49 protein-coding genes and 1 pseudogene are annotated in these 56412 nt (G+C 55.2%); 23 read left to right on the top strand and 27 right to left on the bottom strand.

What is annotated here, in order from left to right; genetic code table 11:
* On the top strand, positions 1-545 hold a 545-nt coding region (locus tag L975_RS00365), incomplete at its 5' end, for a DUF4396 domain-containing protein (protein WP_230400755.1).
* Between the two features lie 350 nt (positions 546-895).
* On the top strand, positions 896-1105 hold the full coding sequence (locus L975_RS00360; protein ID WP_152113028.1) for a hypothetical protein: 210 nt from the start codon (positions 896-898) through the stop codon (positions 1103-1105).
* A gap of 94 nt (positions 1106-1199) precedes the next feature.
* Here L975_RS00360 and gorA read toward each other — a convergent pair whose 3' ends face one another.
* The 3 genes from gorA to L975_RS00345 form a co-directional block, all read right to left on the bottom strand.
* Entirely contained in the window at positions 1200-2552 is a 1353-nt protein-coding gene (gene gorA, locus L975_RS00355; RefSeq protein WP_047706605.1) for a glutathione-disulfide reductase, read from the bottom strand.
* A gap of 30 nt (positions 2553-2582) precedes the next feature.
* Positions 2583-4196 (bottom strand): EAL domain-containing protein, encoded by a 1614-nt coding sequence (locus L975_RS00350; protein WP_047706604.1) that lies wholly within the window; start codon positions 4194-4196, stop codon positions 2583-2585.
* A 348-nt stretch (positions 4197-4544) separates the two neighbouring features.
* Positions 4545-5387 (bottom strand): 23S rRNA (adenine(2030)-N(6))-methyltransferase RlmJ, encoded by an 843-nt coding sequence (locus L975_RS00345; RefSeq protein WP_010864973.1) that lies wholly within the window; start codon positions 5385-5387, stop codon positions 4545-4547.
* A gap of 104 nt (positions 5388-5491) precedes the next feature.
* Here L975_RS00345 and prlC point away from each other — a divergent pair, with 104 nt between their 5' ends.
* From prlC to L975_RS18280, 3 genes are all read left to right on the top strand, one after another.
* Positions 5492-7555 (top strand): oligopeptidase A, encoded by a 2064-nt coding sequence (prlC, locus tag L975_RS00340; RefSeq protein ID WP_047706603.1) that lies wholly within the window; start codon positions 5492-5494, stop codon positions 7553-7555.
* A gap of 138 nt (positions 7556-7693) precedes the next feature.
* On the top strand, positions 7694-8443 hold the full coding sequence (gene rsmJ, locus L975_RS00335; protein ID WP_052181173.1) for a 16S rRNA (guanine(1516)-N(2))-methyltransferase RsmJ: 750 nt from the start codon (positions 7694-7696) through the stop codon (positions 8441-8443).
* Between the two features lie 89 nt (positions 8444-8532).
* Entirely contained in the window at positions 8533-8694 is a 162-nt protein-coding gene (locus L975_RS18280) for a hypothetical protein (RefSeq protein WP_170919725.1), read from the top strand.
* 88 nt (positions 8695-8782) lie between these two features.
* Here the strand turns inward: L975_RS18280 and uspA are convergent, their stop codons facing one another.
* On the bottom strand, positions 8783-9214 hold the full coding sequence (uspA, locus tag L975_RS00330) for a universal stress protein UspA (protein WP_010864969.1): 432 nt from the start codon (positions 9212-9214) through the stop codon (positions 8783-8785).
* 241 nt (positions 9215-9455) lie between these two features.
* Positions 9456-9686, bottom strand: a complete 231-nt coding sequence (locus L975_RS00325; protein ID WP_047706601.1) for a hypothetical protein — start codon at positions 9684-9686, stop codon at positions 9456-9458.
* Between L975_RS00325 and fabG the strand changes: the two genes are divergently transcribed.
* The 4 genes from fabG to uspB all read left to right on the top strand — a co-directional run bounded on the left by fabG (position 9681) and on the right by uspB (position 12831).
* Positions 9681-10412 carry a 3-oxoacyl-ACP reductase FabG gene (gene fabG / locus L975_RS00320; RefSeq protein ID WP_010864967.1) on the top strand — a complete coding sequence of 244 codons (732 nt, stop codon included), beginning with the start codon at positions 9681-9683 and terminating at the stop codon, positions 10410-10412. The genes L975_RS00325 and fabG overlap by 6 nt on opposite strands.
* A gap of 348 nt (positions 10413-10760) precedes the next feature.
* Positions 10761-11801 carry an extracellular solute-binding protein gene (locus L975_RS00310; protein ID WP_010864966.1) on the top strand — a complete coding sequence of 347 codons (1041 nt, stop codon included), beginning with the start codon at positions 10761-10763 and terminating at the stop codon, positions 11799-11801.
* 101 nt (positions 11802-11902) lie between these two features.
* Positions 11903-12430 (top strand): non-heme ferritin, encoded by a 528-nt coding sequence (gene ftnA, locus L975_RS00305; RefSeq protein ID WP_010864965.1) that lies wholly within the window; start codon positions 11903-11905, stop codon positions 12428-12430.
* 56 nt (positions 12431-12486) lie between these two features.
* The gene (uspB, locus tag L975_RS00300) at positions 12487-12831 is read left to right on the top strand and encodes a universal stress protein UspB (RefSeq protein WP_010864964.1); all 345 of its coding nucleotides are present in this window, start codon (positions 12487-12489) and stop codon (positions 12829-12831) included.
* A gap of 55 nt (positions 12832-12886) precedes the next feature.
* Here uspB and L975_RS00295 read toward each other — a convergent pair whose 3' ends face one another.
* Positions 12887-14365, bottom strand: coding sequence for an inorganic phosphate transporter (locus tag L975_RS00295; RefSeq protein ID WP_010864963.1), 1479 nt, complete (start codon positions 14363-14365; stop codon positions 12887-12889).
* 404 nt (positions 14366-14769) lie between these two features.
* Here L975_RS00295 and L975_RS00290 point away from each other — a divergent pair, with 404 nt between their 5' ends.
* From L975_RS00290 to L975_RS00280, 3 genes are all read left to right on the top strand, one after another.
* Positions 14770-15984 (top strand): NAD(P)/FAD-dependent oxidoreductase, encoded by a 1215-nt coding sequence (locus L975_RS00290; RefSeq protein ID WP_047706598.1) that lies wholly within the window; start codon positions 14770-14772, stop codon positions 15982-15984.
* Between the two features lie 569 nt (positions 15985-16553).
* The gene (gene polA / locus L975_RS00285) at positions 16554-19355 is read left to right on the top strand and encodes a DNA polymerase I (RefSeq protein ID WP_047706596.1); all 2802 of its coding nucleotides are present in this window, start codon (positions 16554-16556) and stop codon (positions 19353-19355) included.
* Between the two features lie 467 nt (positions 19356-19822).
* Positions 19823-20188 carry a hypothetical protein gene (locus L975_RS00280; protein WP_047706594.1) on the top strand — a complete coding sequence of 122 codons (366 nt, stop codon included), beginning with the start codon at positions 19823-19825 and terminating at the stop codon, positions 20186-20188.
* Positions 20189-20510: 322 nt separating this feature from the next.
* Here L975_RS00280 and yihA read toward each other — a convergent pair whose 3' ends face one another.
* Complete coding sequence (gene yihA, locus L975_RS00275; protein ID WP_010864959.1) at positions 20511-21164, bottom strand: ribosome biogenesis GTP-binding protein YihA/YsxC; 654 nt, start codon at positions 21162-21164, stop codon at positions 20511-20513.
* A 175-nt stretch (positions 21165-21339) separates the two neighbouring features.
* Between yihA and L975_RS00270 the strand changes: the two genes are divergently transcribed.
* The 4 genes from L975_RS00270 (at position 21340) to hemN (ending at position 24958) form a co-directional block, all read left to right on the top strand.
* The gene (locus L975_RS00270) at positions 21340-21966 is read left to right on the top strand and encodes a cytochrome c (protein WP_010864958.1); all 627 of its coding nucleotides are present in this window, start codon (positions 21340-21342) and stop codon (positions 21964-21966) included.
* A 535-nt stretch (positions 21967-22501) separates the two neighbouring features.
* The gene (gene yihI, locus L975_RS00265; protein ID WP_047706592.1) at positions 22502-23056 is read left to right on the top strand and encodes a Der GTPase-activating protein YihI; all 555 of its coding nucleotides are present in this window, start codon (positions 22502-22504) and stop codon (positions 23054-23056) included.
* Positions 23056-23526, top strand: coding sequence for a DUF2489 domain-containing protein (locus L975_RS00260; protein ID WP_010864956.1), 471 nt, complete (start codon positions 23056-23058; stop codon positions 23524-23526). Before yihI ends, L975_RS00260 begins: the two co-directional genes overlap by 1 nt.
* A 43-nt stretch (positions 23527-23569) precedes the next feature.
* The gene (hemN, locus tag L975_RS00255) at positions 23570-24958 is read left to right on the top strand and encodes an oxygen-independent coproporphyrinogen III oxidase (protein ID WP_047706590.1); all 1389 of its coding nucleotides are present in this window, start codon (positions 23570-23572) and stop codon (positions 24956-24958) included.
* Between the two features lie 150 nt (positions 24959-25108).
* Here hemN and add read toward each other — a convergent pair whose 3' ends face one another.
* From add to glnA, 5 genes are all read right to left on the bottom strand, one after another.
* The gene (add, locus tag L975_RS00250; protein WP_047706588.1) at positions 25109-26116 is read right to left on the bottom strand and encodes an adenosine deaminase; all 1008 of its coding nucleotides are present in this window, start codon (positions 26114-26116) and stop codon (positions 25109-25111) included.
* 113 nt (positions 26117-26229) lie between these two features.
* On the bottom strand, positions 26230-27645 hold the full coding sequence (gene glnG / locus L975_RS00245; protein WP_047706586.1) for a nitrogen regulation protein NR(I): 1416 nt from the start codon (positions 27643-27645) through the stop codon (positions 26230-26232).
* 126 nt (positions 27646-27771) lie between these two features.
* Positions 27772-28824, bottom strand: coding sequence for a nitrogen regulation protein NR(II) (gene glnL, locus L975_RS00240; RefSeq protein ID WP_047706584.1), 1053 nt, complete (start codon positions 28822-28824; stop codon positions 27772-27774).
* A gap of 130 nt (positions 28825-28954) precedes the next feature.
* Positions 28955-29557: a hypothetical protein gene (locus L975_RS17145; RefSeq protein WP_052181172.1), complete on the bottom strand. Its 603-nt coding sequence runs from the start codon at positions 29555-29557 to the stop codon at positions 28955-28957.
* A 262-nt stretch (positions 29558-29819) separates the two neighbouring features.
* A complete protein-coding gene (gene glnA / locus L975_RS00230) occupies positions 29820-31229 on the bottom strand; it encodes a glutamate--ammonia ligase (protein WP_010864950.1) in 1410 nt (469 codons plus the stop codon).
* A gap of 536 nt (positions 31230-31765) precedes the next feature.
* Between glnA and typA the strand changes: the two genes are divergently transcribed.
* The 6 genes from typA to fabY all read left to right on the top strand — a co-directional run bounded on the left by typA (position 31766) and on the right by fabY (position 37907).
* Positions 31766-33586: a translational GTPase TypA gene (typA, locus tag L975_RS00225; protein ID WP_010864949.1), complete on the top strand. Its 1821-nt coding sequence runs from the start codon at positions 31766-31768 to the stop codon at positions 33584-33586.
* 186 nt (positions 33587-33772) lie between these two features.
* The gene (locus L975_RS00220; protein ID WP_010864948.1) at positions 33773-34378 is read left to right on the top strand and encodes an HAD-IA family hydrolase; all 606 of its coding nucleotides are present in this window, start codon (positions 33773-33775) and stop codon (positions 34376-34378) included.
* 71 nt (positions 34379-34449) lie between these two features.
* Complete coding sequence (locus L975_RS00215) at positions 34450-35316, top strand: virulence factor BrkB family protein (RefSeq protein WP_010864947.1); 867 nt, start codon at positions 34450-34452, stop codon at positions 35314-35316.
* A 69-nt stretch (positions 35317-35385) separates the two neighbouring features.
* Complete coding sequence (pip, locus tag L975_RS00210) at positions 35386-36369, top strand: prolyl aminopeptidase (protein WP_047706582.1); 984 nt, start codon at positions 35386-35388, stop codon at positions 36367-36369.
* A gap of 47 nt (positions 36370-36416) precedes the next feature.
* Positions 36417-36851 (top strand): D-aminoacyl-tRNA deacylase, encoded by a 435-nt coding sequence (dtd, locus tag L975_RS00205; protein WP_047706580.1) that lies wholly within the window; start codon positions 36417-36419, stop codon positions 36849-36851.
* A gap of 111 nt (positions 36852-36962) precedes the next feature.
* Complete coding sequence (gene fabY, locus L975_RS00200; RefSeq protein ID WP_047706578.1) at positions 36963-37907, top strand: fatty acid biosynthesis protein FabY; 945 nt, start codon at positions 36963-36965, stop codon at positions 37905-37907.
* On the opposite strand, the gene L975_RS00195 is transcribed toward fabY, so the two are convergent.
* From L975_RS00195 to L975_RS00145, 12 genes and pseudogenes are all read right to left on the bottom strand, one after another.
* On the bottom strand, positions 37841-39907 hold the full coding sequence (locus L975_RS00195; protein WP_052181171.1) for an AsmA family protein: 2067 nt from the start codon (positions 39905-39907) through the stop codon (positions 37841-37843). The genes fabY and L975_RS00195 overlap by 67 nt on opposite strands.
* 45 nt (positions 39908-39952) lie before the next feature.
* The gene (locus tag L975_RS00190; protein ID WP_010864942.1) at positions 39953-40246 is read right to left on the bottom strand and encodes a hypothetical protein; all 294 of its coding nucleotides are present in this window, start codon (positions 40244-40246) and stop codon (positions 39953-39955) included.
* Positions 40247-40394: 148 nt separating this feature from the next.
* Complete coding sequence (locus tag L975_RS00185) at positions 40395-41789, bottom strand: uracil-xanthine permease family protein (protein ID WP_039046096.1); 1395 nt, start codon at positions 41787-41789, stop codon at positions 40395-40397.
* 439 nt (positions 41790-42228) lie between these two features.
* Complete coding sequence (recG, locus tag L975_RS00180) at positions 42229-44316, bottom strand: ATP-dependent DNA helicase RecG (RefSeq protein ID WP_047706577.1); 2088 nt, start codon at positions 44314-44316, stop codon at positions 42229-42231.
* Positions 44317-44319: 3 nt separating this feature from the next.
* A complete protein-coding gene (gene trmH / locus L975_RS00175) occupies positions 44320-45015 on the bottom strand; it encodes a tRNA (guanosine(18)-2'-O)-methyltransferase TrmH (RefSeq protein WP_010864939.1) in 696 nt (231 codons plus the stop codon).
* A gap of 6 nt (positions 45016-45021) precedes the next feature.
* Complete coding sequence (spoT, locus tag L975_RS00170; protein WP_010864938.1) at positions 45022-47142, bottom strand: bifunctional GTP diphosphokinase/guanosine-3',5'-bis pyrophosphate 3'-pyrophosphohydrolase; 2121 nt, start codon at positions 47140-47142, stop codon at positions 45022-45024.
* A gap of 26 nt (positions 47143-47168) precedes the next feature.
* Positions 47169-47444, bottom strand: coding sequence for a DNA-directed RNA polymerase subunit omega (gene rpoZ, locus L975_RS00165; protein ID WP_010864937.1), 276 nt, complete (start codon positions 47442-47444; stop codon positions 47169-47171).
* A 63-nt stretch (positions 47445-47507) separates the two neighbouring features.
* Positions 47508-48131 (bottom strand): guanylate kinase, encoded by a 624-nt coding sequence (gene gmk, locus L975_RS00160; RefSeq protein ID WP_010864936.1) that lies wholly within the window; start codon positions 48129-48131, stop codon positions 47508-47510.
* A 410-nt stretch (positions 48132-48541) separates the two neighbouring features.
* The gene (locus tag L975_RS00155) at positions 48542-48901 is read right to left on the bottom strand and encodes a YgiW/YdeI family stress tolerance OB fold protein (protein ID WP_010864935.1); all 360 of its coding nucleotides are present in this window, start codon (positions 48899-48901) and stop codon (positions 48542-48544) included.
* Positions 48902-49460: 559 nt separating this feature from the next.
* On the bottom strand, positions 49461-50165 hold the full coding sequence (locus L975_RS18620; protein WP_255359234.1) for a methyl-accepting chemotaxis protein: 705 nt from the start codon (positions 50163-50165) through the stop codon (positions 49461-49463).
* Positions 50166-50324: 159 nt separating this feature from the next.
* A pseudogene (locus L975_RS18615) lies at positions 50325-51212 on the bottom strand (cache domain-containing protein); the annotation flags it as partial.
* Between the two features lie 378 nt (positions 51213-51590).
* Complete coding sequence (locus L975_RS00145; RefSeq protein WP_047706608.1) at positions 51591-52457, bottom strand: LysR family transcriptional regulator; 867 nt, start codon at positions 52455-52457, stop codon at positions 51591-51593.
* Between the two features lie 131 nt (positions 52458-52588).
* Between L975_RS00145 and L975_RS00140 the strand changes: the two genes are divergently transcribed.
* A complete protein-coding gene (locus L975_RS00140; protein ID WP_047706576.1) occupies positions 52589-54040 on the top strand; it encodes a glycoside hydrolase family 1 protein in 1452 nt (483 codons plus the stop codon).
* Positions 54041-54321: 281 nt separating this feature from the next.
* Here the strand turns inward: L975_RS00140 and L975_RS00135 are convergent, their stop codons facing one another.
* The 3 genes from L975_RS00135 to L975_RS18275 form a co-directional block, all read right to left on the bottom strand.
* The gene (locus L975_RS00135; RefSeq protein ID WP_010864929.1) at positions 54322-54525 is read right to left on the bottom strand and encodes a hypothetical protein; all 204 of its coding nucleotides are present in this window, start codon (positions 54523-54525) and stop codon (positions 54322-54324) included.
* A gap of 864 nt (positions 54526-55389) precedes the next feature.
* Entirely contained in the window at positions 55390-56079 is a 690-nt protein-coding gene (locus L975_RS00130) for a hypothetical protein (RefSeq protein ID WP_052181170.1), read from the bottom strand.
* Positions 56070-56412, bottom strand: a 343-nt coding sequence (locus tag L975_RS18275; protein WP_047706575.1) for a hypothetical protein, incomplete at its 5' end; no start/stop codon positions are given. The genes L975_RS18275 and L975_RS00130, both read right to left, overlap by 10 nt.

The raw sequence follows: 56412 nt of genomic DNA, 5'->3' as shown, positions 1-56412 counted from the left end.
TGCACGATATGCACGATATGCACGATATGCACGATATGCACGATATGCACGATATGCACGATATGCACGATATGCATGGCATGATGATGATGCATCACGGCAAAGTGACCTGGAAAAACGTGTTTAAAACCAGCACCCACTGCGGCACTGGCTGTACGTTGGCCGATATTATCGGTGAAGTGCTGGTTCTGTTTGTGCCGGTAACCTTGTTTGGTAGCGCGGTGTTTGGCAGTTGGACACTGGATTTTTGCTTGGCGTTACTGCTCGGGATTGCCTTTCAGTATCTGCCTGCCCGTCAGATGGGGATGGCTCCGGCGGCGGCGTTGAAAAACGCCATCAAGGCGGATGTGTTATCTCTGATCTGTTGGCAGATTGGGATGTATATCTGGATGGCGATTGTGCTGTTTGGTCTGTTTGCTCCCGATATGCCACGCCTCAGTGCGGTGTACTGGTTCATGATGCAAATTGCCATGGTGGCCGGCTTTTTTACCGCCTATCCGATGAACTGGTGGCTGGTGAAAAAAGGCATCAAACACGCTATGTAGGCGGTATTTTTGCCTGATGAGGCGCGTTTATATCCGCCTGCGATATTTAAGCGGTGGGCGAGAGATTCCCTGCATTTTCCCTGTGCTTTGCTGTGGGGAGATGTGGGGATTTTTTTATTTGCGATCCGGTGGATGCGCGGTTAGAACAATGCTAGCTGAAAGTTAGCCTTAGATGCAGTGAGTGCTATTGCGTATCAGTTGCGAATGACTTGTGGTGATTTGTTTATGTCTTATATTTCTTTACGATTTTAACCGTGATCACAACGTATTGTTTTGCGAAACAAATATATTTTTCCTCCTTGCTATAGCACCATTTAGCCAAACTTGCAGGATGTAGGGTGGTAGGCCTCATGTCGTATGAAATCAGGATGATTTTATTCCTCGGTATTTTTATTATCGCCAGTTTGTGTTTATTCGATGTGCTGGTGGATTATCTGTTAGTTAATTATCGCGGTGGCATTTTACGCGTCATGATGCGCTTGATGATGGATTCGCCGTTTAATTATTGGCCCGGCCAAGATGAGGAAATGCTGCAGGCGTTGTGTGAGCCGTTAAGCTAATTGGTTGGGTAATGTGAGAGTGGCGAGCAGTGGTTGCGGACAGTAAAACGCGGCCACCCGTGGTGGCCGCATCAGCCGATCTTGGCATTGCGCCTTAGCGCATGGTCACAAACTCTTCGGCTGCCGTTGGATGAATTGCCACGGTATTGTCGAAATCGCGCTTGGTCGCGCCCATCTTCATGGCGACAGCAAAGCCTTGCAGGATCTCATCCATACCAAAGCCGATGCCGTGGATACCAACAATTTTCTGCTCAGCTCCGACACACACCAGTTTCATTCGGCACGGCTGACGGTGCTGAGTGACCGCTGTGTACATGGCAGTAAAGGACGAGGTGTAGACCTTCACATTGGCTTCGCCATACTGTTCGATTGCCTGTGGCTCGGTTAAGCCCACCGTACCGATTGGTGGATGGCTGAACACCACGGTCGGCACGTTGTCGTAGTTCAAGTGCTCGTTCGGCTTGTTGTTGAACAGTCGCTCTGACAGACGACGACCCGCTGCCACCGCAACCGGTGTTAACTCGATGCGACCGGTATTATCCCCCACCGCATACACGCCTGGTACATTGGTGTTCTGGTACATATCAACGCGGATATAACCGCGATCGTCGAGCTCCACGCCACTGGCATCCAGATTCAGTCGATCGGTAGCCGGTTTACGGCCAATAGCCCAAATCAGGCAATCGACGTGCAGGCTGCGGCCATCTTCCAGATGCAGCGTTAGGCTGCCATCTGCGTGTTTTTCTACGCGCTGTGGCACCGCTTGAGTGTGCAGCTCTGGGCCTTCAGTTTTAATCACTTCCAGCAGCGTATCGACTAACATCGGATCAAAGCTGCGCAGCGGGGCGTGCTTACGCACCGCCAGATGGGTCTCCGCGCCGAGGGCATGCATCACGCCGGCAATTTCAACCGCGATGTAGCCCGCACCAACCACGGCGACCCGTTTTGGCAGCTCGCGCAGGGCAAAGAAGCCATCGGAATCAATCCCGTATTCGGCTCCGGGAATGGCAGGGCGGGTTGGATAGCCGCCGGTGGCTATCAGGATGTGATCGGCAGTGATTTGCTCGCCGTTGACTTCCACGGTGTGGGCATCGACAAAACGGGCAAAGCCTTGGATCACGTCAACCTTGTTGTTACCCAGAACCCGCTCGTAGGATTGATGGATACGATCGATGTACGCTTCGCGGCTGGCGATCAGTTGTTGGAAGTCGAACTGTTTTACATCCACATCAAAGCCATAGTCTGCCGCGTAGCGGTGCATGGCTTCTGCAATCTGGGCGCCGTGCCACATCACTTTTTTCGGCACACAGCCGACATTCACGCAGGTACCGCCGAGGGCTTTCGCCTCAATCAGGGCACACTTCTTGCCGTACATTGCTGCTCGGTTGACCGAGGCGATCCCGCCGCTGCCACCGCCGATTGCCAGATAATCATAATGTTTGGTCATTGTTTGCCGTCCATTGTCAGGAGCCTTGCTCTAATGGATTGATTCTAGCGATAGAGGGCAGGCTCCGGCAAATTTCTGCATCGGGTTTTGTAGCCACTCCTGCAGTTCCTCAATCCGCATCGGGCGGGCAAACAAGAATCCCTGCAGGGTTTGCACCCCTTTTTGGCGCAGATACATGGCCTGCACTCCGCTTTCGACCCCTTCGGCAATCAGGGCGATCCCTAGGCGCTGCGCCAGCGCAATGATGCTGTCGAGCACCACGGTATCCATCCCTTGGGCATCAATGCTGGCGGTAAAGCGTTTATCGATTTTCAGGTAATCAGGGCGCAGTTGGTTTAAGTAACCCAGCGTGCAGTGGCCGGTGCCGAAATCATCCAGCGCTAGGTGCACATCCGGTAGCGCTTGTAACGCGTCTAGCTGGCGAATTTGGCTGGCATTGAAATGCAGCGGGCTGCGCTCGGTGATCTCCAAAATCAAGCGGGTTTGTGTCGGCAGCGCTTGGCGTAAGGTGCGGGTGTTATCCAGCAGCGCCGGCTCGTTGAAGTGATCGGGGGAGATATTCACGGAGACCCGAAAACCGGCGGGCAGGTTATCCAGCGGCAGTCGCTGCATGTCTTGGGCAATCAGCTGCATCAGGTGGTGGGTCAGATGCGGCATCAGATGATGCTGCTCCAGCTGGCTGATAAAGGCATCCGGCGATTGGGTGATGCCGTGTGGTGTCCAGCGCAGCAAGGCTTCCACCCCGACGCAGCGACCGCTTTGGCAGTCGATCAGCGGCTGATAATGCATGCGCAGTTTTTTCTGTCGGATCAGCGCGCGCAGATCGTGGCTGAAATGATGGCGGTCACTGTACAGATGGAACACCAGCATAAACACACACAAGCCGAGTAACAGGGCAACGGATACCGGCATCCCGCTCAGTAGCGGCACCAGCTGCCACCCTTCTGGGCCATACACGTTGAGGGTGACGTGATGGGCGCTGTCTTGCCAGCGGGCTTTTGGCGTGGCGAAGGTGGCGTCATCGGGCGCGATACTGCGCAAGGTTTGTGGATAAGGGTAGCTCACATCCATACTCAGGCCGGTGATGTACGGCAGCTGTGGACGCAATAGGATATGGGTGAGCGGGTAGATATCTTGCACGTACAGCACCCCTTGCTCGGCTTGGCTGCTGTGCGGCCACCAGTACACCAGCACTGGCGCGCTACCGGCCATTTCTTTGAGCAACATCGGCGTGCGTGGGTGTTGCAACAGTAAATCGAGGTACGGCTGTAACATGCGCGCTTCATCGGCGGTGGACGAAGAGCAGTGGATTTGGCCTTGCTGAACCAGTAAGTAGCTACGCGCACTGTGATCTTGGGTGGCCGCTTGTTGCAGCTGCGGTTGCACCTGCGCGCACGGGTAGTGGCTTAAGGTCAGTAACCGATTTTGCCAGTTACGGCTAAAGGGCTGCTGGGTTTCAAAATAATCGCGCAGTTGTTGAACCGCTTTGTGCTGTTGCTGTAAGGCTTGCTGGCGCAGTTGTTGGTAGCTGCTAAATAACGACAATAGCGCGCACACGATGCCCGCCACCAAGGCGATCCCGCCACGGTACAAAAGATAACGCTGACGCAATAAGCTGCAAGTTGCGGTGGTGCGTACTGGCACTGTGCTGCCTCATCCTTGATGGCCGTTGTGTGGGTCAGGTGATTGCTGACGTGGCCCAACTTCCTGTTGATGCTTTCACTGAGCGTCAGGTTCACATGCAATGTGTAAAAACGCGGTTGGCTATACTCGAGTGACGCTATTTGATTTCACTATATCTGACTGTGCGCTGAAAACCTGCTTGGGTGGCTGTTTGCGGTGTGAAATTGCGGCCAAGGTCTAAGATTGCCACGGGGAAATTTAGCGCAGATGACAAAACGCCGCCCAGTCAGGACGGCGCAGTGCACCGGAGTGCTTACTTACTCGTGACATTCCCCAACGGGAAATGGTGAGCCGAGTTTATTCCAGCATTTATTCCGGAACGACCCAAGTCACGCTGTGATGGCCAGTGCCTTCTGGCACCATCACCTCGGTCAGCCATGGCAGCAGCTCTTGCATCTGGCTTTCCAGCTTCCACGGTGGATTGATCACAATCATACCGGAGGCGGTCATGCCGCGCTGATCGGAGTCCGGACGCACGCCCAGCTCGATTTGCAGGATGCGGCGAATGCCGGTGGCTTCCAGATCGCGCAGCATGCGCTTGATGGTCTGGCGCAGCACGACCGGATACCAGATGGCATAGGTGCCGGTCGCAAAGCGCTTGTAGCCTTCGGTAATGGCGGTCACGACCTGCTGGTAGTCATCTTTAAGCTCGTACGGCGGGTCAATCAGCACTAAACCGCGACGCTCTTTCGGTGGCAGCTGAGATTTCAGCTGCTGGTAACCGTCACCGCGCTTGGTTGAGGCGCGCGGGTCTTCGCGAAACTCATGGCGCAGCAGAGGGAAATCGGTCGGATGCAGTTCGGTCAGCAGCAAGCGATCGTGATCGCGCAGCAGATGCTGGGCAATCAGCGGCGAGCCCGGATAATAAAACAGCTGCGGACCGCGGTTAACCGCTTTCACCGCCGACAGGTAAGGCTGCAGCAGCTCGGGAATATCATCGCGCTGCCAAATTCGGCCAATGCCTTCCAGATATTCACCGGTTTTCTCTGAATGGTCGCTTTTCAGGTAATAACGACCGGCACCGGAGTGGGTATCCAGATACACGAACGGCTTATCTTTTTGTTTCAGGGCGTCGATGATCAGCGCCTGAACGGTGTGCTTTAAAACGTCGGCGTGGTTGCCGGCATGAAAACTGTGTCGATAGCTGAGCATGGTGACCTCTCTCTTAGGTCGCATATTATGCCTGAGTGAGCATTGAATTTCGCCTGCAGGATCGCCATCTTAATAGAGATAATACATTTTAAGGATAACTGACCATGAGCAACCTGCAGTCTTCCAACCCACTGCTAAGCTTCACCGGATTACCACCGTTCTCACAAATCGAGCCGCAGCACGTGCTGCCGGCGGTGGAGCAGGCCATTGCCGACTGCCGCGCCGAGGTTGAGCGCGTATTGGCGCAGGATACCCCGTACACGTGGGCGAACCTGTGTGAGCCATTGGCTGAGGTGAATGACCGCCTGAGCCGCTTGTGGTCACCGGTCGGTCACTTAAATGCGGTGAAAAATTCCCCCGAATTGCGTGAAGCTTATCAGCAGTGTTTGCCGCTGTTATCCGAATACGGTACTTGGATGGGCCAACATGCCGGTTTGTATCAAGCCTACAAGGCGCTGCATGACAGCGAAGAGTTCAGCCGTCTGACTCCCGCCCAGCGCAAAGCGGTGGAAAACAGTTTGCGTGATTTTGAGCTGTCCGGCATCGGCTTGCCTGCCGAGCAGCAGCAACGCTACGGCGAGATCATGACTCGCCTGTCAGAGCTGTCGAACCAGTTTAGCAACAATGTGCTGGATGCCACCATGGGCTGGAGCAAGCTGGTCACTGACGTGAACGAACTGCAAGGGATGCCAGAGAGCGCGCTGCAAGCGGCCGCCGCCGCCGCGCAGGCCAAAGGCCAAGAGGGCTACCTGCTGACGCTGGATATCCCGAGCTACCTACCAGTGCTGACCTATTGTGATAACCAAGCGCTGCGCCAAGAGCTGTATCAGGCCTATGCCACCCGCGCTTCCGATCAAGGCCCGAATGCCGGTCAGTGGGATAACTCGCCACTGATCGCTGAAATTCTGGCATTGCGCTATGAGCTGGCCCAATTGCTGGGTTTTGCTACCTATGCCGATAAATCGCTGGCCACCAAAATGGCAGAAAACCCACAGCAAGTGCTGGAGTTTTTGAACAATCTGGCCAACCGCGCTCGCCCACAAGGGGAAAAAGAGCTGGCGGAGCTGCGCGCGTTTGCCCGTGAGCAGTGCGGCGTCGATACGCTGGAAGTGTGGGATATCGCCTATTACAGCGAAAAACAAAAGCAGCACCTGTTTGCTATCAGCGATGAGGCGCTGCGTCCGTACTTCCCAGAAGATCGCGTGATCAGCGGCTTGTTCGAAGTGCTGCGTCGGGTGTTTGGTATCGAAGCACGCGAGCTGCCAGCGGGTAGTGTGGATGTGTGGGATCCGAGTGTCCGTTTCTTTGAGCTGATTGACGGTCAAGGCGAGCTGCGCGGCAGCTTCTATCTGGACTTGTACGCCCGTGAACACAAGCGCGGCGGGGCGTGGATGGATGATTGTATCGGCCGTAATCGTCGCCTCGATGGCAGCTTACAAAAACCGGTTGCCTACCTGACCTGTAACTTCAACAAACCGGTTGGCGATAAGCCGGCGCTGTTTACCCATGACGAAGTCACCACCTTGTTCCACGAATTTGGCCACGGCATTCACCATATGCTGACTGAAGTGGATACGGGCGCGGTGTCCGGTATCAACGGCGTGCCGTGGGATGCAGTCGAGCTGCCAAGCCAGTTTATGGAAAACTGGTGCTGGGAAGCTGAAGCGCTGGCGTTCATCTCCGGTCACTATGAAAGCGGTGAGCCGCTGCCACAGGAAATGCTGTCCCAACTGCTGGCGGCGAAAAACTATCAGGCAGCGATGTTTGTTCTGCGTCAGCTGGAATTCGGGCTGTTCGATTTCCGTCTGCACCACGAATACTCTCCGGCCGAGGGTGCCAAGGTGTTGGAGATGCTGCATGATGTGAAAGCCAAAGTAGCGGTACTGCAAGCGCCAAGCTGGCAGCGGATGCCGCATAGCTTTAGCCACATCTTCGCCGGTGGCTATGCTGCAGGTTACTACAGTTACCTGTGGGCGGAAGTGCTGTCTGCCGATGCGTTTGCCCGCTTTGAGGAAGAGGGCATTTTCAACCCGCAGACCGGACAAGATTTCCTGCACTGCATTTTAGAGCGTGGCGGCTCGGAAGAGCCAATGGCGCTGTTTAAGCGTTTCCGTGGTCGTGCGCCACAGCTGGATGCTTTGCTGCGTCATAAAGGCATTGCCGGTTAATGGCTGCGTTAACTCGCGTGTAGCGTGAAATACCGCGCGTGAGATGTAGTATCATAAGGGTGCATAATTGCACCCTTTTTTCTTGCCGGCGCTAAGTATGCGGCGCTGCCAACCTGCGGGAGTTGAGCTTTGTATTCGATCCACCTGTCCACTGACGTTGCGGCGCGCGCGCCTGAGCTGGCCGTCTTAGCTGAGCGCTGGCAGCTGCAGCATGATGAAGAGGCGCAGTTTGCGCTGGTATTGACCGCTGAGCGTCTGGAGCTGCGTAAACGCGATGAACCAAAGCTGGGCGCGATTTGCGTGGATTTTGTCGGTGGTACTATGGCGCACCGTCGCCGCTTTGGTGGTGGCCGCGGTGAAGCGGTGGCGAAAGCGGTAGGCGTAAAAAAAGGCTATCTGCCGGATGTGGTGGATGCGACCGCCGGCCTTGGGCGCGATGCCTTTGTGCTGGCCAGTATCGGCTGTCGGGTGCGTTTGTTAGAGCGTCATCCGGTAGTCGCCGCCTTGTTGGATGATGGTTTGCAACGGGCGTATGCCGATCCAGAAATCGGTGGCTGGATGCGCGAGCGCATGCAACTGCTGCACGCCTCGGGCATCGAGGTGTTGGCCACTTTGTCGCCTGCGCCAGATGTGGTTTATCTCGATCCTATGTATCCGCACAAAACCAAATCGGCCTTGGTGAAAAAAGAGATGCGGGTATTTCAGTCGTTGGTGGGCGCGGATCTGGATGCCGATGATTTGTTGACCCCAGCGCGCGCCGTGGCGCGTAAACGGGTGGTGGTTAAGCGGCCGGATTACGCCGAGCCGTTAGCCAATCAACCGGCGAGCGCGGCCATCAGTACCAAAAATCACCGTTTCGATCTTTATGTTACGCCTGCTGCCAGATAACCGATTGACGCTATCGCGCCGGTGTGCCAGCGTGTAGAAAACGGCCAGCCGCAGTGGTTTGGTCTAGAGAGTCACCGGAGGTCATTAAGGTGGAAATTCGCCGGTTATGCAAATGGGGGCGGGATGAATACAGCGAGCACTTCGCCTTGCTGTGCGAGATCACCCGTAAGCCGAAATTTACCTGTGAGCGTTGTGGCCGTAGTGCGCGCAAAAAGCGTTATCTGTGCAAGCCGCGTAAACGCGACCAGTGATCAATAATGAAAACTCCCGCCGTGGGCGGGAGTTGTATGAATGCTCAAAACGCGCGTTGACGATGCGCGCTATCGGGCTTTGCTGAGCTTAGTCTTCGTCGCGCAGCGGCACAATCAGCATATCAATCGGGATATTGTTAATCAGCTGGCGTGCAGATGACATCAGCTTGCTCCAGAAATCCTGATGGTGACCACACACCAGCAGATCCACGTCATATTGCTTGATCGCATCCATCAGAACCTGTCCCAGATCGCCACTGCCACTTAAGGTTTCGGTGATCGGATAGCCGGCATTCAGCGCCAGTTCACGCAGGGCAGAATGGGTTTCTTCGGAAATCTTCTGCTGCATATCCCCAAGGTTGACATCAATCAGGCCGGTATACAGGTCTGAGTAATTGACATCAACATGGATCAGCGAAACTTTGGCATCGTTACGCTTGGCGACGCCGATGGCTTTTTTCAGCAGATAGTGACTTTCCGGCGACAGGTCGACAGCGACCAGAAGATGTTGATATGCCATGATGTTGCTCCTTTTCCATTCTTCCATACTCGGATACTAACATTAGTATAGATGGCGAAATGTTCAGTGGATCACAGCCCGTACCGCCATTGCCAGCCTCACAAAATGCCCTCACAAAAGGCTATAAAAGCCGCCATTTTAGCTTCAGCGCGTTCTAATGCGTTGACGGTCATTAACCCGTAAAAATCGGGGCACTTTTCCTTGTCACAAAAAAAATTTTCGGTTGAAAAAATGCGCAGCGTTAGCGTAACTGCGAGGTGGTGAGTATTGCCGTTGGTTTGTCGGTCTGCTTGTGCCCTTTTCCTTGCCACAAAACTTCACCGTAACTGACAGCTAAAAATTTGCCGCGATGAATTTCTGGTGCCATTGATTGCAGTATCTGACCGGACATGGTGACCCGTGCCACGGTGACAGCAAGGGCAAAGCCCAAAGTCTTACGACGGTAAAACTGAGCGGGAGTAGTGGTATGCAAAATAAAATCTGTGTCGTGACCGGTGGCGGTCGTGGGATTGGACGCCAGATAGTCAATACGCTGGCTGATGCCGGGGCGGCGATGGTGATTGCCTGCGATTTGGATGCGGCCGCCTTGGAAGAGACCGTCAACGGACGCGCTAACGTGCGCGGCCAATTACTGAACGTCAGTGACCGTAATAGCATGCCAGCATTCGTGGCAGCGGTGGTGGAAGAGTTTGGCCGCATCGATGTGCTGGTCAATAACGCCGGTGTTACCCGCGATAACTTAATCCAGAACATGAGCGAAGCGGAGTGGGATCTGGTGCTGGATATCAACCTCAAAGGGGTATTTAACCTAACCCAAGCCATCGCGCCGGTGATGATGGCGCAAGGCAGTGGCGCGATTGTCAGCCTCTCGTCGGTGGTGGGGCTGGATGGCAACATCGGCCAGAGTAACTATGCCGCCAGTAAAGGCGGGGTGATCGCGCTGACCAAAACCTGGGCCAAAGAATTTACCCGTAAAGGTGCGGTGGTGCGTGTTAACGCGATTGCGCCAGGATTTATCCGCACCCCGATGACCGCGGTGGTGCCGGATAAAGTCATCGATCACATGGTCAGCAAAACCCCCTTGGGGCGGATGGGTACGCCGGAGGATATCGCCAACGCGGTGCGGTTCTTAGTCAGTGAGCAGGCGGCGTTCATTACCGGACAGGTATTACGTGTCGATGGTGGGCTGACGATATAACACCAGAAACCTACTCGCGCTATGGCCACGTCAGAGGCCATGCACCCAAATAAGCCATAAGCACAAGAAAGTCAGTTCTGTGTATCTATTGCCCCGCTGGTCGGGGCTTTTTTTGTGCGTGCGATCTCGCTCTGCGGGATCGGCGTATGCAACAAGGCCAGAAAAGATCGTATCGGCAGTGAGTTTAGTTACAATCGCCGGGTAACCGGCGCCAAGGCGACCGGCGGCCATGCCAGTGCGTTTGGACATGGCCAGTCACAGGGCAAGGCGCAGGCTAACGGTGTGCGCGTTGCGGAATAATCACCCGAATTCGATGTCCGCGGGACATCATGGGAGGAAACAACGACGATGAGTAAGCTGTGGGTGCAAAGCCTGGTTCTGAGCGCGACTGCCGTCATGAGCAGCGCAGGTGCCGCGCAAGAACAACTGTATGTGTATAACTGGACTGATTATATTCCGGCCGCGTTGCTGGAGCAGTTCTCCAAGGAAACCGGTATTGAAGTCATCTACTCCACGTTTGAAAGTAACGAGGAGATGTACTCGAAACTGAAACTCACTCAGGGTGCCGGCTACGATTTAGTGGTTCCTTCCACGTACTATATCAGCAAGATGGCCCGCGAAGGATTGTTGCAGGAAATCGACCAGAGCCAGCTGAAAAACTTCGCTAACCTTGACCCCGCATTACTGCATCGCGAGTTCGATCCGCAAAATACTTACTCCGTCCCTTATGTGTGGGGTGTAACTGGGATTGCGGTCAACAAATCCGAGATTGATCCGGCCACGGTGACCTCATGGGCTGACCTGTGGAATCCGGCGTTTAAAGATCGCCTGTTGCTGACCAATGACTCGCGTGAAGTGTTCCACATGGCGCTGCTGGTTAACGGCAAATCGCCCAATACCACAAACCCCGATGACATCCGGCAGGCCTATGAAAAGCTGCAGCCGTTGATGCCGAACGTGCGGGTGTTTAACTCCGATGCGCCAGACGTGCCGTATCTGCAAGATGAGGTTTCGGTGGGCATGATCTGGAATGGGCCGGCGTGGCGCGCTAGCTTAGAAAACCCGGATTTAACGTTCGTCTATCCGAAAGAAGGGGCGATCTTCTGGATGGATAGCTTCGCCATTCCGAAAGCGGCCAAGAACAAAGCCGCTGCGCATCGCTTCATCGATTTCCTGCTGCGCCCAGAAAGTGCTGCCGCCATCATCAAAGAGCTCGGTTATTCGGTACCGAATCAGGCCGCGCTTAAACTGCTGCCGGCGGAGATGGTCAATAACCCAACCCTGTTCCCGCCAGAAGATGCCAAACAACGTGGCCAATTCCAAGCGGATGTGGGCGATGCGGTTCAGATCTACGAAGAATACTGGAATAAACTGCGGACGGGGAAATAATCCGTTACGGGGGCCGGGATTGAATTCCCGGCCCGACGCGCTATTGTGTCAGCAGAGGGGCAAACTCTGCACCGTCACCGAATACATAACAAGGAGTCGCTATGTTGTCGCAAGCCATGACCGATAAGCTCAATGAGCAGTTGAATCTGGAATTTTTCTCATCCAATTTGTATTTGCAGATGAGCGCTTGGTGTGATCATCACGGCTTTGATGGGGCGGCGCTGTTCTTACGCCAGCATGCGCAAGAAGAGATGCAGCATATGCAGCGTTTGTTCACCTATGTCAGCGAAACCGGTGCGTTGCCGCTGATTGGTGCCATTGAGGCGCCGGACAGTGATTATCAGTCATTGGCCGATGTGTTTCATAAAACCTACAGCCACGAGCAGCTGATCACGCGCAAGATTAACGAGTTGGTGCATGTGGCCTTCAGCACTCAAGATTACTCCACCTTCAGCTTCCTGCAGTGGTATGTGGCAGAGCAGCATGAAGAAGAGAAGCTGTTCAAAAGCATTCTGGATAAAATCGAGCTGGTGGGCGAAGATGGTAAGGCGCTGTTCTTTATCGATAAAGACTTGCGTGCACTGGCCGCTCAGGGCGAGCAGGCATCGTTGGCTGCCAGCAATCAGTAAATCGCTGTTGGCGTACAACTGAACTACCCTGAGTAAGGATACTTAGGAGAGCAGGAATGGATTTGAATATCGTCTTTTGGGTGTTGCTGCTGATGAGCGCGCTGAATATTGCGCGCTATCTGTCCAGTTTGCGGGTGCTGTTGTTTATCATGCGCGACAGTGATCCCTACCTGTATTTGCTGGTGGATGGCCGCGGTTTTTTCCGACCGACCGGCGTGATCTCAAAGCAGATCCGGCTGTTTCACTACCTGCGTGAACAGCGTTATGTCTCGCATCATGATCCGCGCTTTATCGCCAAGTGTGTGCAGGTACGTCAGCAATTTGTGCTGAGCAGTGCGTTGTTACTGTTAACGCTGGTGGTGTTAGTGCTGGGATGGGTGATGCCGGGAGTGACCCACTGATACCCGCCCGAAGGCGGGTATCGTGGTTGAACTGATAACGGTAGGAATGGGGCTGTCAGAGCAGGATATAGCTAGCAACCCAAAACAGCGTACAGGAAAGCAACATGGTTGCTGGCAAGGTGAAAATCCATGCCATCAGGATACTTTTAACCGTACCAGACTGCAGACGGTTTTTGTTTGCCAGCATTGAGCCGGCAACCGCTGAAGACAACACATGTGTGGTGGAAACCGGCATACCGGTGACGCTGGCAATACCGATTGCAGAGGCGGCGGTAATTTGCGCTGCCATCCCCTGTGAATAGCCCATCCCGCGCTCACCGATTTTCTCACCGACGGTGACCACGATCCGGCGCCAGCCGACCAAGGTTCCCAAGCCCAGAGCCATCGCCACCGCAACGATCACCCAAGTCGGGGCGTATTCGGTGGTGCTGTTCAGGTCATGGCGGAAGGTCGTCAGGCTTGCAGCATCGGCTTTGGACATTCCCGGCGCCGCGGCTACTTTCTTAGCGGTATCGTCAATGCACAGGATCAAACGACGCGCCATCCGGCGTTGGTCGGTATCCAGCTGTGCGTAATCTGATACGCCGTTCAGTAGCGAACTTAACCCATCCAGTGACTGACGTGTATTGGCCACATCGCAGTGGAACTTACCTTGCGGGATAGCGTTATCCTGCGCTTTTGGATGTGACGCAATAAAGGCATCCAGCACGGTTGGGTTGCGCTCGTAAATGGCGGCAATATGCTGCGCAGCATCGGCGGTTTTCGCGATTTGATACTGGCTGGCATTCATGTCGACCACAAACTTGGCCGGCGCAATCCCGATCAGTACCAGCATCAGCAGGCCGATCCCTTTTTGTCCATCATTCGAGCCGTGTGCAAAGCTCACCCCGAAAGAGGAGAGGATCAACACAGTACGCGCCCAGAATGGCGGATGCTTTTTCCCGTCCAGCAATTGGCGCTCTTCAGGATTCAGGTGCATGTGTGAGGTCGGGAATAACCGCTTTAACAGCAGGAACACCGTTCCCGCCAGCAGCAAGCCGACAACAGGAGACACGATCAGTGACAGCATGACATCAACCGCTTTTTTGAGGTTAACGCCATCACTGATAGAGGTATGGGTCATCAGTGCGTTTGCCACACCCACGCCCAGAATAGAACCGATCAGTGTATGTGAGCTGGAAGCCGGCAAACCCAGATACCAGGTACCGAAATTCCAGACAATCGCGGTGAACAACATGGAGAACACCATGATGAGACCGTGAGTCGAGCTGATATTAACAAGCAGGTCGATAGGCAGCAGATGCACGATGGCATACGCTACGCTTAATCCTCCCAATAACACCCCGAAGAAATTAAAAATTCCAGACAGCACCACAGCCAGCTGCGCCGGCATCGCTTTGGTATAGATTACCGTGGCAACAGCGTTGGCAGTGTCGTGGAATCCATTAATAAATTCATAAGCCAAAACAAACAATAACGCCAAACCAAGCAGAATGGCGATATGGGCATCAAGACCGGTAAATATATCAAACATAAAATAAGCCATAAAACCGTCATCAGACCGGCGCATTATCGATATAAATACAGTCGCTAGAAAGGGGAAATTCCAGTTATTTTGCAAAAAGTGCGAATAATTTGCCGCGATAATCTGGTTTGTTACGCGTAACTTCGCGAATAAAATTTGTATAACCTAATGATTTAAAAGATTATTTAAAAACAATATAGAAATGAGACATGGCGCGCATTCAGTTGCGCTAATCGCACGGCGATTTGAACTGTATTTTGTGCCGGATTTGACACAATTATCTGCTTTGTCTGTTTTATCTGCAAAAGGCGTATGTAAGCTATCCAGCTGTCAACTAAAACCGGGTAATACTGGCTGTCTGCAGCAAAGCCCTTTACAATCGCCGGCGTTTTTACAGCGGCCGGGAGTAAACGGTGAAATCAGCATTTGATGTGGTCATTATCGGCGCCGGGGCAGCCGGATTATTTTGTGCAGCGCAAGCCGCCGCACGCGGGCTCAATACCTTGGTGGTGGATAACGGCAAAAAAGCTGGTCGAAAAATTCTGATGTCCGGTGGTGGGCGGTGTAATTTCACCAACCTCTATATTGAACCGGCCGCCTATTTATCTGCCAACCCGCATTTTTGCAAATCGGCACTGTCGCGTTATACCCAGTGGGATTTTATTGCCTTAGTGGCGGCGCACGGGATTGCCTATCACGAAAAAACGTTAGGCCAGTTGTTTTGTGACGACTCCGCCGAGCAGATCGTCGAGATGTTGCTGAGCGAGTGCGATAAAGCCGGCGTGCAGATCCGTTTACGCACCGAAGTGTTAAGTGTCGCACGTAGTGACAGCGGGCTGTTCGCCCTGACTACCGCGCAAGGCGAGGTGCAGACGCACTCACTGGTGGTGGCTAGCGGTGGTTTGTCGATGCCGGGTCTGGGGGCTGGGCCGTTGGGTTACCGCATTGCCGAACAATTTGGTTTACCGGTGCAGCCAACGCGGGCTGGCTTAGTGCCGGTCACCTTACATAAAGAGATGCTGCAAGCGCAGCAGTCACTGGCGGGGATTGCCGTTCCTGTCACCGTGAGCACCAGTCATGGCCCACAGTTTCGTGAAAACCTGCTGTTTACCCACCGCGGCCTCTCCGGTCCGGCGATTTTGCAAATCTCCAGCTACTGGCAGCCGGGGGAAACGCTGGAGATCAATTTGCTGCCGGATTGCGATCTGGATAATGAGTTGGAGCAGCTGCGCCGCAGTCAGCCTAATTTAAGCCTGAAAAATGCCCTGACACGCTGGTTGCCTAAGCGCTTAGTGGAGTGCTGGATTGAGCAGCAGCGCTTGCCGAATCCGACCTTAGCTCAACTGAGCCATGCGCAAAAACAGGCGGTGTGTGAGACGCTGCAGCAGTGGCGCATTAGCCCGAACGGCACCGAAGGCTACCGTACCGCAGAAGTCACGCTGGGTGGTGTAGATACGCGCGCTCTGTCATCGAAAACCATGCAGGCGACCAGCGTACCGGGCTTGTACTTTATCGGCGAAGTGGTGGATGTGACCGGCTGGTTGGGCGGCTATAACTTCCAGTGGGCGTGGAGTTCAGCCTATGCCTGTGCGCAGTCGTTACCATTGCCTGAGGCTGCGGTGGAGTAAAACGCGCAAGAATTCTGCGATTTGGCTTTACAAAGATAATGATAATCGTTATCGTTTGTTGGCTGGCAGAGCGCCTCGGGAAGGAAAGCTTTGCACGCACGACATTGCTCACAATTGCTTCCACATATCTTCTACCGGTTCTCCTTGTCGTGAACCGGTATTTTTTTGCCTCTCTTACACCGGTTGTCCACCGCTTACGCGCCGAGTAGGTATGCTGGAGATGCGGCGATCGCGGCCAGCGCCTTGCCCCGTCTGCGCTCCAGCAAAGTCAAGTCTAAAAATGGTATCCACAGCAGATGATCATCAAATGATCGCGCGCCGATCAGGGCATGCTTGCGTAACTTAATGAAATTTAATGGTAATTAACCATGCATTCACCTGCTAACGCCAAACGATCACATCCCCTCGTTTTATTGTTCACAAAGTTATCCACAGGCTACGCGTCATCGGCAGGAAGGAATGGGGTGCGCGCCAGATACGTAGTGGGACAAAAATCCCGACCGGTAAATTCGTTTCTGCCGCTGGCTGTGGCATCCTTTAGGGATGATGACTGACCGGATAGTGTAATTATGGCCCAGATAGCGCCCAACCCGTTGATTCTGGTCGACGGCTCTTCTTATCTTTATCGTGCATTTCATGCGTTCCCACCGCTGACCAATGCTGGCGGTGAACCGACCGGCGCCATGTATGGCGTATTGAACATGCTGAAAAGCCTGCTCAACCAATTTGCGCCGACCGAAATGGCGGTGGTGTTTGATGCCAAAGGCAAAACCTTTCGTGATGAGATGTTTGCCGAGTACAAGGCGCATCGCCCACCGATGCCCGATGAACTGCGCAGCCAAATTGAGCCGCTGCATCAGATGATCCGCGCGCTCGGCTTGCCGCTGTTGGTGGTGTCGGGAGTGGAAGCCGATGACGTGATTGGTACGCTGGCCAAACAAGCGGCCGCCAATGGGCGCGACGTGCTGATCAGCACCGGCGATAAAGACATGGCGCAGCTGGTGAGCGATAAGATCACCTTGATCAACACCATGAACAACACGGTGCTGGGGCCGCAGGAAGTGCGCGAGAAATACGGGGTCGGGCCGGAGCTGATCATCGATTTTCTGGCGCTGATGGGCGACTCATCGGATAACATTCCGGGCGTACCAGGGGTGGGCGAGAAAACCGCGCTGGCGCTGCTGACCGGGATCGGCAGTCTGCGTGAGATCTACGCCAATCTGGATGCGGTGCCCGCTCTCGGTTTTCGCGGCTCGAAAACGCTGCCGGCCAAGCTGGAATTGCACCGTGACAATGCCGATCTCTCCTATGCACTGGCCACCATCAAAACTGATGTGGAACTGGAGCCCATTCCACTGACGCGCCAAAGCGCCGATACCGACACCCTGATTAGCCTGTTTGGCCGTTATGAGTTCAAACGTTGGTTGGCTGAGCTGCTCGATGGTGGCGATATGCTGACGCCTAACCCGGCAGCGGCTGCGCCACGCGTCCGACCGACCGCTTCGGTGAGCGATAGCGCCGAACCTGCCGCAGCGGCCATGGCGCCGGTGACGCTGGATCGCAGTGCCTACCAGACCATTTTGCAGATGAGCGAGCTGGATGCATGGTTGGATAAGCTGCGCGCTGCGCCTTACTGGGTGCTGGATACCGAAACCGACGGACTGGATTACATGACCGCCAACCTGATTGGCTTGTCATTTGCCACCGCCGCTGGTGAGGCTGCCTACTTGCCGGTGGCGCACGATTATCTGGATGCGCCTGAGCAACTGGATCGTGATACGGTGTTAGCGCGTCTGAAGCCGCTGCTGGAAGATACCGATTCGCGCAAAGTTGGGCAAAACCTGAAGTTTGATCAGAGCATTCTGGCCCGTTATGGCATCGAGCTGCGCGGTATTTGGTCTGATACCATGTTGGAGTCGTATGTTCTCAACAGTGTGGCTGGCCGCCATGATATGGATAGCCTGTCTGAGCGCCACTTAGGTCACCAGCCCATCACTTTTGAGGAAGTGGCCGGTAAAGGTAAAAACCAGCTGACCTTTAACCAGATCCCGCTAGAGCAAGCGGCCACCTATGCCGCCGAGGATGCGGATGTCACCCTGCGCTTACATGAAGTGCTGTGGCCACAACTGGAGCAAGAAGCGGGCTTGGCCTCGGTGCTGCAAGAGATGGAAGTGCCGCTGCTATCCGTGTTGTCGCGGATGGAGCGCAACGGCGTGCTGATTGATCCGGCCTTGCTGGGGCGGCATTCCATAGAGCTGACCACGCGTCTGGCGGAGTTGGAAAGCAAAGCCCATGAGCTGGCCGGGGAGCCGTTTAACTTGGCCTCTACCAAGCAATTGCAGGGGATCTTGTTCGAGAAACTGGGCTTGCCGGTGCTGAAGAAGACCCCGGGCGGCGCGCCCTCCACTAACGAAGAGGTATTGGCCGAGCTGGCGCTGGATTACCCATTACCGGCCGTGCTGCTGGAGTACCGTGGGCTGGCCAAGCTCAAATCAACCTATACCGATAAACTGCCGCAGATGATCAATCCGGCGACCGGTCGCGTGCACACCTCCTATCATCAGGCGGTGACCGCTACCGGCCGTCTGTCATCCACCGATCCGAACCTGCAAAATATTCCGGTACGTAACGAAGAAGGGCGGCGCATTCGTCAGGCCTTTATTGCTGGTGCAGGGAATCAGATTATTGCAGCTGACTACTCGCAAATTGAGCTGCGCATCATGGCGCATCTGTCGGGTGATGCCGGTTTATTGCGCGCTTTTAGCGAAGGCAAGGATATCCACCGCGCCACCGCTGCCGAAGTGTTCGGCTTGCCGCTGGAGCAGGTGAGCGCTGAACAGCGTCGTAGTGCCAAGGCCATCAACTTCGGTTTGATTTACGGCATGAGCGCCTTTGGCTTGGCGCGTCAGCTCGGTATTGGCCGTAACGATGCCCAACGTTATATGGATCTGTACTTTGAGCGCTACCCGGGCGTGCTGACTTATATGGAGCGCACTCGTGAGCAGGCGCATGCGCAAGGTTATGTTGAAACGCTGTTTGGCCGTCGTTTGCAGTTGCCGGATATCCGTTCGCGCAATGCGATGCGGCGTAAAGGCGCTGAGCGCGCGGCGATCAACGCCCCAATGCAAGGCACAGCGGCTGACATCATCAAGCGCGCTATGCTGGCAGTGGATGCATGGCTGGCGACGCCAGAGGCAGACGGTATCCGTATGATCATGCAGGTACACGATGAATTGGTCTTCGAAGTGCCGCAAGAGAAAGTGGCGCTGTGCAGTGCCAAGGTGCGTGAGCTGATGCAGCACAGTGCCGCGCTGGATGTGCCGCTGCTGGTTGAGGTTGGCGTGGGTGATAACTGGGATCAGGCCCACTGATCGGGTGCTGCCGCGACGCACACTGAGCCTGAGCTATTTTCACTGAGAAAAATAACCTCGGGCTAATGTTACCGTCAGTAGTGAAGTGCGACATAAAAGTGAAAACAAACTACAAAAATTGCTTTCCTCATCCGTCGAATTGTTGTACAGTTTTTCGCGTAGGGTACAGAGGTAAGATGTTCTATCTTTCAGACCTTTTACTTCACGTAATCGGATTTGGCTGAATTTTTAGCCGCCCCGCTCGTTAGAGCGGGGCGTTCTTTTATCTGCGTTTTGCCGCTTTTTTCCCCACAACGTCGCCCCTTGTTACCGTTTTTCCCGCTGCTGGTTACTCTTTTTCCCGTCGATAGTGTCTCTTTTTCTCACACTGTGTCGTTTTTGTGAGCGCGGTCGCCGATTTTATCGCCTAAAAATTAGAGTAATTACTTTAAAATGTTTCTAAGTGCGATATAATCATTTCGCTCTTCTTGTTTATCTTATTTTTTGTCTGTGTGATGGCGGCGTTGTCACCAGACTCACATTTTTGCTTACGTATTTTTTTCGGGCCGGCTTTTGCCGGCCTTTTTGTTGCCTGTCTACCTGCTGTCCACATCTTCCAGCAATTTGTTGTAAAGCTACAGCTTACCCACACTTATTTCTCGATGAAAAATCAAATCGCCCTGTTGCGCGTGCTGCTGCACAAGCGCGGCACAAGCATAGTGCGGCATGCATTTGCCAAGAGGGATCCGCACCACAGGTTGCTAATACAAAGTGGCATGGCGGTGACGAGGGAAAAGGGCAGCGAAAAACAAAAAGGAAACCGAATCGGTCGGGCGTTCAACCGAATGCGCTAAACATAACACTGTCGTGTTAGATCGCGGCAGGATCTGACGTATCGTTGCTAAATCGGGCTTTTATCAGACAAGTTGCTATGAAGTAATGTGCGTATTCGTGAGGGGAATCAAGAGTGCAGCGCAAACTTATGTATGATGGCGCGATCTTACACAAAGATCTTGCGAAACCGCGCAGGATCGAAGATCCTTAACGGCATAACAATAAAAACCTCCTATTTCTCTCCCGTTGCCCCACCGTACGGTGGGGACTTATTTCCCTTTTCGCGACCCATCTCGCTTCGACCTAGCAGAACGTGACAGGCAACGTGTCAGTCACCGAACTTTATTCTGCGTCGCTATCGTCCGCATCCAGTTCAGCCTGATTCAGGGCATCAATCTCGGTGGTAAACCAGGTATCCAGCTTCTGGCGCAGCTTATCCACACCCAGTTTTTTCAGGGAGGAGAACGCTTCGACTTGAATATCACCTTCGAACGCCAGCACGGCTTCGCGCACCAGATTCACCTGATTTTTACGGGCGCCACTGGCCAGCTTATCGGCTTTGGTCAGCAGCACCAGCACCGGCAGGCCAGACTCTACCGCCCACGCAATCATCTGCTGATCCAAGTCTTTGAGTGGATGGCGGATATCCATCAGCACCACCAGACCACGCAGGCATTCGCGTTTTTGCAGGTATTCACCCAGCGCGCGCTGCCATTTGCGCTTCATCTCTTCCGGTACTTCGGCATAGCCGTAACCTGGCAAGTCGACCAGACGTGCCTGCTCGGCCACTTCAAACAGGTTAATCAGCTGAGTACGGCCAGGGGTTTTACTGGTACGCGCCAAGTTTTTCTGATTGGTCAGGGTATTGAGCGCGCTGGATTTGCCCGCATTCGAACGGCCGGCGAAGGCCACTTCGATGGCGTTGTCCACCGGAAGGTGACGGATATCCGGTGCGCTAGTAACAAAATGGGTAACGTGATAATTAAATTGAGCCACGGAGCGATCTCCACCTTAAGTCAAATGTGGTGTGATGATTTCTTTTATGTGAAAATGTGTAAAATATCTGTTGTAATAGTGCGTAAGGCACTGCGCTGACCGCCGAAACCTTACGGTAACGGACAGGATTATCCGTTATTGGCATAACAACAATCATATAGCTAAATGGAACGCCATGAAAAAATTTGCGCTCGTGATTTCAATGATGCTGGGTGTCAGCGGTGTTGCGCAGGCACAGGGAAACGCAGAAGCGGGTAAGAAGATCGCCGCTGCGGTGTGTGTGGCCTGCCATAATGCTGACGGGAACAGTACCATCCCCGTCAATCCAAAATTGGCCGGACAACATAACAAATATCTGCTCAAGCAGCTAAAAGAATTCAAACTGGCGGCGGACTCCGGCGGTAAGCAGGGGCGCGCGAATGCCATCATGCAAGGTCAAGTGGCGGCCTTGTCTGAGCAGGATATGCAAGATTTGGCCGCTTGGTTCTCCGAGCAAGTCTCGGCACCTGCCTATACCGATAAAGCCAGTGTTGAGCTTGGCAAACAGCTGTACATGGCTGGGGATAAGCAGCGCGGCATTCCGGCCTGTGTCGCCTGTCATGGTCCGCGTGGTAATGGCACCGGCTTGTCGGGCTTCCCGAAAATCTCCGGTCAACATGCTGACTATATCAGTGCTCAGCTGACCGCGTTTCGCGCCGGACAGCGACAAAATGATCCGAACTTGATGATGCGGCAAGTGGCTGCGCATCTGACGGATGCAGAAATCAAAGCGCTGGCCGGTTATGTTGGTGGCTTGCACTGATCGTGTTGCTCGCTGGCCAGATTCTTTGGCCAGCGAGCAAACTGCCCGACGGTCAAATTTTCCGCTTTTTTACTGTGAAGTGGCGCACAATCACTGGGCCTTACGATTGCCTGCGCAGTACGGACGCGTAGATTAGCTGGGGCAGTGGAACCGGTATGGCGGGAATGCCGTGCCAGATAATGCGTCACCACCGACGCTGCTGTCAGGCAGTGGGTGAGTGGGGTTAGCGGCAGGACGCCGTGGTGGACATCAAAGATTGCACGGATGATAGAAAGCATCAGGATGGTGTGATAGCAAGAGCTTACGCGCAGGGAAAGCGGACAAACCAGTTTAGGATGCACTCGGGGAGAGTTGTTATCCCCAGATGAAAAGAAGACACGATTCTTTCATGGGCAGCGTTGAACGCTGCCTTTTTTATTTGCTATTTACCCTCTTTTTGCTAGATTCCGGCGCTTATATTCCAGAATGCTCTATTTCTGAGCGTAAACACTGGCATAATGTTGTTTACTGATCCCGCATCACAATTGGTGTTGATATGACCCGCGAAAAGAAATCCCGTAAAGTGCCTGCTCTGAAAAGTGCCCCTCGTGCGCCGAAAAAGAGCCGCGCTGAAATTGATCAGCTCTCCCGTGAGCAAAAACGTCTGAAAAAGCGTAAAGGTCTGCGCTCTGGCTCACGCCAGAATGTGGCTGAGCAAGGCCAGCAAAATGAAGGTCGCGCCGTAAAAGACCCACGTATCGGCAGTAAAAAGCCGGTGCCGTTGATGGTGGAATTTGTCAACCGTCAGCCGAAAAAACCGGCGGTTGCTGCCGCGCCAGCGAAACCAAAACTGACCCCAGCAGAAGAGTTGGCGATGCTGGAAAATGACGAGCGTCTGCACCTGTTGCTGGATCGCGTCGATGCTGGCGAAAGCTTGAGCAGCGAAGAGCAATCCTACGTGGATAACGCGCTGGATCGCGTGGATGAGCTGATGCAAATCCTCGGTCTGACCGATGAGGAAGAGAGTGCAGAACAAGACTCACAGGCGCCGGGCAACAGCCCAGAAGATCTGTGGGAGCGCTTTAACAACAGCGATCCGAAAGCATTCTGATGGCGTGGCAACAGGGATTAGTGCTGGCAGCAGTCATAGTACTGCTGCCGCTTGGTCTGTATGCCGGCTGGCTGCTCGGACGCCTCTGGCGTCAGGGGCAGCTGCAACGTCAGCAACAGGCTGCGCTGGCGGCGCATCGTCGCCAGCATATGCTCGATAGCATCCGTACCATCGCACGGGCGATGCAAAGCGGGCAGTGTGAATTGGCTGAAGGCGTGCTGCGCATTGGGCGGCTGCTGGAGCTGTTGGTGGAACAGGACAAACCGGAACTGGCGCGCGACTTTCCGGCGATGGCAGAGCTGTATCAGGTCGTGGCAGAAATGCCGACCCATGACGCTCGCAAGCAACACAAGCGCAATCAAATAATGAAATGGGATTTGGAGCGAGTCCGGGCCGAAGAGCGCCTGCAGCCCGCCATTGAACAGGAGTTGCCGCAGTTGCTGGCATGGTGCGCCAAATACCCTGAATAAAGTGCCGTCGCTGGAGCGGCGGCCATGTGGAAGGAATTAAAGCATGTCTGAGTCAGTGTCAGTGACGAACCCAACGCAGTGGGATTTAGATCTCATCCAAAAATATAACTATTCTGGGCCTCGTTACACCTCCTACCCGACCGCTCTTGAGTTTCACGAGGGCTACCAGCACAGCGATTTTGCCGAAGCGGCCGCCCGTTATCCGGAGCGCCCACTTTCGTTGTACGTACACATCCCGTTTTGCCATAAGCTGTGTTATTTCTGCGGCTGCAACAAAGTCATCACCCGTCATGCCCATAAAGCTGACCATTATTTGGACGTGCTGGAGCAAGAGATCCGCGCCCGCGCCCAATTGTTTGGCGGACGTCAGGTGACGCAAATCCACTGGGGTGGCGGTACGCCGACCTTCTTGAGTAAAGCGCAGGTTTCCCGCCTGATGGCACTGCTGCGGGAGAACTTCCACATCCTGCCTGAGGCTGAAATAGGCATTGAGCTGGACCCGCGTGAAATCGAGCTGGATATGCTGGATCACTTGCGCAGCGAAGGCTTTAATCGCATGAGCATGGGGGTGCAGGACTTTAACAAGGAAGTGCAGCGTCTGGTCAACCGCGAGCAAGATGAAGAGTTTATCTTTGCCTTGATGGCGCGGGCGCGTGAGCTGGGTTTTATCTCCACCAACATCGATTTGATTTATGGCCTGCCGAAGCAGACGCCGGAAAGTTTTGCGTTTACCTTGCAGCGAGTGATTGAGCTCAATCCGGATCGGTTAAGCGTATTTAACTATGCGCATTTGCCAGCGCGCTTTGCTGCGCAGCGTAAAATTCGCGATGAAGATTTGCCTTCTCCGGTGCAAAAGCTGGCTATCTTGCAAGAGAGTATCCAGATGCTGTGCGGAGCCGGTTATCAGTTTATTGGGATGGATCACTTTGCCCGGCCGCAAGATGAGCTGGCCGTGGCGCAGCGTAACGGCGAGTTGCACCGCAACTTCCAAGGTTACACCACCCAAGCGGAGTGCGATCTGTTGGGCTTAGGGGTCTCGGCGATCAGCATGCTGGGCGATCACTATGCGCAGAACCAGCGTGAGCTGAAGCATTATTATGCCGAGGTTGAAGCGCACGGCCATGCCTTAGCCAAGGGGCTACGCATGAGCGACGAAGATTGTCTGCGCCGTGATGTGATTAAAGCGCTGATTTGTAACTTCCAACTGCGCTTTGCCGATATCGAGCAGCAGTATAGTATCGATTTCAACCAGCACTTTGCCGAAGATTTGCAGCTGTTAGCGCCATTGGCTGCCGATGGGCTGCTGGAGATGGACGCACAGGGCATTCGGGTATTGCCGCGTGGCCACTTGCTGATCCGCAATATCTGCATGTGCTTTGATACTTATCTGCGCCAGCAAGCGCGTCGCCAGCAGTTCTCGCGTGTGATTTAAAACCTGCGAATGGTGTGGGCGGCGTAAGCTGCGAGTACGCGTGAGTACGCAAAGCTCTCAGTACAGCAAATCAGGACAAAAAAAGCGGCCTTTGGCCGCTTTTTTCTTGAACGCAATACGCCCTGCTGTGGCGCTGCGTCGCGCGATGTATTACATGCTGCGCGCACGTGCTTGCGCACGCAGTTCGGCTTTATCGCTATCGCTTAAAAACGCTTGATGCATGCCGTTTTCCTGCGCTTGGCGAATTTGCGCTGGAGTCAGACCCGCTGCTGGCGCGGCCACATTGTATTCGTGCGCAATTTCGATACCTTCTACTGCCGGATCGTCGGTATTGATGCTGGCGACAATGCCGTGCTGCAAGAAGGTTTTCAGTGGGTGGGCGGCTAGCGCGCTGACCGTGGTGGTCTGCACGTTGGAGGTCAGGGCCGATTCAATGCCAATGCGATGCTCGGCCAGATAATCCATCAGACGCGGATCTTCGATGGCTTTTACGCCATGACCAATTCGCTCTGCGCCCAATTGCTGAATCGCTTGCCACATGCTGGCTGCGCCCGCCGCTTCTCCAGCATGCACCGTGATGTGTAAGCCGGCATCGCGTACTTGGCTAAAGTGCGGCACAAACAGTTCACCCGGTTGACCGAGTTCATCACCGGCCAGATCGATAGCGACTAAGTGTTGGCGACAGGCCAGCAGCGCATCCAGCTCTTGCAGGCAGGCGGCGGTGCCGAACGTGCGGCTCAAAATACCAATCAGGTTGGCTTTCACGGTAAAGTCACGGCGGCCTTGCGCAATCCCATCCGCGACCGCTTCCACCACCCCCTGTACTGGCAGGTTGTGTTTCATCGCCATGTAGTATGGTGAGAAGCGCAGCTCGGTGTAATCCAGACCGGCGTTATCGGCATCTTGCATGTTTTCATATGCAACGCGGCGGCAGGCATCCAGATCGGCCAGTACTGCTACGCCCCAATCCAGCTTTTGCAGGAAGCTGACCAGCGTCGGGGCATTCTCGGTGATTTGTACGTGCGGCAGCAGATCCGGCAGGTTATCGGCGGGCAGCATGATGCCGTGCTGTTGACCCAGCTCCAAAATGGTCGATGGACGAATATTGCCGTCCAGATGACGGTGTAAGTCGGTCAACGGTAAATCGCGTGCAATCATGCAAAGGCTCCCCAGTGTATTTTAGTTGGTGTGACAGTATAGACACTGGGGTGAAAATCGCCTAACCCTGTTACGGTTAAAAGTGTGATGAATATCGCTTTAATTCGCCGTAGTCAGTGGATCCCTAATTCCTTCAGTTTACGGGTCAGGGTATTGCGCCCCCAGCCCAACAGGCGGGCCGCCTCTTGTTTGTGACCTCGGGTGTGTTGCAAGGCAGCATCGAGCAGTAATTGCTCAAACTCCGGTTGCAAGGTAGTGAGTAAATCCTCCTGACCCCGCGCCAGTTGGTGTAACACCCACTGTTGCAGCGGTTGCTGCCAGTTTAGCGCCGAGGCGGCTGTGTCCACGCTGCTGGCGGGGCGGGTCAATTCAGCCGGTAAATCGGAGACAAAAATCTCCTTACCGGCGGCCATGACGGTCAAACCACGACAGATGTTTTCCAGTTGGCGCACATTGCCCGGCCAGTGAAACTCGCTCATGACCCGTAGGGTATCCGGATGCAACGTTTTTGCTTCCACCCCCAGTTCGCGTGCGGCACTGAGCAGGAAATGGCGACTTAACGCGGCGATATCTTGGCGTCGCTCACGCAGGGCGGGCAGCTGTAAACGGATCACATTCAGGCGATGGAAGAGGTCTTCGCGAAACAGCCCTTCGCGCACGCGCGCTTCCAGATCTTGGTGGGTGGCGGCGATGATGCGCACATCCACGTGCAGCGGCGTATGGCCGCCGACGCGGTAAAATTGGCCGTCGGCCAAGACCCGTAGCAGGCGAGTTTGGATATCCAGTGGCATATCGCCGATTTCATCCAAAAATAAGGTGCCGCCGTTCGCCTGTTCAAAGCGCCCCTGACGTACCGCGCCGGCACCGGTAAAGGCGCCTTTCTCATGGCCAAACAGCTCCGATTCAATTAAATCTTTCGGAATGGCGGCCATATTCAGGGCGATAAAGGGCGCGCTGGCGCGTGGGCTGTGGCGATGCAAGGCGTGGGCAATCAGCTCTTTACCGGTACCGGACTCGCCATTAATCAGCACGCTGATGGCGGTGCGAGATAGACGACCGATAGCGCGAAATACCTCTTGCATGGCCGGTGCTTCGCCGATGATCTCGGATTGCGCGCCGCGTACAGGTTCATTGGCTGGCGTGCGTTGCTGGCGCTGTTCAAGGCTGTGTTGCAAGGCGCGCTCAACCAGTGCCACCGCTTCATCCAAATCAAAGGGCTTGGGCAGGTAATCAAAGGCTCCGCGCTGATAAGCGCTGACCGCGGCATCGAGGTCGGAGTGGGCGGTCATGATGATCACCGGCAGCTGCGGTGCTTGCTGTTGCAGCTGACCGAGCAAGGTCAGGCCGTCCATGCCGGGCATGCGGATGTCAGAGAGCAGGACATCCGGTTTGCTCTGTTGCAGCGCGTCCAGCACGGCGGCGGCGCTGTCGAATGTTTCACAGCGGATCTGGCTGCTACTGAGGGCCTTATCCAGTACCCAGCGGATGGCGCTGTCGTCATCCACCACCCATACCCGTCCTTTCGTCATGCCGTGCGCCTCGTGAACTTGCTGATTGGTCTATGTCGCGATATTAGGCTATCGCGTGGGCTTAGTTTAAGCCGCTGGGAATTAGCGTTCCAATATTCGAGCCAAATTCGTGCCAACTTGATGCCGCTATTTGCGCAGTGGCAGGTAAATGGAGAATTCGGTATGCCCTGGCCAGCTGCTGCACTCAATCTTGCCGCGATGTTGGTCAATCAGATTACGGGCAATCGATAGCCCTAAGCCGTGGCCGCCTTCGCGTCCACTGACCATCGGGTAGAACAGCGTATCTTGCAGCTGCGCCGGAATCCCGGGGCCGCTGTCGATGATATCGAGCCGTACCGCCAGCCGGTAACGTTCACCGTGCAGGGTTTGCTGGAAGGCGGTACGGGTGCGCAGGGTGATGGTGCCGGGTTGCTCACCGAGGGCTTGGACGGCGTTGCGCACAATATTGAGAATGGCTTGCTCGAGCTGCTCAGGATCATGCTCGAACTCCGGCAGGCTGGGGTCATAATCACGAATTAAGGTGATGTGGGCGGGAGTTTCCAGCTCCACCAGCTTGCGTACTTGCTCCAGTACCACATGCAGATTTTGTTCGCTGCGCACGCCCGGGCGCTGTGGGCCGAGCAGCCGGTCGACCAGATTACGTAGGCGATCGGCTTGGGCGATGATCATGCCGGTGTACTCGGTCAGCGCCGGATCGGGCAAGGCGCGCTCTAGCAACTGCGCCGCGCCGCGCAGGCCACCGAGTGGGTTTTTGATTTCATGCGCTAGCCCACGTACCAGCTCGCGCGCTGCCGATTGTTGCGATTGTTGCAACTGCTCTTGGCTTAGGCGGCGATGGGTATCCAACGGGTGCAGCTCCACCAGCACGGTGTGCTGAGCACCGGTATGCAGGTGCTGGGCGGTCAGCTCGACGATGCTGGCTTTGCCGTCAATCACCAGCGTGACTTCGTTATCGGTAAAGCTTTGCTGCTGCTCCAGTGCCTGACGCATCAGCGTCAAATCCAGCGAGATATATTCAATCAAGGCGGGCAGCGGCACGCCAATCAGTTTACGCGCACTGTGCGACAGCAATTGTTCGGCGGCCGGATTGGCATAGTGGATGTTCAGGCTGTTATCCAGCAACAAGACGCCGGTTTTCAGGTTGTGCAGCAGGGATTGAGCAATATCCGGCTCCATCATGGCTCCTTGGCAGCAAAGGTGCGCCGAGGGTGGCCGGCGCACGGAAACTGTCTGTCACTATAATCGAGCAGGCGGCCTTTGCCACCTTAACTTATCGACGCGGGTCGGCACTAGCGCTGCATGATAGGCCTTACTTGGCGCGCGGCTGAATCGGTGGATTGAGAGCTTCGCGGTTCAAAATGCTGGCGCGGTGTAAAAATACCGTGACAGGTGGCGCGGAGGCGATCACTTTGCCGTTTTCCAGTAAATCCGCACTCAGCTGATGCGAGCCGCGATCGATATTGTGCAGCTGCTGTTGGATACTGCGGCTCGGTTCCCCTACCGCTTGGCCATCGATTTTCAGCTGAATGGTTTGCTGCTCGGCCAATTTCGGCACCACCATCACGGTGACATCAATATTGCCGCTGTTGTTGCGCACGGTCGCTTCATCAATCGGTGACAAAATGGCTATTTGGGTCGCCACGTTGCCCGAGAGTGCGGGGCCGGCATTAGTGCTGCTGCGGGTACTGCGCGCGGGCGCATTCGCGTTATTGTTCAGGCGCGTGGAGGGCAGCTTGCCGCTGTCATATTTGATGGGGGCGGCCGGGGTGATTTCTCGGCAGGTGGCCCCTTTGGGCTGGTTAGTGCTGAAGTGGGTAATGCCGTTGGCATCGGTCCATGAACAGATCAGCCGAGTCTCACTGGCAAACGCCGACAGGGTGGCAAACAGCAGTGTCAGGCAAAACAGGCGCATGACGTTCTCCGCAGATGAAAAAGGAAATGACCGAGCGGGTAGCGCGTACTGCCAAGCAGTCGGGCGGACGCGGTTGGACGCTCAGACAATGATGCTTAAATAATGGCGTCTAAATTATGGAGCCATAAGTTATGGCGCTAAGTGTCGATGCTCGGGGGCCGTGGCGGCAACCATAAAAAAGCCCGCCTGTGAGGCGGGCTGAAAGTTTCCACGGCAACAAAAAAGGTTGTTACACGCACTGCCGTTGAAATGACGCGGCGTATTACACGCTGTAGTACATTTCGAACTCAACTGGGTGCGGCATCATGCGCACGCGGTCGATATCGGCGTGTTTCAACTCAATATAGGAATCGATAAAGTCGTCGGTGAAGACGCCGCCACGGGTCAGGAACTCACGGTCGGCATCCAGCTCGCTCATGGCCTCTTCCAAAGAGCCGGCCACGGTTGGGATCTCAGCGGCTTCTTCTGGCGGCAGATCGTACAGGTTCTTGTCCATCGCATCGCCTGGGTGGATCTTGTTAGCGATACCGTCCAGACCGGCCATCAGCTGAGCAGCAAAGGCCAAGTACGGGTTAGCACCTGGATCCGGGAAGCGCACTTCGATACGGCGTGCTTTCGGACTCGCAACTACAGGGATACGGATAGACGCGGAGCGGTTACGCGCTGAGTAAGCCAGCATGACTGGCGCTTCATAACCTGGCACCAGACGCTTGTACGAGTTGGTGGTTGGGTTGGTGAAGGCGTTCAGCGCTTTGGCGTGCTTGATGATGCCGCCGATGTAGTACAGTGCCATTTCAGACAGGCCGGCATACTTGTCACCGGAGAACAGGTTCACGCCGTTTTTCGCCAGTGATTGGTGGCAGTGCATGCCAGAACCGTTGTCACCGAACAGTGGTTTTGGCATGAAAGTCGCGGTCTTGCCGTAGGCGTGCGCTACGTTGTGTACCACGTACTTGTAAATCTGGATTTCGTCAGCCTTGATGGTCATGGTGTTGAAGCGGGTCGCCACTTCGTTTTGACCGGCGGTGGCCACTTCGTGGTGGTGAGCTTCTACCACCAGACCCATCTCTTCCATCACCAGACACATTGCAGAGCGCAGGTTCTGGGAAGAATCAACCGGTGCCACAGGGAAGTAGCCGCCTTTTACGGCTGGACGGTGGCCTTTGTTACCGCCATCGTATTCGGTGCCGGTGTTCCATGCCGCTTCGATATCATCCAACTGGAAGAAGGAGCCGGAGATCCCAGTTTTGAAACGCACGTCATCGAACACAAAGAATTCTGGCTCTGGGCCAAACAGCACGGTGTCGGCGATGCCGGTGCTGCGCATGTAGTCTTCGGCGCGTTTGGCGATAGAGCGTGGGTCACGATCGTAACCTTGCAGGGTGCCTGGCTCTAAGATGTCACAACGGATAATCAGGGTGCTGTCATCGGTGAACGGGTCTAAAACCGCGGTTGCCGGATCCGGCATAAGAACCATGTCAGATTCGTTAATCCCTTTCCACCCTTCGATGGAAGATCCATCGAACATTTTACCTTCTTCGAAGAAGTCGGCATTCACTTGGTGAGAAGGAATGGAAACGTGCTGCTCCTTGCCTTTGGTGTCAGTAAAGCGCAGATCAACGAATTTCACTTCGTGCTCTTGCAGCATAGCTAATACGTGTTCAGCTGACATGGTGTAACCTCCGATGTTGTCGCAATGTTTTATGTTGTCGTGGACTGCCAAAAATACTTTGTAGCGATGTAGGTCTTGGTCACTAGGCCGCTGCGGACCTTCATGGGGTATATAGCGAGAAGTGTGCCAAGTTTTCAAAACCTGTTTTGCCGCGTGCGGCTGCGGCTGGTCAGGGTGCAACGGCGCGGTATCCACAGAGGCGTTGCCATTTTTTGCACCGTGATGGGGAATCATTGCACCATTTTGGTGCAATGCAGGAATTGATATCCTCTATAATAGGTTGGTTGTATAATCCTTCAGCAAAATTATGCGCAGAAAGCGCAACCCTGCCGTAAAGATCATATTGCCTGCGATATGTGGCAGCAAAATTACGATTCTTCTGTAATAATGTTCACACTTTGATTGTGCAGCTTGTGAAACGGCTCACGCCGGCAGTCAGCTAAACTTGCCAGTAATGTTTTGCTGTGATCTGTTTAGTCTTTTGCTCAAGCTGTGTACAATATCCGCTAATTTGTTAACCCCCAGAGACCACATCTGTGATTGAGAATCTGCGTAATATCGCCATCATTGCCCACGTTGACCACGGTAAGACCACCCTGGTTGATAAGTTGCTGCAACAGTCCGGTACCCTCGGAGATCGTAGCGACGCCACTGAACGTGTAATGGACTCCAACGATCTGGAAAAAGAGCGTGGGATTACCATCCTGGCTAAAAACACGGCCATCGAGTGGAATGGATACCGCATTAACATCGTTGATACCCCAGGTCACGCCGACTTCGGTGGTGAAGTAGAACGTGTGATGTCGATGGTAGATTCCGTACTGTTGCTGGTAGACGCAATGGACGGTCCTATGCCACAAACCCGTTTCGTTACGCAGAAAGCCTTTGCTTACGGCCTGCGTCCGATCGTGGTTATCAACAAGGTTGACCGTCCGGGCGCGCGTCCTGACTGGGTGGTGGATCAGGTGTTTGACCTGTTCGTGAACCTGGGTGCAACTGACGAGCAGTTGGACTTCCCTATCGTTTACGCTTCTGCTCTGAACGGTATTGCCGGTCTGGAAGCGGACGAGATGGCTGAGAACATGACTCCACTGTTCGAAACTATCGTTAAGCACGTTGAGCCGCCGAAAGTTGAGCTGGAAGCTCCATTCCAGATGCAAATTTCTCAGCTGGACTACAACAACTACGTAGGTGTTATCGGTATCGGCCGTATCAAGCGTGGTTCTGTTAAGCCAAACCAGCAGATCGTTATCGTGGATAGCGAAGGCAACCGTCGTAACGGTAAAGTCGGTAAAGTGCTGGGCCACATGGGTCTGCAACGTATCGAAGCGGAAGTGTGTGAAGCGGGCGATATCATCGCAATCACCGGTCTGGGTGAGCTGAACATCTCCGATACCCTGTGCGATCCATCTGCCGTTGAAGCGCTGCCAGCGCTGACTGTGGATGAGCCAACCGTAACCATGTTCTTCTGCGTTAACACCTCTCCATTCTGCGGCCGCGAAGGTAAATTCGTGACTTCCCGCCAGATCCTGGACCGTCTGCGCAAAGAGCTGGTACACAACGTGGCGCTGCGTGTTGAAGAAACCGAAGACCCGGATGCATTCCGCGTATCAGGTCGTGGTGAACTGCACCTGTCCGTTCTGATCGAAAACATGCGTCGTGAAGGTTACGAGCTGGCGGTATCCCGTCCGAAAGTAATTTTCCGTGACATCGACGGCCGTAAACAAGAGCCGTTCGAGCAAGTGACTCTGGACATCGAAGAGCAGCACCAGGGCTCCGTGATGGAAGCGATGGGTCTGCGTAAGGGTGAAATGCGCGACATGATCCCGGATGGCAAAGGCCGTATCCGTCTGGATTACATCATTCCTAGCCGTGGCCTGATCGGCTTCCGTACCGAATTCATGACCATGACTTCCGGTACTGGTCTGCTGTACTCCAGCTTCAGCCACTACGATGACGTGCGTCCAGGTGAAATCGGTCAGCGCATTAACGGCGTTCTGATCTCTAACGGTACCGGTAAGGCTCTGGCGTACGCGCTGTACAGCCTGCAGGATCGTGGTCGTCTGTTCCTGGGTCACGGTACCGAAGTGTACGAAGGCCAGATCATCGGTATCCACAGCCGTTCTAACGACCTGACCGTTAACTGTCTGCAGGGTAAGAAGCTGACCAACATGCGTGCTTCTGGTACTGACGAAGCGACCACGCTGACTACCCCAATCAAGATGACTCTGGAACAAGCGCTGGAGTTCATCGATGATGACGAACTGGTTGAAGTGACTCCGCAGAGCGTGCGTCTGCGTAAGAAACACCTGACCGAAAATGATCGTAAGCGTGCGCATCGCGGCAGCAAAGACTAATTTGTCAGGCTAGTATAAAAAGACCGCAGGCATTAAGCCTTCTGTCGAATAATCCAAAGAGGGAGCCGGTAGGCTCCCTTTTTTTATGCTTTTTATCAGTGCGTTATAGCTGTGATTGGCTTTTGTCCCCAGCAGGTACTGATTAGACATCTGGCGATATTTAAGACAACAGCAAGGAGTGAGCGGGTGTTATATATCTTTGATTTGGGCAATGTGATTATCGATATCGATTTTCAGCGCGTGCTACAGGTATGGAGCCAGCACAGTGGGGTGCCGGTGGCCACTTTGCAGGCGCGTTTTACCCATGATGCGGCATTTTGCGAGCACGAGCGCGGGACCTTGAGTGATGCCGAGTTTGCCGAAGCGGTGAACCGAGTGTTAGGCATGCAACTGAGTTTTGCCCAGTTTGCTGAAGGGTGGCAGGCGATTTTTGGCGCGCTGCGTATGCCGGTGATTGAGCGCATGCAGCAACTGCGTGCAGCGGGTGAGACGGTGGTGGTGCTGTCGAACACCAATGCGCTGCACTGTGAGTTATGGCCGAGTCTGTACCCACAAGTGGCGCACAGCGCCGATCGGGTCTATCTGTCCAACGAGATGGGATGGCGTAAACCACAGCCGCAAATTTATCAGCAGGTGCTGGCAGATACCGGATTTACGCCGGCACAAAGCTGCTTTTTTGATGACAATGCCGACAATATTGCCGCCGCGCGCGCCCTGGGCATTGAGAGCGTGTGGGTAAAAGATGCGCAAACTGTCTTGGAATATTTCCGGCAGCGGGATCTCGGGGCGTAATTCGGCAACAGGATCGTTACTATAGGCACTGATTAATACAACGTGATTGATACAGTGAGAAGGACATTGTCATGGATACGCCATCTTTTGTGCGCAGTTGGGCGCAAGTACGGGCCTTTGCCGGTCTGCTATTGGCGCGCAGCAATGAAAACCGCCTGACGGTGACGGCTGGTTATTTAGCTTATGTGACGTTGCTGTCGTTGGTGCCGCTGGTGACGGTGGTCTTTTCGGTCTTTACCGCTTTTCCGGTGTTTGTTGGGGTGACCGACAAGGTGAAGCACTTTATTTTCAGCAACTTTGTCCCAGCGACTGGGGATGTGGTGCAAACCTATCTGGACGAGTTTGTCTCTAACTCTAGCAAGATGAGTGCGGTGGGGATCATCGCTTTGGTGGTGGTGGCGCTGCTGCTGATCTCGGCGGTGGATAAAACCCTGAACCACATTTGGCGCAGCCAGCGGCGTCGTCCGGCGGTGGTGTCGTTTGCCATTTATTGGATGATTTTGACGCTGGGGCCGTTGTTGGCCGGTGCCAGCTTAGTGACCAGCTCGTATCTGTTATCCCTGAAATTGCTCACCGATACGGGGATTAACGGGGTACTCGACAACTTGCTGCTGCTGTTTCCGTTTGTGTTGTCCTCGCTGGCGTTTTGGCTGCTGTACAGCGTGGTGCCTACCGAGCGGGTACCGACTCTACATGCGCTCAGTGGCGCGCTGATCGCGGCGTTACTGTTTGAGATCAGCAAAAAAGTCTTCACCCTGTACATCACCTTTTTCCCATCGTATCAGGTGATTTACGGTGCGCTGGCGGTGATCCCGATTTTATTTGTCTGGGTTTACTTAAGCTGGTGTATTGTGTTGTTTGGTGCCGAAGTGACCGCAACCTTGGGTGAATGGCGACGGACACAGGCGCTGCAAGACGAGCCGTCACCCACGTTATAAATCGTGAGCCGCTGGCCGCCATCAGGCTGGCATATATAGCTCGGCACCTATTCGCAGGAGGGAAGGCTTATGTTTCATCTGTATCCGCCCATTCAGCCGTATTACAGCGGGTTTATTCGCCGCGGTCAGCACCAGATTTATCTGGAGCAGGTTGGTAATCCGCAGGGTCTGCCGGTGCTGTTTGTGCATGGTGGACCGGGGGCGGGGTGCAATGAGACCAGCCGGCGCTTTTTCGATCCGCAGCGTTTTCGGGTCATTTTGTTTGATCAGCGCGGTTGTGGTCGTTCATTGCCGCATGGGCAGTGGCACGATAATCAGGTCAGTGATCTGTTAGCCGATATCGAAGCGATCCGCGAAGAGCTGCAGATCCCGCGCTGGCTGCTGTTTGGTGGCTCGTGGGGCAGTACGCTGAGCTTGCTGTACGCCGAGGCCTTTCCTGAACGGGTGCAGGCGCTGGTGCTGCGCGGGATTTTCTTGGGGCGTCAGCGCGATCTGGAATGGCTGTATGGGCCACATGGCGCGGCGCAGATGTTCCCTGAGCATTATCGGCACTTCATTGCGCCGCTGATGCCAGACATTGATGAGAGCAATGCACGTTTGTCGGCCGATACAGTGCTGGAAGGCTATTGGGCACTGCTCACTTCAAATAATGAGCTGGAGCGTAGCGCGGCAGCTCGGAGCTGGGCGCTGTGGGAAGCGCATCTGATACAGCTGCTGCCCGATCCGCAAATCTTAGAGCAGATGGGCAGTTTGCAGCATGCGGTGGCGCTGGCTACCCTCGAGTGCCATTACTTCCGCCATCGGTTATGGCAACCGGATAATCATATTTTGCTCAATGCCGAACGCTTGGCGGCGATCCCTCTGTATCTGGTGCATGGCCGCTATGACATGATTTGCCCGCTAGAAAATGCCTGGCTGGTGCAGCAAGCGTTGCCGCATGCTCAGTTGCAGGTGGTGCCGAATGCCGGGCACTCGGCGTTAGAGCCGGGGATCACTGATGCGTTGATCCGCGCGCTGCACAGTGCGGCGGCCGACGCGGAGTCGGTCTCGTAAATCGTAAGAAAAATCAGCAGTAGGTTGTACACAAGGAGTCGCAGTAAATGATTGGATTGATTCAGCGCGTCAGTGAAGCCAGTGTGACCGTTGACGGAGAAGTGACCGGCGCTATCGGCCCAGGCTTGTTGGTGTTGCTCGGTGTTGAGCAAGGGGATGACGAAGCCAAGGCGCGCCGTCTGGCGGATAAAGTGTTGGGCTACCGCATTTTTGAAGACGAGCAGGGCAAGATGAACCTGAACGTGCAACAAGCCGGTGGCAGTGTGCTGGTGGTATCGCAGTTTACCTTGGCGGCAGACACCCAAAAGGGGTTACGGCCCAGCTTTTCCCGCGGCGCGGCGCCCGATGACGCGCAAGCGTTGTATCGCTATTTTACCGATTACTGCCGCGGCCAATTGCCGACCGAAGAGGGCCGGTTTGCCGCCGATATGAAAGTGGCACTGGTCAATGACGGTCCGGTGACCTTCTGGTTGCAGGTGTAACTGGCAAGCCTCCCTTTGCTGCGTCGGCCAGACCGGTGCACCGGGTGAGCCTCTCACCGATACATCTCAGATTGACAGATCTCAGAGCGATGGATTGCAAGGAGTACAAGGATGTACCGCTTAAGTACCCCCACAACTGATGAGGCGCTGGCGCGCTATTATCACTTTCGCTGGCAGATGCTGCGGGCACCGCTGCACCAGCCGCCTGGCTCAGAGCGCGATGGCTATGACGCCGGTGCGCACCACCAGATGGTGGTGGATGAGCACGATAATCCGGTGGCCATCGGGCGGGTCTATATCAATGCCGATGATGAGGCGGCGATCCGTTTTATGGCGGTGCATCCCGATTTACGCGGGCGCGGTTTGGGCACGCTAGTGGCCATGGCGCTGGAGTCGGTGGCACGGCAAGAAGGCGCGCGGCGCGTGGTGTGCAGTGCACGCGAAGAGGCGGTGGCCTTTTTCACCCAACTGGGCTACCAGAATCAGGGGGAGTTGCAGACCGCCAGCAGCACGCCGGTACGCCATTTTCTGATGATCAAGCCGCTGGCCGACCTCGAGACTATCTTGCACCGTCCAGATTGGTGTTTGCAGCTGCAGCAGGCGTGGTATCAGTCGATCCCGATCAGTGAAAAGATGGGGATCAAAATCATGCAGTACACCGGCCAGCGCTTTGAAACCAGCTTGCCGCTGGCGGCTAATCAAAATCCGTATCACAGCGTGTTTGCCGGAAGCCTGTTCTCGCTGGCGACCTTAACCGGCTGGGGCTTGATTTGGTTGCTGCTGCGTGAGCGCAATCTAGGCGGTGAGATTATTCTGGCCGATGCGCATATTCGCTATCCGCATCCGGTGGGCAATCGACCACGGGCGGTGGCCGATTTGAACGATTTGGGCGGCGATTTGGATCGTTTAGGGCGCGGACGCAAGGCCCGCGTTCAGATGAAAGTGCGGTTGCTGTCGGATGACAGTCCCGGCGCGGTGTTCGTCGGGACTTATTTGGTATTACCGGCCGGTTGTGGGCCACATGCCGGTAACGGCGTGACGTCGACGCTGCTTTGAAGCGGCGGGGCTGCTACGGAATCGTCGGCGACAGCGTTCGCTGGCGTGCTGGATTGCCAGTGGCGCGTGAGGCGCTCACACAAGCCTGGATTGGAGAGCGTCAGCTGCAACTGGGTGCGCTGGACCGCATCTGGCGTGCTGACGGTGCGCGCATAGCGACCGGTGAGGCTAAAGGGAAGCTGACCGGCGGCGCTGGCTTGTTCAATGTTCACTATCCCGCCAGCGGCGCGCAGGCGCAGTTGCAGATTACGCAGCAAGGTCATTTGCCCTTCTTGCTGGCTCAGATCCAACCAGCGATGTGGGTTGTCACCGGCTTTGGCTTCGGCAAACAGTCCGGCGGCCGCCGTATTTTGCAGCATCGCTTGCTCGGCGCTGACGGTCAGTTGTCCACTGAGTGGGCGTAGCCCTTGCTCTGGAGCGCGTGCACTGCTGGCCAGTTCCAGATGGATATTACCAAAGCCACGTAACGGCAGCGCTGACCAGCCCCAGCGTTGCAGGCTATCTAAGGCCACTTGCTGGCCGGTGAGGCTTAAGGTGAACGGCCACGCTCCTTGTTGCTGCAAGCTGCCACTCCCTTCCCACAACCCTTGTCCACCAAAGGCGCTCAGCTCATGCAAGGTCAACTGACCGTCTTGTGCCTGCAGGTCTAACAGCAGGTGACGTAAGTCCACTTTGTTGACTGTGGCATCGCGAGCATTCAGACGTAGACTGCCTTGCCACAGCCCCCAGTGCTGGTCACGGATCAGTTGCAGGTTACTGCCACTGGCACCCAGCGCGGTGAACTGGAAAGGAAAACGCGGACGGATATCCACCAGTAAGTTGTTATTTACATCGAGGCGCAGCACGTTCAGCTGTTGCAGCCAGCTCGGTAGCGGTTGGGCGAGCCAGTGTAGCCAGCTATCAGGCAGGGTGTACTCGATACCGCTGATCCCCACTTCATCCAGCTGCAGGCTGTGTTGGGCGGCATTCCAACGCCCGTAGGTGCGCAGCAGTCCGTTTTCAAAGCGGGTGCTGACATCATCCAGCGTAATGCCATCGGGGGTGAAGGTCAGCTTGAGTACCGGATCGCGCAGGTGTACATCGCGGTAAACCAGATCGAGCGCATTCAGACTGAGCAAGCCATCGCGGGATTGCAGTCGGCCTTGGCCGAGTTGCAGGTCTTCGGCGCTCAAGTCTAGATCGTTAACTGACCAATCATTGCCCTCAAAGCGCGCATCCACCAGATCCAGATTGTGTAAGGTGATGGCCGGTAAACGCTGCCACAGACGACTGAGGACTTGCGGCAGACGGTTATCTTGCAAGCGCAAGCGGGTTAGACGCAGATCGCGCAGACTCCAGTGGCCGTCGCGGCTACGCTCGCCGCGGCCACTGATTTGGCCTTGCAGCATATCAGCCCCAAAATCTTGCAGCAGTAACCGGCCTTGTTGCCAGCGGCCGCGCAGCAACATCCGCTGTAATTCCAGTTCGCCATAAGTCAGGCTCTGGGCGCTGAGTTCAAAGCGTGAATCATCGCCGAGCCAGCCGCCGGGACCGGGAATAAACGGGGTGATCCCGCCACTGACGGGATGCGCCACCAGTAAACGACCATCGAGTGGCGTACTGAGCGCCATGTTTTGCAGCAGCAGTTGGCGCGCTTGCAATGGGGGTTGGGTTTGTGGCTGTAATACCGCCGGGAGGCGCAGTTCACCGTCTTGCAGGCGAATTTGTTGCCAGTGGCGCGGATGGGTCAGGGTGTACCAGCCCATGCGCAGGGTGACCGTTCCGGCATCCAGCAGCGGTTCACTGCCACGGCTGAGGCGCACTTCACGTAGGCGAATTTCGGCAGGATTAAGCGGACTGTGTTGTACGCCGGCAATGGTTATCTGGTAACCACTGCGGCGCGAGAGCAGATCACTGAGCCAGCCCGCACCGGTTGGCGTTTGCAGCAAGGCATAGGCGAGAACCAGCGCCAGAGCCAGCAAAATCAGAAGGGTGCACAGAAATTTGCTCAGTAATTTCATAGGCCATGCATCTCGTTTGGGTCCGAGCCATTACGATCGCCGCCGTCAGGATAACAGCAGATCGTTACATTTCTCCGCGTCACGGCGGGCCGCGCCGGTGGCGAGCGGAGTGGCAGTCTCGGGCAGCCAATCGATAGTCAGTCCGCCGCAACGCTGACGCAGTCGCGCCATGTGCTGTAACAGCTCGGGCACCGGTCCTAATTGCTGATGGGCGCTTTCCAGACAGCGTAAGGCCGGATGCAGCATATCTTGCTCGATAAGTAACGCGGCCAGCAATAACAGCTCTTCTGGGCGGCGTTGTTGCAGGATCTGATTGAGCAGGCGGAAATTGTCGGTCATCACTCCTCCATGAGCAGATGGCTGCCTGATATAGCAGTCTGCCTGTTTCCGAGCAGCCTTACTAGAGGGTAGCCCAATAACTTGTCAGACAGATCACGTTCATCGGATGTGACAGACACCGGCCACCGATGTGGCCGGTGAGATGGGATCAGCGTGGTTCGGCAGGCAGGATTAGATTCAGGGCAATCGCAGTCAGGCCACCGGCGGCAAGGCCAGATGACAGTACGCTTTTCAGCCACTCAGGGGCAAACTGCAGAATTTGCGGCTGCTGCGCTACACCCAGTCCCATCGCTAATGAGATAGCGATGATCAGAACGGCGCGGCGATCCAGTTGTTCACGGGCCATGATGCGCACACCGGCGGCGGCAATCGAGCCGAACATCACGATAGTGGCGCCGCCTAAGACCGGCTCCGGGATACTCAGCACCCAGGTTGCGATAACCGGAAACAGACCCAGCAGGGCCAGCATGGCGGCCACGGCATAGCCTACGTAGCGGCTGGCTACGCCGGTCATTTGGATCACGCCATTGTTCTGGCTGAAAGTGGAGTTCGGGAAGCTGTTGAACAGGCCGGCCAGCGCGGAGTTCAAGCCATCGGCCAGCACGCCGCCTTTGATGCGGCGTAGGTAGACCGGGCCACACACCGGTTGTTCGGACACTTCCGAGGTGGCAGTGATATCACCAATCGCTTCCAGCGAGGTGACCAGAAAAACCAGCACCAGCGGCAGCAGCAAACTCCAATCGACACTCAGGCCGTAGTAGAGCGGGGTCGGGATCATCAGCAGCGGCGCATCGTGGCTGGTGGTTGGCAGCATATCCAGCGCCCACGCCAGCAGGCAGCCCGCGCCCATGGCAATCACCAGTGACGCCACGCGTAGGTACGGATTACGCTGACGATTGAGCAGGACGATAATGCCCAGCACGGTACCGGCCAGCAGCAGGTTTTTCGGGTTACCGAAGCTGCCATCGCCGAGCGCACCATAGCCGCCACCGATGGAGACCAGCCCCACTTGGATCAGGGTCAGGCCAATTAAGGTGACCACAATGCCGGAGACCAGCGGGGTAATCACTTTTTGTGCCAAATGCAAAATGCGCGATAACAGCACTTCGCTAAAAGAGGCCAGAATGATGGTGCCAAACAGCGCCGCCATCATGGTCGGGACATCGGCACCGCCCTGTTTTAGCGCTAAGCCTCCGGCGATGATTGGGCCCAAAAAGTTGAAACTGGTACCTTGAATCGACAGCAGACCGGAGCCAATCGGGCCTAAAGTCCGGATGGTCAGGAAGGAGGCCAGACCGGAGACAAACAGTGACATGCTGATGATGCGTTGGGTATCGGCAGCAGGCAGGCCCAGCGCCTGACAAATCAGCAGAGGTGGGGTGATCACGGCCACGAACATCGCCAGCAAATGCTGACCGGCGGCAAACAGGGTTTGCGGCAGCGGCGGACGGTCGTCAAGGCGGTAAACCAGATCCGGATTACGGCGGGAAGTGCTGGCAGGAGTGGTATCGAGGTGTTCCGTTTCGATAGCTTGTGAGCTCATGCTGATTCCAAAATGTCAGAGTAAAAGGATTCGGTTAGCTGCTGTGACCAAGGCGATGGCTCGCCGTGCGGGTGGTCGTGCGTTCGGTATCGGTGCGGCGTCTGCGCCTTCATATCGTGTCGGGGGGGCAAGACGGCAGGTCATGCGTCTTTTCCTCTTATCCGGCGATAAGTTATTCCAGTAATAGCGGAAGCAACCGTAAGTTCAGTACTGGCTGGCGTGCACGTTAAGCAGATAATGGCGCGCATTTTAGCCAGCTTTCGCCAAAAAGCAAACGTTTGCTTGTGATGGCGGTAACTTTTTTTGCCGTGACATGCGTGTGGCTGCATAGCGGTGGATATATCAGAGAATATCTCGGGAAATACAGTGCAAGAACGCAGAGGACTATCAGGCGAGTCAGTTGGCGCGCATGCGGGAGTACACCGCAGTGCGAAACGAGTTAAGCCTGAGAGTAATCGGTTCGCCGTGGCAGCCAGCGCTCGATTAAGGCGGCGGCGTGCTCGGGATAGCGCTCGTGCAGGTGACGGGCCAGTTTTTGCACCTCAGGGATCAGCGCTTGATCGCGCAGCAAGTCGGCAATTTTAAACTCAGCCAAACCGGTTTGCCGAGTCCCCAATAGCTCACCGGGGCCACGGATTTCCAGATCGCGCTGGGCAATCACGAAGCCATCGTTACTGTCGCGTAGCACGCTCAAGCGCTTTTGCGCGGTGGCGGTGAGTGGGGTCTTGTACAGCAGTACGCAGTGCGAGGCGACCGCGCCACGGCCAACCCGGCCACGTAACTGGTGCAACTGCGCCAAGCCCAGTCGCTCAGGGTTTTCGATGATCATCAAACTGGCATTCGGGACATCTACCCCCACTTCAATCACCGTGGTGGCGACCAGTAAGTCTAACGCGCCGGCTTTGAACTCGGCCATGACCGCCTGTTTTTCGGCGGCTTTCATGCGGCCATGCACCAAACCGATGCGCAGTGCCGGCAACTGCAGGCGCAGATCGGCGGCGGTGTCTTCGGCGGCTTGCGCTTCGAGCTGCTCGGATTCTTCAATCAGGGTGCAGACCCAATAGGCCTGACGTCGCTCTTGCTGGCAGGCATCGCTGACGCGGCGGATGATATCGGCGCGTCGGGTATCGGGGATGGCAACTGTGGTGACCGGCGTGCGTCCGGGTGGGAGTTCATCGATTACCGAGGTGTCGAGATCGGCATAGGCGGTCATCGCCAGAGTGCGCGGGATAGGGGTGGCGGTCATGATTAGCTGATGCGGATACAGGCCGTTAGTGGCCCCTTTTTCGCGCAGCGTCAGACGCTGATGCACCCCGAAGCGGTGCTGCTCATCGATGATGATGAGGCCCAAGCGAGCAAAGTGAATTTCTTGCTGGAACAGCGCGTGGGTGCCGACCACCATCATGGCCTCGCCGTCAGCGATCGCTTGTTGCTCCGCGATTCGCGCTTTGCCTTTTTGCTTGCCGGCTAGCCAGCCGACCCGAATGCCTAGCGGCTCAAACCAGCTGCGAAAGGTGGTGGCGTGCTGCTCGGCTAACAGCTCGGTTGGCGCCATCAAGGCCACTTGCTGACCGGCGCAGATGGCTTGCAGCGCCGCCAGAGCGGCCACCAAGGTTTTACCGGAGCCCACATCCCCTTGCACCAAACGCATCATCGGCTGCGCTTTGGCCAAATCGGTGGCGATTTCGCGCACAACCCGCTGTTGGGCACCGGTAGGCGAAAACGGTAAGGCGGCTAAAAACTGTTGATACAACGCGGCCTGCTGACACGGCGGTAAGCTCGGCGCTTGATGCGCTTGGGTACCGGCGCGGACTTGCAGCATGCTCAGGTGATGGGCTAACAGCTCTTCGAGGATCAAGCGCTGCTGCGCCGGATGGCGGCCATGCTCCAGTGCCTCGGCGCTGATATCGGGCGTAGGCCGATGCAGCAGGTGTAACGCCTGCACAATGCTCATCTGACGGTGATTGAGGCTGTTGGGCAGTAACTCGGGGATGGCGATGCTATCGAGCATCGCTAATGCTTGATCGGTGAGTTTGCGTAAGCTGGCTTGCTTGAGCCCTTCGGTCGCCGGATAAACCGGGGTGAGCGTCTCTTCGACACTGCTATCGGCCTGTTCGCCCAACAGGCGATATTCGGGATGCATCATCTCGGGGCCAATTTGCCCGCGTTTAACTTCACCAAAGACGCTGATGCGACGCCCCACCGCCAGCGAGTTTTTCATCGCCGCGGTGAAGTGGAAAAAGCGCAGACTGAGGATGCCAGAGCCATCACTAATCCGGCACAGCAGCATGCGCCGCCGACCACCGGTTAACTCACAGCTTTGGATGGTACCTTCGACTTTGGCATGCACCAGCGGGAGCAAGCCGGCAATTGGCGTGATGCGGGTACGGTCTTCATAGCGCAGCGGCAGGTGCAGCAGCAAATCCTGCACCGAGTGCAGGCCAAGCTTATCCAGCTTACCGGCCATGCTGCTGCCCACCCCAGACAGGGCGGTCAGCGGCAGTGCATCGAGCAGACGCCCGCGCATCACTTAGTTATCCGCCGCCTGGATCGCCGCCCACCACTCGGGCGGCGCCACGATTTCGCCGTGTTGGTCAATCTGCGGCATTGGCAGCCCTTTGCGGCGCGCCACTTTGGCAATCACCGGATAGCCGCCTTCATACAGCAGACGTTGCTGCTCTTCTTCGCTCAGGCGACTGGCGGCGCTGCTGTCATACATGCCCGCTAGCTGACGCTGACGTTGGGCTTCGTACAAAATCAGAGCCGAGGCCACCGACACATTCAACGACTGCACCATACCAACCATCGGGATGATGATCTGGTGATCGGCTAACGCCAGTGCTTCTTCGCTGATGCCGGTTTTTTCCTGACCAAGCAAAATGCAGGTTGGGCGGGTGTAATCGATGCTGCGAAAATCCACCGCTTTATCGGACAGGTGGGTGGCCAGCACTTGCATGCCTTGCGCTTTGAGATGGCCGACTGCCGCACCAATGGTGCGGTGAGTGCGGATCTCCACCCAGTTGTTGCTACCGGCGGCGGTAGACACCAACGAGCGCATCCGATCGCCTGGCCATACCGCATGCACTTCGTGTACGCCGACCGCATCGGCGGTACGGATCACCGCCGACACATTATGTGGCTTGTGCACTTGTTCCATGCAGACAGTCAGATCAGGCTGGCGCAAGGCCAGCATCTGTTGGATCCGTTGAAAACGTTCTGGAGTCATGATTAATCAGTAACGGTTACGGCTGACCTTGATGACATCCGGCATTACCCGGATTTTGCGCATGATGTTGGCCAAGTGAACCCGGTCGTGTGCGCTTAACCGGATGAAAATGTTGTACACGCGGCCATCGCGCTCTTCGGTGGTCAGGTTGTAAATATTGGACTCAGTGGTGGCAATCACCGCGGTCAGATCAGCGAGCGCGCCGTGATGGTTCACCATCTCGACTTTGATCTCGGTAATAAACTCTTGGCTAGCGGCGGATTTATCCCACTCGACGGCCATGAATTTTTCCGGCTCTTTCTGATAGCCACGAATGTTGCGGCAAGACTCATGGTGGATCACCAAGCCTTTACCTGGGCTGACGTGGGCAATGATCGGATCGCCCGGAATCGGTCGGCAGCACTTAGCAAAGGTCAGCAAAATACCATCGGCACCGCGGATCGGCAGCTTTTTGTGCGGTAAGGCTTTTCCGCTTGGCTCCGGTTGCGGCTCACTGACTTCCTGTTGCAAACGGCGAGCAATCACCACGCTCATGGCATTACCGAGGCCAATTTCGGCCAGCAGGTCATCTTGCGTGTGCAGTTTCAGGTCATCCAGCACGCGTTTGACTTTCTCTGGCGCGATATCTTGCAGCTTCACGCTGCCTAAGGCGTGATTGAGCAGACGGCGGCCAAGGCTGACCGAGTCATCGCGTTTGAGGTTTTTCAGCATCTGGCGGATTTTGGCCCGCGCTTTGGAGCTGACCACAAAGTTGAGCCACGCGGCGTTTGGTCGGGTGCCTGGTGCGGTGATAATTTCCACCGTTTGCCCCGAGCTTAAGGCTTGCGACAGCGGGAATGGCAGGCGATCAACCCGCGCGCCAACACACGTGTGGCCGATATCGGTATGCACCGCGTAGGCAAAGTCCACCGGGGTGGAGCCTGCCGGCAACTCGACAATGCGGCCTTCCGGCGTGAACACGTAAATCTCATCGGGGAACAGATCGGATTTTACGCTCTCGATAAACTCAAACGAGTTACCGGCACTTTGCTGCAGCTCCAGCAAGCTTTGCATCCAGCGCTGGGCGCGGATTTGCGCGGTCGAGACCGACTCGCCTTGCTGTTTGTAGGCCCAATGGGCCGCCACCCCCATCTCTGCCATCTGATCCATATAATCGGTACGGATCTGCACCTCAACCGGTACGCCGTGCGGGCCGATCATCGAGGTGTGCAGGGATTGGTAGCCGTTGGCTTTGGGAATGGCAATGTAATCTTTGACGCGACCAGGGCGCGGTTTGTACAGGCTGTGCATTTGACCGAGCACGCGGTAACAGCTGTCGACATCTTTGACGATCACCCGAAAGGCATAGATATCCATGATCGAGTGAAAACGCTGCTCTTTGAGCCGCATTTTGTTGTAGATGGAGTACAGGTGTTTTTCTCGTCCGCTGACTTTGGCGCTGATCCCCACTTCACGTAGGCGACCGTCAATTTCGGATAAGATCTTTTGGATCATCTCCTTACGGTTGCCACGCGCCGCTTTCACCACCTCTTTGAGGACGCGAAAACGATTCGGGTACAGGGCTTCAAAACCCAGCTCTTCCAGCTCGGTCTTCAGGTGATGAATACCCAGACGGTGGGCCAGCGGGCTATAGATTTCGAGCGTTTCGCGCGCAATACGCCGACGTTTATCAGGGCGCAGTGAGCCCAAGGTGCGCATGTTGTGCGTACGGTCGGCCAGCTTGATCAAAATGACGCGGATGTCTTGCACCATCGCCATGATCATTTTGCGAAAGTTTTCGGCTTGGGCTTCTTTCTTATCGCGGAATTTGAGCTTATCGAGTTTGGACACGCCCTCGACCAGCTCGGCCACGCTTTTGCCAAACCGCTCTTGCAGATCCTGATGGGTAATATCGGTGTCTTCAATCACGTCATGCAGCAGGGCTGCCATCAAGGTTTCGTGATCGAGGTGCATTTCGCCCAGAATACAGGCCACCGCCACCGGATGGGTGATGTAAGGCTCCCCGCTGGAGCGGGTTTGTCCTTCGTGTGCATCACGCGCAACAATAAATGCCTGCCTGAGGCGATCTATCTGATCCTCAGGCAGGTAGCGCTGTGCAACTTGGTACAGGCTCTCAAATAAATACAAGGCTTAAGGCGCACTCTGTAACAGAATTAACGACGGCCTTCAGCGATGGCTGCAACAGCTTGCAGTTCAGCCGCTTCTTGCTCCTGCTGTTCTTGACGCTCACGGGCATCCAGAATGTCAGCGTTGATCAGACCATCTTCGATCTCGCGCAGGGCGATCACGGTGTACTTGTCGTTCTCTTCCGGGACAAGCGGATCTTTACCCTGGGTTTGCATCTGACGCGCACGACGTGCAGCGACCAGTACCAGGTCAAAACGGTTACCAACTTTCTCAACGGCGTCTTGTACGGTTACGCGGGCCATGAACGACTCCAATGGATCCAATAGGGAAAAGACAAATGACTAGAAATGATACTCAATCCGAGCTTACTCTGCCAACAATTTGCTGATCATCGCACCGTGGCGCAGCCCCTGACGCTCTCGTTTGAGGCGCTCGGCGCGGATAATGTTCTTCAGATCAACCAGCGCTTGATCGAAATCGTCGTTCACGATCAGATAGTCATACTCATCGTAATGCGACATCTCGCTGACCGCTTTGGCCATACGCTTGGCGATCACGTCATCGCTGTCCTGACCGCGGCCACGCAGGCGGCGCTCCAGCTCTTCCCGTGACGGTGGCAGGATGAAAATGCTGCGTGCCTGTGGCATTTGCTCACGCACCTGACGCGCACCTTGCCAGTCGATATCCAAGAAGACATCGATGCCCTGATCCAACACTTTTTCGATGGTCGGGCGGGAAGTACCGTAATAGTTACCAAATACTTCCGCGTATTCTAAAAACGCTTGCTGCTCAATCAGCGCTTTGAATTCATCCACGCTGATAAAGTGGTAATGCTCACCATTATTCTCGCCCGGACGTGGTTCACGGGTGGTGTGCGACACCGAAACCTGCATGTCGTAGGTTGGGTGAGTTTTCAGCAATGCATTGATAAGGCTGGATTTACCAGCACCGCTCGGAGCGGAAACAATATACAGAGTACCTTTGGGCATAATGTCACTATACAGTTGCAGGTATACGGTTACAGGCATCCAGTTACAGGTACCCCGGTACGGGTGCCGAGCAGTGAAGTCGGTGACCGCCGCTATACGGGCAAAGGCCGGGGATTACGGGACGACAGGCTGTCAGTGTGCGGCGGAGCCTTTACGGCTAACCGAGCGGCAACTGACGGCGGGTAAACGATCATTTTAGCCCAAATTGCTTAGGCTGTCGTCAGGATTGTCAGGATCTGCGTTAGCCTCATGAGTGAGGCGTTGCGTGAATAGAGAGCGGTGCCCAGTGAACCCGTATTGTCTGAAGAGGTTATCTGAAACTGTTATCGGAAAGGGATACAGGGAAGGCGGTACATCTAGGCATGCAAATACAGCCACCTAAGACGCGTTGCTTAGGTGGCTGAACAAAATTATTTCACTAACGAGATGGATTTCACATCCACTTTGTTTTTATCCATGCCCCATTCGCGATCGTATTCACCGGTAATTTTTACGGTGTCGTTCGGGCCGGCATTCACGCCATTCCACACTTTCTGATCGATCTCGACTTGGATTTCGCCGCTGCCGTCAGAGAACAGGTATTTGTCATGGCTAACTTGAGAAACCAGTTTGCCTTGCAGGGTTACCCACGCATCATTTTTCTGGTTAGCCAGATCTTTTACGCTGACTTGAGCTGCGGCTGGAGTACCGGTATAGGCTGCCATGGCCGGGGCCGCAGACAGAGCAGAAAACAGCGCCAGTGGTAATACGAATTTCAGCATTTTGTTCATAACGACCTCGGTAGATGGTTAAGCCAATTAAGTTAAGCTAACAACTCAGTGAGCGGGATACGCGGTATCCGTCATAACGATAGGTGTTGCTTAACGATGGAATGAATCATAACGCCAATTTTCTGAATGCGGGATGAATGAAAAAGTCAGTTTCTGTTTTTATTGGTTTGGCGTAGTTAGATACCATTGGTTACAGGTGCGCTAACAAAAACAAGGCCATTTATCACACCAATAATTATTTAACTCATTAATTATTCGGCACTATTTTATTAAATTCTTGGCGGTAAATTTATTTTTTGTCTGCGTGGTTTGGTCGGTGGGTTATTAAAAGTAGGCCAACCCTAAAAATAGGGGGGAGGTTATTTTTGGATGTGTTATATCGGATATGTTCTGTAGCGATAAGAATGAAGTTGAATATCAAAGCGGCATTTGAGTTCTGCCAAAAGAAAATAAATCAGGGCGACACCGGTCGCCCTGATTTATGCCGCTAATAGAGCCAAGTTCTGGCGATAAAAGCAGTGATAACAACAGTTATAAAATAACCGCTATAAAATGACCGTTATAAAATAAAGGTCGATACTTGCTGGCTCAGATTGCTGGCGCGACCTTTCAGGGCTTGCGCCTGATCCAGATCGCGCATGGCCGCAGCGGTGATCTCGTCGGTCACATCTTTGATCGCGGTGGTGTTCTGGGTGATTTCCCCCGTCACTTGGGTTTGCTCCTCGGCGGCGGTGGCAATCTGACTGGCCATATCGGAAATCAGCGCTACCGCATGAGTGATCTCTTCCAACGCTCGCGCCGCGGCATCGGCATCTTCCACACTGTTACCGGCCAGTGCCTGACTGGTTTGCATCAGACTCACTGCGCGGGCGGTGGTTTGCTGCAGGGTATCGATGGTGGAGTGGATCTCCTGCGTGGAGTCTTGGGTTCGGCGTGACAACACCCGCACTTCGTCAGCTACCACCGCAAAGCCGCGCCCTTGCTCTCCGGCGCGCGCTGCTTCAATCGCCGCGTTCAGTGCCAGCAGATTGGTTTGCTCGGCAATGCCTTGAATGGTCGACAAAATACCGGAAATCGCCTGCGCATGCTGGCTCAGCGCGCCGATCACTTCGGTGGCTTCGCTGACTTCATCGGCCAGATTATTGATGGACTGACGGGTCTTATTCACCAGCACCTTGCCTTGCTCACTGCTGGCGGTGGATTGCTGAGCGGCGGTAGCCGTTTGCTCGGCGCTGTTGGCAATCTCTTGGGTGGCGCTGGCCATTTCGGTCACGGCGGTGGCGACCATGGTGACGTCTTGCTGCTGGCGCTGTAATTCGCTGACCGCTTCTTGGTTGATGACCAAGCTACGCTCGGCATCGGCGTTCAATTCGGTGGCCAGGGCGCGGATGTGGGTGATCAGTTGATGTTGGCTGCCGACAAAGCGGTTGAAGCTGTCCGCCAGTTGGCCGACTTCATCTTGGGTGTTAACCACAATGCGTTGGGTCAGGTCGCCGTTACCGTCGGCAATGCGTGCCAGCGCACGCGCCACGTTACCCAGTGGGCCGAGCAGCACGCCAATCAGGTACGAGATAGCCCCGATGCTGCCGACCAACACCAGCAGTGCCAGTCCCAGTTGGGTCAACAGCAGGTTTTGCAGCGGCGCTTCCAGCGTGTCTTTATCCAGCACCAACACCAGCTCCCAATCGGTATCGGGAATGTTGGTAGCCCACACCAGCTTATCGCGCTGCTCTTGCTCGAAATACAGTGGCGTCAGGGTATGGCCGTTTTTGCTCTGTTCGATGGTTTGGTTATTCAGATCGTTATCGATTTCCGCCGCCGAGCGCATCGCCTTGGCCGCATCTTTATATGCGATCACCGTGCCGTCTTTGTGCATCAAAATGGCAAAACCGTCGGCCGGCAGCACCATCTTGCTGATATCTTCCACGATTGCGTTGATCGCCAGATCGCCGCCCACGACCCCACTGACAAGGCCAGTGTTAACCGGCTGGGCAATGGTCAAGATAGTGCCTTCTGCCGCTACGCCCAGATAGGGTTTGGTGGTGATCATCTTGCCCTGTTGGCTAGCTTCTTGATACCACGGACGCGAGCGCGGATCGTACTGACTGCGATCGATTGTTGGGTCGGCATCGTGCATCACGCCATCGGCTTGACCGAAGTAAGTGAGCTGGAAGCGACCGGAGTTTTGCGCTTGTTGCAGTACCGTCAGGGGTTGGGCGGAGATTTTACCGGCCATGGCCTGAATTACATCACGTCGTGCTGACAGCCAATCGCGAATGCGCTCAGCTTGCTGAATGCCTAGACGCTCGGTTTGCTCTTGCGCATCTTACAACAAAATGGCTTTTTGCGCCGAGTAGCTGCGCCAAGATAACAAGGCGATCACCAGCGTCAGTGCCAGAGTGACCGAAAGGAGAATTTTGTGTTTGAGTGATAGCGTCTTCATAGGCGTGCTTCCTGATTGCTCCTGCATACGGCGCGGACGGATTACTGATCATCTTGGCTAGCGGCGTCACGGGCGAAATCTGAAAGCGCAATGTTCTATTTTGTGACCGAGTCGTGCTTATCATAGCCAGAATGTAAATTCTGTGAAATTAAGCGACATTTCGTGCGGTTAATCGGGCGCGTCGAGTGCAAGCTGCGGGATACATCACACTGGCTTGGGTACGCGCCACGTTGAGGGGGAGATGGGTTAGCGGATCTCACTGAACTCGGCCACCGTGCGGCAAAATTCTTGCAGCAGTGGCGTGGTCGGCGCAGCTGGGCAGACGAGTCCGATTGTCCAGCACGCCGCAGGCTCGGTCAGGGGCAATACCCGCACCGCCGGATGATCGACCAAGGTGGACGAGGGCAAAATAGTCCATGCAATCCCGGCGGCGGCGGTGGCAATTCCGGCTGCAAAATCATTCAAATAATGCAGGCGCTGAAAACGCAGCCCGCTTTGCGCCAAATAGTGCATCAAGTTGTCGTAAAAAGAAGGCGCGCGATCGCGGCGTAACATCGCCAGCGGGTAGGCGGCCAGCTCATCTAAGGCGTGGACGGGCGGGTAGTCAGCCGGCAGCACGGCCACAAAGTGGGCTTGCACCACCGGCATGGCATACCACCCGCGCGGGGCGGGTAGACGACAAAACCCCAGATCGAGACGATTTTCGCTTAAGGCTAAGATCTGGTGATGGGTGGACAGATCGTGCAGTTCAATATTAACCAGTGGCCGCTCACGGCGAAAGCGCGCCACCGCCGCTGGTACCAGACGATTGGTCGCTACACCAAAGCCGACTCGCAGCAGGCCACGGTTGCCGGCCAGCACATCTTGGGCGGTCAGCGGTAATTGCTCACTGCGGCGCACGATGTCGCGCGCTTCATCCAGCAATGCCCGTCCGAGCGGGGTAAGCGTGGTAGCGCCGGCACTGCGCGCCAGTAATGCGCCGCCGAGCGCTTGCTCCAGCCGTTTAATCTGCTTGCTGAGCGCCGATTGGGTAATGTGCAGCCGTTCGGCAGCCTGACTAAAATGCAGGACATCGCTTAAGGTGACAAAGGCTCGCAGATCGCGCAGTTCCATAGCTTCCCCCATCATTCCTCTGTGGAATGAAAAAGCAGATTAAATGTCATTGGACGGAATTGTAGGTCTGGGCGATGCTTATTGCCAAGCACGATCCGTACTGTGACCGCACTGTGACAAGGAGCTTTTGAATGCATCACTCTCACCTGCAGCCGTTTGCCACCGATTTTCTGTGGGGCGCCGCCTCCGCCGCCTATCAAGTGGAAGGGGCGTGGAATGAAGATGGCAAAGGGCCATCGGTCTGGGATCTGTTCACCAAAATTCCTGGTACCACGTTTCAAGGCAGTAATGGCGATGTGGCGGTCGATCACTATCATCGCATGGAAGAAGATGTGGCGCTGATGGCCGAAATGGGCCTGAAAGCCTACCGTTTCTCGGTCAGCTGGCCACGCATTTTCCCGACCGGGCGCGGTGCGGTGAATGAAGCCGGTTTGGCGTTTTATGAGCGCCTGATTGATGCGTTGCTGGCGCACGGCATTGAGCCGGTACTGACCTTATATCACTGGGATCTGCCACAGGCGCTGCAAGATGAATACGGTGGCTGGGAAGATCGGCGCATCATCGCCGATTTTGAGCACTATTGCGTAACGCTGTACCGCCGCTTTGCCAACAAAGTGAAATATTGGGTATCGCTCAATGAGCAGAATTTCAATCTGACCAATGCCTACTTGCTGGGAACCCATCCGCCAGCGGTGCAAGATAGGAAGCGCTTCTTTGCCGCCAACCATATTGCGTTTTTAGCCAATGCCACCGTGATCAAAGCGTTTCGCCAGTATGTGCCGAACGGTTTGATTGGCCCTAGCTTTGCCTATTCGCCGGCCTATCCGGCCTCGGCGGCGCCAGCAGATATTCTGGCTTATGAAAACGCTGAAGAGATGACTAACTACTGGTGGCTGGATGCATATTGCTATGGCCGTTATCCACAGGCTTCGCTGGCGTGGCTGCGTGAGCGCGGTGAAGCGCCGCAGATTTTACCGGGTGATTTAGAGCTATTGGCTGAAGGTAAGCCGGATTATATTGGGGTCAATTACTACTATACCCTGACCTATACCGATAACCCGCTCGATGGGCAGACGCTGCAGCGCATCAATAACACCGGGCGCAAAGGCACCACGCCATCCAGCGGTGTGCCGGGGCTGTACCGCACCACGCCGAACCCACATCTGGAGACCAGTAACTGGGACTGGGCCATCGATCCGACCGGTCTGCGTATCGCGCTGCGCCGTTTGGCCTCGCGTTATCACTTGCCGATGATGATCACCGAAAATGGTCTGGGTGAGTTCGATAAGCTGGAAGCGGATGACAAGATCCACGATGACTACCGCATCGATTACTTGCGCAGTCACCTGCTGGCTTGTCAGCAAGCGATGCAAGATGGTGTGCAGCTACTTGGCTACTGCGCTTGGTCATTTACCGATATTTTGAGTTGGCTCAATGGCTATCAAAAACGCTACGGCTTCGTGTATGTGGATCGAGATGAGCAGTCGCCACGTACCTTGCGCCGGATCCGTAAAGACAGCTTCTTCTGGTATCAGAAGGTGATCCAATCGGCGGGCGCAGCATTACATGATTGTGTTGAGTGACCCCTATTCACGCAGCGCAGTCGCCCATGAGCATGATCTCTACCAATGAGTATGTGGCCTGATTCAACAGGCTATTTTTCCCCGCCACCCGGCGGGGCTTTTTTTCTATTTTTTTATTATAGGGACGGTGTGACAGGCAAAAAAAAGGCCACATCGAGTCTCATCTTGCGTGATTGCGCCGATGAGCCGAGTCGCCTTATCGTTTTTTCGCGAGTGTGTAGTTTAAGTGTGTGCCATCAACAAGAAGTCAGGGCGTCAAATTATCCCGTGAGCCACGAGGCTTATTTTTTGGCCGCGACGGTATTCAGTTTGGCTTGATGCACTTTTTTATGCGTGGCGGTTTTGTGGTGTTTTACCACCGCGCTGTGATGCGTCGTATGAGCTGGCGCTTTTTCTGGCATTTTCTCTGAGCCAGTGGCGGCAAAGCTCATGGCGGAAGACAGACTAAATACGGCGGCAACGGCGGTTAAGTAAATCTTTTTCATCTTTGAAGCCTTATGCGAAATATTATTGTTAAATAAAACTGCTCTTCTTACGTCTTCTTACTTTTACGTCTTCTTGCGAGGTTGCGAACACGGCGATCGCTCGGTGTTGGCAACGGCGAGAATGTATGCGCTCGGTTGCTTAGCTGCACGCGAATATTGATGTCGGACTGTAACCCTGCATGTCGATATTTGACTGATAATGGCTCGCATTTTCGGATTTATGCAGGATGAATAGCCTAATTAGCTCACGCTGTTTACCAAGTGCTTTATTTATCAAGCTGGGGCTATGCAGTGCTGCTGCATTAAAGGTGTTTCCGGCGTAGCGGCAAAATTTACAACTCAATAGCCGGCAGAATGAGGCCAGAAAAATTAATGTTCTCGGGTGGGAATGTTTTAAAAAACGGGCGGTCAAAATGCGGTTTTGGCTTAGATTTTAGTGTTGATGTTGGTTCACGTTTATACCCTTCCTACTTGAAGCAGCAGCGGTGTTGGCTAGGTTCGTTCACCCCAAGTACATCGTTTGCCTATGCTCATGAGGATTCACTCACTGGCCGCCTATCTGCAACTTCACGTTGTTTGGGTATATTGTGTTTTCTCGGCACGCTATTTGGGGTGGTGATGAATCGGTTGTCTTACGGGAAATAAAAAAGCGCCCTTACTGGCGCTTTTTTTGGGTATATGAAAACAGCTTGGCTTATTCGATATTCTGAATTTGTATGCCAACTGTGTGGCTGGATTCCTTTGCCTGCAATGGTTTCAGCTTTGCGCGCCATTCGTTGTGTACACGCTTGTCTACATGAAAAAAGCAGGTGCACGGCCTTAGTATGAAAAAACCCGCCGAAGCGGGTCTCATTGGATCTGCGGCTAATCCTCGCGCAGCAGGCTTGCCATGCGTCGAAGCAACTCTCGAAGCTCGGCTCGCTCGCCCTTGGCGGCCTGGGTGTACTGGCCGTGCTTGGTCGCGTCCACGGTTGCCATTGACGGATCATCTCGGCCTGTTTTGCCCTGCGTGCTGGTGTCCAGCCATTGCTCATTGATACTGCCCTCCATTAGTTCGATTTTTCGCTTGCCGGATTTTCTCCCGCGCGCGGGCGGCGCGGCGTTGTTGACTTGCTGCATGTGCGCGACGTTCGCCTGCTTGGCGAAAATCTTGGGCTTCGGCAACTTGATCTCGGCCAGCGCCTCCGCCGTCGCACGGCATTGCGCCTGCGCCTTCAGCGCCAGCTTCAGATCCACCTCGCGCCCCCTCTGGTGCGGCGCCCCCAGCGCTCGGCGGGTCAGGTCTCCGAACAGTTGATCCAACACCAGCGCTTGCGATGTCAGCATCTTTTCCAGCGGCGTCAGGTTGCCGGCAGCCACTTGGTTGCACAGCGCCTCGATGGCACGCACGCTGGCCGGCAAGTCAACCATCCCTTCGCCAAATAGACGGCCTGCCAGGATGTTGGCACTCGCAGCCGCGTTGACTTGCCCTGCTGCGGATCTGGCGACTGCATCCTGCTCGCGTTCGCCATCCCTCTTGCTCAGCACGAGCGGCGACTTTTTGTTCAAGGCCATAGGGTGCAGCCCTCCAATTGAATCGCCTGCCGTTCCGCCCAGGCTTCGCCGTGATTGGTTTCAAGGTGCCAGCGCATTTCACCGACCAGCTCGGCCACCGGCACGCCGTCGACCAGCACCTGCCGGCGCATGATGGCGAGCGTATCGGGTACGTCCCAGCCCCAGCCCTCAAGCGCGGCCACCAGCCCGACCAGCTCGCGCAATTCATCGGGTAGCGGGTCTGGCGGCACTGGATCGTTGGCAGCGGTCAGCTCGCGCAGCAGCTCGGCCTTGTGCTCGCGGATGAACTGGCGGGCGTCATCGGTCAAGCGACCAGATGCGGCCAGCCGGTCA

Source organism: Plesiomonas sp. ZOR0011 (assembly GCF_000800945.1).
Lineage (GTDB): Bacteria > Pseudomonadota > Gammaproteobacteria > Enterobacterales > CAMTGL01 > Plesiomonas > Plesiomonas shigelloides.
The sequence above is the reverse complement of the archived record's forward strand: the minus strand, read 5'-3'. Positions and strand labels throughout refer to the sequence as shown.

Excerpts from the sequence above, each read along its gene's own strand:
- L975_RS00360 (WP_152113028.1), top strand. The coding sequence starts at position 896 with ATGTCGTATGAAATCAGGATGATTTTATTCCTCGGTATTTTTATTATC.
- gorA (WP_047706605.1), bottom strand. The coding sequence starts at position 2,552 with ATGACCAAACATTATGATTATCTGGCAATCGGCGGTGGCAGCGGCGGG.
- L975_RS00345 (WP_010864973.1), bottom strand. The coding sequence starts at position 5,387 with ATGCTCAGCTATCGACACAGTTTTCATGCCGGCAACCACGCCGACGTT.
- prlC (WP_047706603.1), top strand. The coding sequence starts at position 5,492 with ATGAGCAACCTGCAGTCTTCCAACCCACTGCTAAGCTTCACCGGATTA.
- uspA (WP_010864969.1), bottom strand. The coding sequence starts at position 9,214 with ATGGCATATCAACATCTTCTGGTCGCTGTCGACCTGTCGCCGGAAAGT.
- fabG (WP_010864967.1), top strand. The coding sequence starts at position 9,681 with ATGCAAAATAAAATCTGTGTCGTGACCGGTGGCGGTCGTGGGATTGGA.
- L975_RS00310 (WP_010864966.1), top strand. The coding sequence starts at position 10,761 with ATGAGTAAGCTGTGGGTGCAAAGCCTGGTTCTGAGCGCGACTGCCGTC.
- ftnA (WP_010864965.1), top strand. The coding sequence starts at position 11,903 with ATGTTGTCGCAAGCCATGACCGATAAGCTCAATGAGCAGTTGAATCTG.
- uspB (WP_010864964.1), top strand. The coding sequence starts at position 12,487 with ATGGATTTGAATATCGTCTTTTGGGTGTTGCTGCTGATGAGCGCGCTG.
- L975_RS00295 (WP_010864963.1), bottom strand. The coding sequence starts at position 14,365 with ATGTTTGATATATTTACCGGTCTTGATGCCCATATCGCCATTCTGCTT.
- polA (WP_047706596.1), top strand. The coding sequence starts at position 16,554 with ATGGCCCAGATAGCGCCCAACCCGTTGATTCTGGTCGACGGCTCTTCT.
- L975_RS00270 (WP_010864958.1), top strand. The coding sequence starts at position 21,340 with ATGAAAAAATTTGCGCTCGTGATTTCAATGATGCTGGGTGTCAGCGGT.
- yihI (WP_047706592.1), top strand. The coding sequence starts at position 22,502 with ATGACCCGCGAAAAGAAATCCCGTAAAGTGCCTGCTCTGAAAAGTGCC.
- L975_RS00260 (WP_010864956.1), top strand. The coding sequence starts at position 23,056 with ATGGCGTGGCAACAGGGATTAGTGCTGGCAGCAGTCATAGTACTGCTG.
- hemN (WP_047706590.1), top strand. The coding sequence starts at position 23,570 with ATGTCTGAGTCAGTGTCAGTGACGAACCCAACGCAGTGGGATTTAGAT.
- add (WP_047706588.1), bottom strand. The coding sequence starts at position 26,116 with ATGATTGCACGCGATTTACCGTTGACCGACTTACACCGTCATCTGGAC.
- glnG (WP_047706586.1), bottom strand. The coding sequence starts at position 27,645 with ATGACGAAAGGACGGGTATGGGTGGTGGATGACGACAGCGCCATCCGC.
- glnL (WP_047706584.1), bottom strand. The coding sequence starts at position 28,824 with ATGATGGAGCCGGATATTGCTCAATCCCTGCTGCACAACCTGAAAACC.
- L975_RS17145 (WP_052181172.1), bottom strand. The coding sequence starts at position 29,557 with ATGCGCCTGTTTTGCCTGACACTGCTGTTTGCCACCCTGTCGGCGTTT.
- glnA (WP_010864950.1), bottom strand. The coding sequence starts at position 31,229 with ATGTCAGCTGAACACGTATTAGCTATGCTGCAAGAGCACGAAGTGAAA.
- L975_RS00215 (WP_010864947.1), top strand. The coding sequence starts at position 34,450 with ATGGATACGCCATCTTTTGTGCGCAGTTGGGCGCAAGTACGGGCCTTT.
- pip (WP_047706582.1), top strand. The coding sequence starts at position 35,386 with ATGTTTCATCTGTATCCGCCCATTCAGCCGTATTACAGCGGGTTTATT.
- dtd (WP_047706580.1), top strand. The coding sequence starts at position 36,417 with ATGATTGGATTGATTCAGCGCGTCAGTGAAGCCAGTGTGACCGTTGAC.
- fabY (WP_047706578.1), top strand. The coding sequence starts at position 36,963 with ATGTACCGCTTAAGTACCCCCACAACTGATGAGGCGCTGGCGCGCTAT.
- L975_RS00195 (WP_052181171.1), bottom strand. The coding sequence starts at position 39,907 with ATGAAATTACTGAGCAAATTTCTGTGCACCCTTCTGATTTTGCTGGCT.
- L975_RS00190 (WP_010864942.1), bottom strand. The coding sequence starts at position 40,246 with ATGACCGACAATTTCCGCCTGCTCAATCAGATCCTGCAACAACGCCGC.
- L975_RS00185 (WP_039046096.1), bottom strand. The coding sequence starts at position 41,789 with ATGAGCTCACAAGCTATCGAAACGGAACACCTCGATACCACTCCTGCC.
- recG (WP_047706577.1), bottom strand. The coding sequence starts at position 44,316 with ATGCGCGGGCGTCTGCTCGATGCACTGCCGCTGACCGCCCTGTCTGGG.
- trmH (WP_010864939.1), bottom strand. The coding sequence starts at position 45,015 with ATGACTCCAGAACGTTTTCAACGGATCCAACAGATGCTGGCCTTGCGC.
- rpoZ (WP_010864937.1), bottom strand. The coding sequence starts at position 47,444 with ATGGCCCGCGTAACCGTACAAGACGCCGTTGAGAAAGTTGGTAACCGT.
- gmk (WP_010864936.1), bottom strand. The coding sequence starts at position 48,131 with ATGCCCAAAGGTACTCTGTATATTGTTTCCGCTCCGAGCGGTGCTGGT.
- L975_RS00155 (WP_010864935.1), bottom strand. The coding sequence starts at position 48,901 with ATGAACAAAATGCTGAAATTCGTATTACCACTGGCGCTGTTTTCTGCT.
- L975_RS18620 (WP_255359234.1), bottom strand. The coding sequence starts at position 50,165 with ATGGCCAGCGCCACCCAAGAGATTGCCAACAGCGCCGAGCAAACGGCT.
- L975_RS00145 (WP_047706608.1), bottom strand. The coding sequence starts at position 52,457 with ATGGAACTGCGCGATCTGCGAGCCTTTGTCACCTTAAGCGATGTCCTG.
- L975_RS00140 (WP_047706576.1), top strand. The coding sequence starts at position 52,589 with ATGCATCACTCTCACCTGCAGCCGTTTGCCACCGATTTTCTGTGGGGC.
- L975_RS00135 (WP_010864929.1), bottom strand. The coding sequence starts at position 54,525 with ATGAAAAAGATTTACTTAACCGCCGTTGCCGCCGTATTTAGTCTGTCT.
- L975_RS00130 (WP_052181170.1), bottom strand. The coding sequence starts at position 56,079 with ATGGCCTTGAACAAAAAGTCGCCGCTCGTGCTGAGCAAGAGGGATGGC.